This window comes from Streptococcus sanguinis, assembly GCF_001078705.1.
GTDB lineage: Bacteria > Bacillota > Bacilli > Lactobacillales > Streptococcaceae > Streptococcus > Streptococcus sanguinis_D.
The window spans coordinates 2132297-2189967 of the sequence record NZ_CDMW01000001.1 but is presented as its reverse complement, the minus strand read 5'-3'; the positions used below and the strand labels follow the sequence as shown (position 1 = coordinate 2189967).

At 44.2% G+C, this 57671-nt stretch carries 56 protein-coding genes and 2 pseudogenes (2 of these 58 running past the window's edge); 52 read left to right on the top strand and 6 right to left on the bottom strand.

Annotated elements, in window-relative coordinates:
- From SSV_RS11060 to purH, 6 genes and pseudogenes are all read left to right on the top strand, one after another.
- Positions 1 to 2542, top strand: a pseudogene (locus tag SSV_RS11060) (phosphoribosylformylglycinamidine synthase) (it extends 1192 nt beyond the left edge of the window).
- A gap of 98 nt (positions 2543 to 2640) precedes the next feature.
- A complete protein-coding gene (gene purF / locus SSV_RS11055; protein ID WP_072074815.1) occupies positions 2641 to 4080 on the top strand; it encodes an amidophosphoribosyltransferase in 1440 nt (479 codons plus the stop codon).
- Between the two features lie 59 nt (positions 4081 to 4139).
- Entirely contained in the window at positions 4140 to 5162 is a 1023-nt protein-coding gene (purM, locus tag SSV_RS11050) for a phosphoribosylformylglycinamidine cyclo-ligase (protein WP_072074814.1), read from the top strand.
- Positions 5159 to 5710 carry a phosphoribosylglycinamide formyltransferase gene (gene purN, locus SSV_RS11045; RefSeq protein WP_072074813.1) on the top strand — a complete coding sequence of 184 codons (552 nt, stop codon included), beginning with the start codon at positions 5159 to 5161 and terminating at the stop codon, positions 5708 to 5710. The genes purM and purN overlap by 4 nt, the downstream gene beginning before the upstream one ends.
- Positions 5711 to 5754: 44 nt before the next feature.
- Positions 5755 to 6219, top strand: a complete 465-nt coding sequence (locus SSV_RS11040) for a GNAT family N-acetyltransferase (protein ID WP_072074812.1) — start codon at positions 5755 to 5757, stop codon at positions 6217 to 6219.
- A 1-nt stretch (position 6220) separates the two neighbouring features.
- The gene (gene purH / locus SSV_RS11035; RefSeq protein WP_072074811.1) at positions 6221 to 7768 is read left to right on the top strand and encodes a bifunctional phosphoribosylaminoimidazolecarboxamide formyltransferase/IMP cyclohydrolase; all 1548 of its coding nucleotides are present in this window, start codon (positions 6221 to 6223) and stop codon (positions 7766 to 7768) included.
- Positions 7769 to 7903: 135 nt separating this feature from the next.
- Here the strand turns inward: purH and SSV_RS11030 are convergent, their stop codons facing one another.
- Positions 7904 to 9859 (bottom strand): GBS Bsp-like repeat-containing protein, encoded by a 1956-nt coding sequence (locus SSV_RS11030; protein ID WP_072074810.1) that lies wholly within the window; start codon positions 9857 to 9859, stop codon positions 7904 to 7906.
- Positions 9860 to 10180: 321 nt separating this feature from the next.
- Between SSV_RS11030 and purD the strand changes: the two genes are divergently transcribed.
- The 9 genes and pseudogenes from purD (at position 10181) to purB (ending at position 17913) form a co-directional block, all read left to right on the top strand.
- Positions 10181 to 11443, top strand: a complete 1263-nt coding sequence (gene purD, locus SSV_RS11020; protein WP_072074809.1) for a phosphoribosylamine--glycine ligase — start codon at positions 10181 to 10183, stop codon at positions 11441 to 11443.
- A gap of 190 nt (positions 11444 to 11633) precedes the next feature.
- Positions 11634 to 12122 (top strand): 5-(carboxyamino)imidazole ribonucleotide mutase, encoded by a 489-nt coding sequence (gene purE / locus SSV_RS11015; protein ID WP_072074808.1) that lies wholly within the window; start codon positions 11634 to 11636, stop codon positions 12120 to 12122.
- Complete coding sequence (purK, locus tag SSV_RS11010) at positions 12109 to 13200, top strand: 5-(carboxyamino)imidazole ribonucleotide synthase (protein WP_072074807.1); 1092 nt, start codon at positions 12109 to 12111, stop codon at positions 13198 to 13200. Before purE ends, purK begins: the two co-directional genes overlap by 14 nt.
- Before the next feature lie 9 nt (positions 13201 to 13209).
- Positions 13210 to 13959, top strand: a complete 750-nt coding sequence (locus tag SSV_RS11005) for a hypothetical protein (protein ID WP_072074806.1) — start codon at positions 13210 to 13212, stop codon at positions 13957 to 13959.
- 46 nt (positions 13960 to 14005) lie between these two features.
- A pseudogene (locus SSV_RS11000) lies at positions 14006 to 14167 on the top strand (phosphoribosylaminoimidazole carboxylase); the annotation flags it as partial.
- Positions 14168 to 14170: 3 nt separating this feature from the next.
- Positions 14171 to 14869, top strand: a complete 699-nt coding sequence (locus SSV_RS10995) for an aspartate/glutamate racemase family protein (protein WP_072074805.1) — start codon at positions 14171 to 14173, stop codon at positions 14867 to 14869.
- 209 nt (positions 14870 to 15078) lie between these two features.
- Positions 15079 to 15306, top strand: coding sequence for a phosphoribosylaminoimidazole carboxylase (locus SSV_RS10990; RefSeq protein ID WP_072074804.1), 228 nt, complete (start codon positions 15079 to 15081; stop codon positions 15304 to 15306).
- Between the two features lie 10 nt (positions 15307 to 15316).
- Positions 15317 to 16327 carry a DUF4145 domain-containing protein gene (locus SSV_RS10985; RefSeq protein ID WP_072074803.1) on the top strand — a complete coding sequence of 337 codons (1011 nt, stop codon included), beginning with the start codon at positions 15317 to 15319 and terminating at the stop codon, positions 16325 to 16327.
- Between the two features lie 290 nt (positions 16328 to 16617).
- Entirely contained in the window at positions 16618 to 17913 is a 1296-nt protein-coding gene (gene purB / locus SSV_RS10980) for an adenylosuccinate lyase (RefSeq protein ID WP_072074802.1), read from the top strand.
- Between the two features lie 191 nt (positions 17914 to 18104).
- On the opposite strand, the gene SSV_RS10975 is transcribed toward purB, so the two are convergent.
- Positions 18105 to 18671, bottom strand: a complete 567-nt coding sequence (locus SSV_RS10975) for an NAD(P)H-dependent oxidoreductase (RefSeq protein WP_072074801.1) — start codon at positions 18669 to 18671, stop codon at positions 18105 to 18107.
- Entirely contained in the window at positions 18668 to 19264 is a 597-nt protein-coding gene (locus SSV_RS10970; protein WP_072074800.1) for a TetR/AcrR family transcriptional regulator, read from the bottom strand. The genes SSV_RS10975 and SSV_RS10970 overlap by 4 nt, the downstream gene beginning before the upstream one ends.
- 216 nt (positions 19265 to 19480) lie before the next feature.
- Between SSV_RS10970 and dhaK the strand changes: the two genes are divergently transcribed.
- From dhaK to dhaM, 3 genes are read left to right on the top strand one after another with little or no spacing between them, the layout of a single operon-like run.
- A complete protein-coding gene (gene dhaK / locus SSV_RS10965; protein WP_072074799.1) occupies positions 19481 to 20470 on the top strand; it encodes a dihydroxyacetone kinase subunit DhaK in 990 nt (329 codons plus the stop codon).
- A gap of 10 nt (positions 20471 to 20480) precedes the next feature.
- Positions 20481 to 21059: a dihydroxyacetone kinase subunit DhaL gene (gene dhaL / locus SSV_RS10960; RefSeq protein WP_072074798.1), complete on the top strand. Its 579-nt coding sequence runs from the start codon at positions 20481 to 20483 to the stop codon at positions 21057 to 21059.
- Positions 21059 to 21433 carry a dihydroxyacetone kinase phosphoryl donor subunit DhaM gene (dhaM, locus tag SSV_RS10955; RefSeq protein WP_072074797.1) on the top strand — a complete coding sequence of 125 codons (375 nt, stop codon included), beginning with the start codon at positions 21059 to 21061 and terminating at the stop codon, positions 21431 to 21433. The genes dhaL and dhaM overlap by 1 nt, the downstream gene beginning before the upstream one ends.
- A 328-nt stretch (positions 21434 to 21761) precedes the next feature.
- Here dhaM and SSV_RS10950 read toward each other — a convergent pair whose 3' ends face one another.
- Positions 21762 to 22478 carry a GntR family transcriptional regulator gene (locus tag SSV_RS10950; RefSeq protein ID WP_002914224.1) on the bottom strand — a complete coding sequence of 239 codons (717 nt, stop codon included), beginning with the start codon at positions 22476 to 22478 and terminating at the stop codon, positions 21762 to 21764.
- Positions 22479 to 22617: 139 nt separating this feature from the next.
- Between SSV_RS10950 and SSV_RS10945 the strand changes: the two genes are divergently transcribed.
- The 27 genes from SSV_RS10945 to SSV_RS10815 all read left to right on the top strand — a co-directional run bounded on the left by SSV_RS10945 (position 22618) and on the right by SSV_RS10815 (position 50178).
- On the top strand, positions 22618 to 24405 hold the full coding sequence (locus SSV_RS10945) for a glycoside hydrolase family 35 protein (RefSeq protein ID WP_072074796.1): 1788 nt from the start codon (positions 22618 to 22620) through the stop codon (positions 24403 to 24405).
- Positions 24402 to 24878: a PTS sugar transporter subunit IIB gene (locus tag SSV_RS10940; protein WP_002898809.1), complete on the top strand. Its 477-nt coding sequence runs from the start codon at positions 24402 to 24404 to the stop codon at positions 24876 to 24878. Before SSV_RS10945 ends, SSV_RS10940 begins: the two co-directional genes overlap by 4 nt.
- Positions 24879 to 24903: 25 nt before the next feature.
- Positions 24904 to 25809: a PTS mannose/fructose/sorbose/N-acetylgalactosamine transporter subunit IIC gene (locus tag SSV_RS10935; RefSeq protein WP_072074795.1), complete on the top strand. Its 906-nt coding sequence runs from the start codon at positions 24904 to 24906 to the stop codon at positions 25807 to 25809.
- The gene (locus SSV_RS10930; protein ID WP_072074794.1) at positions 25796 to 26614 is read left to right on the top strand and encodes a PTS system mannose/fructose/sorbose family transporter subunit IID; all 819 of its coding nucleotides are present in this window, start codon (positions 25796 to 25798) and stop codon (positions 26612 to 26614) included. Before SSV_RS10935 ends, SSV_RS10930 begins: the two co-directional genes overlap by 14 nt.
- An 11-nt stretch (positions 26615 to 26625) precedes the next feature.
- Complete coding sequence (locus SSV_RS10925; protein WP_072074793.1) at positions 26626 to 27030, top strand: PTS sugar transporter subunit IIA; 405 nt, start codon at positions 26626 to 26628, stop codon at positions 27028 to 27030.
- A gap of 311 nt (positions 27031 to 27341) precedes the next feature.
- Positions 27342 to 28520: an SIS domain-containing protein gene (locus SSV_RS10920; RefSeq protein WP_072074792.1), complete on the top strand. Its 1179-nt coding sequence runs from the start codon at positions 27342 to 27344 to the stop codon at positions 28518 to 28520.
- A gap of 14 nt (positions 28521 to 28534) precedes the next feature.
- Positions 28535 to 29572: a tagatose-bisphosphate aldolase gene (lacD, locus tag SSV_RS10915; RefSeq protein ID WP_072074791.1), complete on the top strand. Its 1038-nt coding sequence runs from the start codon at positions 28535 to 28537 to the stop codon at positions 29570 to 29572.
- 24 nt (positions 29573 to 29596) lie between these two features.
- Positions 29597 to 30643 carry an aldose epimerase family protein gene (locus SSV_RS10910; RefSeq protein WP_072074790.1) on the top strand — a complete coding sequence of 349 codons (1047 nt, stop codon included), beginning with the start codon at positions 29597 to 29599 and terminating at the stop codon, positions 30641 to 30643.
- A 560-nt stretch (positions 30644 to 31203) separates the two neighbouring features.
- Positions 31204 to 32202: a Holliday junction branch migration DNA helicase RuvB gene (gene ruvB, locus SSV_RS10905; protein ID WP_072074789.1), complete on the top strand. Its 999-nt coding sequence runs from the start codon at positions 31204 to 31206 to the stop codon at positions 32200 to 32202.
- On the top strand, positions 32199 to 32768 hold the full coding sequence (locus SSV_RS10900; protein ID WP_072074788.1) for a nucleotidyltransferase family protein: 570 nt from the start codon (positions 32199 to 32201) through the stop codon (positions 32766 to 32768). The genes ruvB and SSV_RS10900 overlap by 4 nt, the downstream gene beginning before the upstream one ends.
- A 275-nt stretch (positions 32769 to 33043) precedes the next feature.
- Complete coding sequence (locus tag SSV_RS10895) at positions 33044 to 33466, top strand: low molecular weight protein-tyrosine-phosphatase (protein ID WP_072074787.1); 423 nt, start codon at positions 33044 to 33046, stop codon at positions 33464 to 33466.
- Complete coding sequence (locus SSV_RS10890; RefSeq protein WP_176693611.1) at positions 33459 to 33884, top strand: MORN repeat-containing protein; 426 nt, start codon at positions 33459 to 33461, stop codon at positions 33882 to 33884. The genes SSV_RS10895 and SSV_RS10890 overlap by 8 nt, the downstream gene beginning before the upstream one ends.
- Entirely contained in the window at positions 33874 to 35679 is a 1806-nt protein-coding gene (locus SSV_RS10885; protein ID WP_072074785.1) for an acyltransferase family protein, read from the top strand. The genes SSV_RS10890 and SSV_RS10885 overlap by 11 nt, the downstream gene beginning before the upstream one ends.
- 303 nt (positions 35680 to 35982) lie before the next feature.
- Positions 35983 to 38637, top strand: coding sequence for a bifunctional acetaldehyde-CoA/alcohol dehydrogenase (gene adhE / locus SSV_RS10880; protein ID WP_072074784.1), 2655 nt, complete (start codon positions 35983 to 35985; stop codon positions 38635 to 38637).
- A gap of 202 nt (positions 38638 to 38839) precedes the next feature.
- Positions 38840 to 38998 (top strand): shikimate dehydrogenase, encoded by a 159-nt coding sequence (locus SSV_RS10875; RefSeq protein WP_072074783.1) that lies wholly within the window; start codon positions 38840 to 38842, stop codon positions 38996 to 38998.
- Positions 38999 to 39080: 82 nt separating this feature from the next.
- Positions 39081 to 39761: a DUF6796 family protein gene (locus SSV_RS10870; protein WP_072074782.1), complete on the top strand. Its 681-nt coding sequence runs from the start codon at positions 39081 to 39083 to the stop codon at positions 39759 to 39761.
- A gap of 117 nt (positions 39762 to 39878) precedes the next feature.
- On the top strand, positions 39879 to 40880 hold the full coding sequence (locus SSV_RS10865; protein ID WP_072074781.1) for an acetylxylan esterase: 1002 nt from the start codon (positions 39879 to 39881) through the stop codon (positions 40878 to 40880).
- Positions 40881 to 41258: 378 nt separating this feature from the next.
- Entirely contained in the window at positions 41259 to 41957 is a 699-nt protein-coding gene (locus SSV_RS10860; protein WP_048773683.1) for an N-acetylmannosamine-6-phosphate 2-epimerase, read from the top strand.
- Between the two features lie 13 nt (positions 41958 to 41970).
- Entirely contained in the window at positions 41971 to 43104 is a 1134-nt protein-coding gene (locus tag SSV_RS10855) for an ABC transporter ATP-binding protein (protein ID WP_072074780.1), read from the top strand.
- A gap of 23 nt (positions 43105 to 43127) precedes the next feature.
- Positions 43128 to 43580: a YhcH/YjgK/YiaL family protein gene (locus SSV_RS10850; RefSeq protein WP_072074779.1), complete on the top strand. Its 453-nt coding sequence runs from the start codon at positions 43128 to 43130 to the stop codon at positions 43578 to 43580.
- 17 nt (positions 43581 to 43597) lie between these two features.
- Complete coding sequence (locus SSV_RS10845) at positions 43598 to 44944, top strand: ABC transporter substrate-binding protein (RefSeq protein WP_072074778.1); 1347 nt, start codon at positions 43598 to 43600, stop codon at positions 44942 to 44944.
- 67 nt (positions 44945 to 45011) lie between these two features.
- Positions 45012 to 45896, top strand: a complete 885-nt coding sequence (locus tag SSV_RS10840) for a carbohydrate ABC transporter permease (protein WP_002894433.1) — start codon at positions 45012 to 45014, stop codon at positions 45894 to 45896.
- Positions 45896 to 46729 (top strand): carbohydrate ABC transporter permease, encoded by an 834-nt coding sequence (locus SSV_RS10835; protein ID WP_002898776.1) that lies wholly within the window; start codon positions 45896 to 45898, stop codon positions 46727 to 46729. The genes SSV_RS10840 and SSV_RS10835 overlap by 1 nt, the downstream gene beginning before the upstream one ends.
- Before the next feature lie 72 nt (positions 46730 to 46801).
- On the top strand, positions 46802 to 47905 hold the full coding sequence (locus tag SSV_RS10830; protein ID WP_002894435.1) for a Gfo/Idh/MocA family protein: 1104 nt from the start codon (positions 46802 to 46804) through the stop codon (positions 47903 to 47905).
- A 62-nt stretch (positions 47906 to 47967) separates the two neighbouring features.
- Positions 47968 to 48885, top strand: coding sequence for an N-acetylneuraminate lyase (locus SSV_RS10825; protein WP_072074777.1), 918 nt, complete (start codon positions 47968 to 47970; stop codon positions 48883 to 48885).
- A gap of 33 nt (positions 48886 to 48918) precedes the next feature.
- A complete protein-coding gene (locus SSV_RS10820; protein WP_072074776.1) occupies positions 48919 to 49803 on the top strand; it encodes an ROK family protein in 885 nt (294 codons plus the stop codon).
- Between the two features lie 45 nt (positions 49804 to 49848).
- A complete protein-coding gene (locus SSV_RS10815; RefSeq protein ID WP_072074775.1) occupies positions 49849 to 50178 on the top strand; it encodes a DNA helicase in 330 nt (109 codons plus the stop codon).
- Positions 50179 to 50276: 98 nt separating this feature from the next.
- On the opposite strand, the gene SSV_RS10810 is transcribed toward SSV_RS10815, so the two are convergent.
- The gene (locus SSV_RS10810; protein WP_072074774.1) at positions 50277 to 51341 is read right to left on the bottom strand and encodes a DUF4839 domain-containing protein; all 1065 of its coding nucleotides are present in this window, start codon (positions 51339 to 51341) and stop codon (positions 50277 to 50279) included.
- A 92-nt stretch (positions 51342 to 51433) separates the two neighbouring features.
- A complete protein-coding gene (locus SSV_RS10805) occupies positions 51434 to 52273 on the bottom strand; it encodes a MurR/RpiR family transcriptional regulator (protein ID WP_072074773.1) in 840 nt (279 codons plus the stop codon).
- Between the two features lie 415 nt (positions 52274 to 52688).
- Here SSV_RS10805 and SSV_RS10800 point away from each other — a divergent pair, with 415 nt between their 5' ends.
- The 7 genes from SSV_RS10800 to SSV_RS10770 all read left to right on the top strand — a co-directional run.
- Positions 52689 to 53012, top strand: a complete 324-nt coding sequence (locus SSV_RS10800; protein ID WP_072074772.1) for a hypothetical protein — start codon at positions 52689 to 52691, stop codon at positions 53010 to 53012.
- Positions 53002 to 54957, top strand: coding sequence for a V-type ATP synthase subunit I (locus SSV_RS10795; RefSeq protein ID WP_072074771.1), 1956 nt, complete (start codon positions 53002 to 53004; stop codon positions 54955 to 54957). The genes SSV_RS10800 and SSV_RS10795 overlap by 11 nt, the downstream gene beginning before the upstream one ends.
- 133 nt (positions 54958 to 55090) lie before the next feature.
- The gene (locus SSV_RS10790) at positions 55091 to 55570 is read left to right on the top strand and encodes a V-type ATP synthase subunit K (RefSeq protein ID WP_002898768.1); all 480 of its coding nucleotides are present in this window, start codon (positions 55091 to 55093) and stop codon (positions 55568 to 55570) included.
- A gap of 10 nt (positions 55571 to 55580) precedes the next feature.
- The gene (locus SSV_RS10785) at positions 55581 to 56171 is read left to right on the top strand and encodes a V-type ATP synthase subunit E family protein (RefSeq protein WP_072074770.1); all 591 of its coding nucleotides are present in this window, start codon (positions 55581 to 55583) and stop codon (positions 56169 to 56171) included.
- A 10-nt stretch (positions 56172 to 56181) separates the two neighbouring features.
- Positions 56182 to 57195 carry a V-type ATPase subunit gene (locus tag SSV_RS10780; RefSeq protein ID WP_072074769.1) on the top strand — a complete coding sequence of 338 codons (1014 nt, stop codon included), beginning with the start codon at positions 56182 to 56184 and terminating at the stop codon, positions 57193 to 57195.
- A complete protein-coding gene (locus tag SSV_RS10775) occupies positions 57182 to 57502 on the top strand; it encodes a V-type ATP synthase subunit F (RefSeq protein ID WP_002894448.1) in 321 nt (106 codons plus the stop codon). The genes SSV_RS10780 and SSV_RS10775 overlap by 14 nt, the downstream gene beginning before the upstream one ends.
- A 7-nt stretch (positions 57503 to 57509) precedes the next feature.
- On the top strand, positions 57510 to 57671 hold the 5' end (the start) of the coding sequence (locus SSV_RS10770) for a GNAT family N-acetyltransferase (RefSeq protein ID WP_072074768.1). The gene runs 534 nt beyond the window's last position; 162 of the gene's 696 nt are visible here — the first part of the coding sequence; it begins with the start codon at positions 57510 to 57512; its stop codon lies beyond the right edge, outside the window.

The window sequence follows — 57671 nt, the reverse complement described above, 5'->3', positions numbered from 1 at the left end:
AAATTGGTCTAGCAACGACCTATGTTCGTGAGTATTTCCATCCGGGCTTTGTAGCTAAGCGGATGGAGCTAGGTGCAGTTGTTGGTGCGGCTCCTAAGGAAAATGTTGTCCGTGAAAAGCCAGCAGCAGGTGATGTGGTTATCTTGCTGGGAGGCAAGACGGGCCGTGATGGTGTCGGCGGTGCCACTGGATCATCCAAGGTACAGACAGCTGCGTCTGTGGAGACGGCTGGCGCAGAAGTACAAAAAGGAAATGCTATAGAGGAGCGCAAGATTCAGCGCCTCTTCCGCGATGGCAATGTAACTCGCCTCATTAAGAAATCCAATGACTTTGGGGCTGGTGGGGTCTGCGTAGCTATTGGTGAATTGGCGGATGGACTGGAAATTGACCTTGACAAGGTACCACTCAAATACCAAGGACTTAACGGTACAGAAATCGCGATTTCTGAATCACAGGAGCGGATGGCAGTAGTGGTACGCCCAGAAGATGTGGAACAATTTATCGCTGCAGCAGCTAAGGAAAATCTGCTGGCAGTCGTTGTGGCTAAAGTGACGGAAAAGCCAAATCTAGTCATGCACTGGAACGGGGAAACTATCGTGGATATTGAGCGGAGTTTTCTGGATACCAATGGTGTGCGTGTGGTTGTGGATGCTAAGGTTGTGGATGTCCAAGAAGTACTGCCAGGGCAGGCTGTGACTTCTGAAGCAAGTCTGGAACAGGACCTCAAGAGCTTACTCAGCGACCTCAATCATACCAGTCAAAAGGGGCTACAGACGATCTTTGACAGCTCTGTTGGTCGCCTACTGTCAATCATCCTATCGGCGGGCGCTACCAAATCACGCCGACTGAGGCTTCTGTGCAGAAGCTGCCAGTTGAGCATGGCAAGACTGAGACTGTATCTGTGATGGCGCAGGGCTACAATCCTTATGTGGCAGCTTGGTCTCCTTATCATGGAGCAGCTTATGCAGTGATTGAAGCGACAGCTCGCTTGGTTGCTGCTGGTTCGGACTGGTCCAAGGCTCGCTTCTCTTATCAGGAGTACTTTGAGCGGATGGACAAGCAGGCTGAGCGTTTTGGGCAGCCGGTCTCTGCTCTGCTTGGTTCGATTGAAGCACAGATTCAGCTAGGTTTGCCGTCTATTGGTGGCAAGGATTCCATGAGCGGAACCTTTGAAGAATTGACCGTACCGCCGACCTTAGTAGCTTTTGGCGTGACTACTTCTACTGCTGGGCGCATCCTGTCTCCAGAGTTTAAGGCAGCAGGAGAGTCCATCTACTATCTGCCAGGACAGGTCCTATCTCAGGATATTGACTTTGACTTAATCAAGAATAACTTTGAAAATTTTGCAGATATTCAGGCCAAGTATGAGATTACCGCCGCTGCCGCTGTCAAATACGGTGGCCTAGCAGAGAGTCTGGCCTTGATGAGCTTTGGTAATCGTATTGGTGCTCAAGTGGATGTTGCTGACTTGCCTTCCGTTTTACAGGCGCAACTGGGCGGATTTGTCTTTACCAGTCCTGAGCAGGATATTCCAGGTGCAGTGAAGATTGGTCAGACCAAGCCAGACTTTACACTGATTGTCAATGGTGTCCAGCTTGAGGGAGCAGAGCTTTTGGCAAGCTTTGAAGGCCGACTAGAGCCTATTTACCCGACAGAATTTAAACAGGAAACAGTTATTGAGGAAGTGCCAGCTCTTGTCGCTGATACAGTTATCAAAGCCAAAGAGACAGTAGAGGAGCCGCTGGTTTATATCCCAGTCTTTCCTGGAACTAACTCAGAATACGACTCAGCCAAAGCTTTTGAAGCAGCTGGAGCTAAAGTCAATCTAGTTCCATTCGTTACTTTGGATGAAGCAGCCATTGTCAAGTCCGTAGACAGCATGGTTGACAACATTGACAAGGCCAATATCATCTTCTTTGCAGGCGGCTTCTCTGCTGCAGATGAGCCAGATGGATCCGCTAAGTTTATCGTCAATATCCTTCTCAACGAGAAGGTCAAGAAAGCCATTGATGCTTTCATTGCTCGCGGCGGTCTCATCATTGGTATCTGTAATGGCTTCCAGGCTCTGGTAAAATCTGGTCTTCTTCCTTACGGAAACTTTGAAGAAGCAGGTGCTAGCAGTCCTACTCTCTTTTACAATGATGCCAACCAGCACGTGGCTAAGATGGTTGAAACCCGCATTGCCAATACCAACTCGCCTTGGCTAGCTGGTGTGCAAGTGGGAGATATCCATGCCATTCCGGTTTCTCATGGTGAAGGAAAATTTGTCGTGACGGCTGAGGAGTTTGCTGAGCTGCGCAATAATGGTCAGATTTGGAGTCAGTACGTGGACTTTGACGGTCAGCCAAGCATGGATAGTAAGTATAATCCAAACGGCTCTCTCTACGCTATCGAAGGAATTATGAGTAAGAACGGCCAAATCATCGGGAAGATGGGCCACTCAGAACGTTATGAAGACGGTCTTTTCCAAAATATTCCAGGTCAGAAAGACCAGAAATTGTTTGAAAGCGCCGTTCGTTATTTCCAAGCGAGTCACGAATAAAGTTGGCTTGCAAGAGCAAGCAATCAAAAAAGGAGTCTGCTTGGCCAGTTAGGCCAGGTTTTCTCCCTTTTACAAGACAAAAGAATTTAGGTAAAACAATGACATACGAAGTAAAGTCACTGAATGAAGAGTGCGGTATTTTTGGAATCTGGGGTCATCCACAGGCGGCTCAGGTCACCTATTTTGGACTCCATAGTCTGCAGCACCGAGGTCAGGAAGGAGCAGGCATCCTGTCAAACGACCATGGAAAGCTCAAACGCCACCGCGATTTGGGACTGGTTGCAGAGGTCTTTAAGAACCCAGCAGATTTGGATAATCTGACAGGAGAAGCATCCATCGGCCATGTCCGTTATGCAACGTCTGGTGGGGCCTCCATCAACAATGTCCAGCCTTTCTTCTTCAGTTTCTATGATATGCAGATGGGTTTGGCACATAATGGTAATCTGACCAATGCCCATTCACTGAGACGGGAGTTGGAAAAGAAGGGTTCCATCTTTGCCAGCTCGTCTGATACGGAAATTCTCATGCACTTGATTCGCCACAGCAAGCAGGAAAATTTCTTAGACAAGCTCAAAGAGTCCTTGAGACGAGTTCAGGGCGGCTTTGCCTATCTCATCATGAGAGAGGACAAGCTCTACGCTGCGCTAGATCCTAACGGCTTTCGTCCTTTGTCCATCGGCCGCATGAAAAATGGGGCCTGGGTCGTTTCCAGTGAAACCTGTGCTTTTGAAGTGGTGGGTGCCGAATGGGTGCGTGACCTTGAGCCAGGGGAAATCGTGATTATCGATGATGAAGGCGTGACCTATGACAGCTATACGACAGATACCCAGCTGGCTATTTGCTCAATGGAATATGTCTATTTCGCTCGGCCGGACAGCGTCATTCACGGGGTCAATGTCCATGCAGCCCGCAAACGGATGGGCCGCAGACTGGCTCAGGAATTCCAACATGAGGCAGATATCGTTGTCGGGGTACCTAATTCTTCCCTGTCAGCAGCTTCTGGCTTTTCCGAAGAGTCTGGCCTGCCAAATGAAATGGGCTTGATTAAAAATCAATACATCCAACGGACTTTTATCCAGCCGACACAGGAGTTGCGAGAGCAAGGAGTTCGCATGAAATTATCTGCTGTTTCCAGCATTGTCAAGGGCAAGCGCGTGGTCATGGTGGATGACTCCATCGTACGAGGAACAACTAGCCGACGTATCGTCCAGCTCCTACGAGATGCAGGAGCTGCTGAAGTCCATGTGGCTATCGGCAGTCCAGAACTAAAATATCCATGTTTTTACGGCATTGATATCCAGAATCGGCGCGAGCTCATCTCGGCCAATCATACGGTTGATGAGGTCTGTGAGATTATCGGGGCAGATAGTCTGACCTACCTGTCGCTGGAAGGCCTCATTGAATCAGTTGGTATTGAGACGGATGCTCCGAATGGCGGGCTTTGTGTGGCTTACTTTGATGGTCAGTACCCAACTCCGCTCTATGACTATGAAGAGCGCTATCTGGAAAGTCTGAAGGAGAAGACGAGTTTTTATTAAAACAAGGCCAACGGTAGTTGTCGCAATCTTTTTCAAAAATAAGAGTAAGGAAGAAAATTATGACAAATAAAAATGCATACGCTCAATCCGGTGTGGATGTTGAAGCAGGTTATGAAGTAGTTGAGCGAATCAAAAAGCATGTGGCACGTACAGAGCGGGCTGGTGTCATGGGAGCACTGGGTGGTTTTGGCGGCATGTTTGACCTATCTCAGACTGGGGTCAAGGAGCCGGTGCTGATTTCTGGTACAGATGGGGTCGGAACCAAACTCATGCTGGCCATTCAGTATGACAAGCACGATACCATTGGGCAGGACTGTGTAGCTATGTGTGTCAATGACATCGTCGCTGCAGGGGCTGAGCCCCTTTACTTCCTGGACTATATTGCCACTGGGAAAAATGAACCAGCAAAGCTAGAGCAAGTTGTTGCCGGTGTAGCTGAAGGCTGCGTTCAGTCTGGAGCTGCCTTGATTGGCGGGGAAACCGCTGAAATGCCTGGCATGTACGGTGAAGATGATTATGACCTGGCTGGTTTTGCTGTCGGTGTGGCTGAAAAGTCAGAGATTATTGACGGCTCTAAAGTCGCTGAGGGTGATGTGCTACTGGGGCTGGCTTCCAGCGGTATTCACTCTAACGGTTATTCCCTTGTTCGCCGTGTTTTTGCGGACTATACGGGTGAGGAAGAACTGCCAGAATTGGAAGGTAAAAAACTCAAGGAAGTGTTGCTTGAGCCGACTCGTATCTATGTCAAGGCTTTGCTGCCGCTGATTAAGGAAAAGCTGGTTCATGGGATTGCCCATATTACTGGTGGTGGTTTTATCGAAAATGTGCCTCGCATGTTTGCCGATGACTTGGCTGCTGAGATTGAAGAAGACAAGATTCCAGTCTTGCCGATTTTTAAGGCCTTAGAAAAATATGGTCACATTAAGCACCAAGAAATGTTTGAAATCTTCAATATGGGGCTAGGGATGATTTTGGCCGTAGCTCCTGAAAATGTGGATCGTGTCAAAGAACTTCTTGACGAGCCAGTTTATGAGATTGGTCGTATCGTCAAAAAAGAAAATGAAAGTGTCCTTATCAAATGAAAAAAATTGCCGTTTTTGCTTCGGGTAATGGATCAAATTTCCAAGTGATTGCTGAGCAGTTTCCTGTTGAATTTGTCTTTTCAGACCATCGCGATGCCTATGTGCTCGAGCGGGCGGATAAGCTAGGTGTCAAAAGCTATGCCTTTGAGCTTAGAGAGTTTGACAGTAAAGCGGCTTACGAGCAAGCAATTGTAGACCTACTAGAAGCGCAGCAGATTGACTTGGTTTGTCTGGCAGGCTATATGAAAATTGTCGGGCCAACCTTGATTAGTGCTTATGAAGGACGCATTATCAATATCCATCCAGCCTATCTACCGGAATTCCCAGGTGCCCACGGCATCGAGGATGCTTGGAATGCTGGCGTGGACCAGTCTGGTGTGACCATTCACTGGGTGGATTCGGGTGTGGACACTGGTAAGATTATCCAGCAAGTGCGTGTGTCGCGTTTAGCCGAAGACACGCTGGAAAGCTTTGAAGCTAGGATTCATGAGCAGGAGTACCAGCTCTATCCTCAAGTGCTGGAAAGTTTAGGGGTTGGGAGAAGGTAAGAAGTAAATCAAGTTTTGATTGTGCAATATTGCTAGGAGATAAAATGATTGAGCTGAAATTAGTAGATGAGAGCAGTTTTCAGGCAGTGCTGGATTTGAAAATATCTGAAGCTGATGAAGGAGCATGTTTCGTGGCTCCAAATGTACGCTCTTTAGCTGACGCATGGCTCTACCGGAAAAATGAAGATGTGCTTCCGATGGCAATCTATTGGGATAAGCAAGTGGTTGGATTTCTTCTGCTGGAAATAGACGAGGATGAAGCGGAATACTTTATCTGGCGGATAATGATTGGCCAGCAGTACCAAGGAAGAGGTTATGGTAGAAAAGCCTTGGAAGTTCTAATCAAAGAGGCTCAGATGGATAGAGTTTGCAGCCATATTATCGCAGATTATGTGGTTGGAAATGAAAAAATGAAGCACCTGCTGACTAGTCTGGGTTTTCAGGAAACAGGATTTATAGAAGAGAATAACGAAGTCGCTATGCGCTTGGACCTAAAGAAAGAGGAATAGAATGACGAAAAAAGCCTTAATCAGTGTATCAGACAAGACAGGCATTTTAGAATTTGCGAAAGAGCTGAAAGCTCTGGGTTGGGATATCATCTCAACCGGTGGAACAAAGGTGGCTCTAGACAATGAAGGGGTGAGCACCATTGCTATCGATGATGTGACTGGTTTTCCAGAGATGATGGATGGCCGTGTCAAGACCCTCCACCCAAACATTCATGGCGGTCTCTTGGCTCGTCGGGATTTGGATAGCCACCTGCAAGCGGCCAAGGAGAATCAGATTGAACTCATTGACTTGGTCGTGGTGAACCTTTATCCTTTTAAAGAAACCATTCTCAAGCCAGGTGTAGAGTATGCGGATGCAGTGGAAAATATTGACATCGGTGGGCCCTCTATGCTGCGCTCTGCGGCTAAAAATCATGCCAGCGTGACGGTTGTTGTAGATCCAGCTGATTATGCTCTTGTTCTGGAAGAGTTGGCAGCAAATGGCCAAACGACCTATGAAACGCGCCAACGTTTGGCAGCTAAGGTTTTCCGTCACACAGCAGCTTATGATGCCTTGATTGCAGACTATTTCACGAATCAGGTGGGCGAAAGCAAGCCTGAAAAGCTGACCTTGACCTATGAACTCAAGCAGCCCATGCGCTACGGGGAAAATCCCCAGCAGGATGCGGATTTCTATCAGACTGCTTTACCACTGGACTATTCCATCGCTTCCGCCAAGCAGCTGAATGGGAAAGAGTTGTCCTTCAATAACATTCGTGATGCGGATGCGGCCATTCGGATTATTCGAGATTTCAAGAATCGGCCAACTGTTGTGGCACTAAAACATATGAATCCTTGTGGCATTGGTCAAGCGGATGATATCGAGACAGCTTGGGACTATGCTTATGAGTCTGATCCAGTGTCCATCTTTGGTGGGATTGTAGTTCTTAACCGTCAGGTGGACGCTGCGACAGCTGAGAAGATGCATGGTATTTTCCTTGAAATTATCATCGCACCGAGCTACACGGCAGAAGCGCTAGCTATTTTGACCAATAAAAAGAAAAATCTGCGGATTTTGGAGTTGGCTTTTGATGCGCAGGCAGCTTCTGGAGCAGAGAAGGAAGTGACCGGTGTTCTGGGTGGTCTTCTTGTGCAAAACCAAGATGTCATTGAGGAAAAATCAGCTGATTGGCAGGTCGTGACCAAGCGCCAGCCGAGCGAGCAGGAGCGTGTGGCTTTGGAATTTGCTTGGAAGTCCGTCAAATATGTCAAATCCAACGGTATCATCATTACCAATGACCGTCAGGTGCTGGGAGTCGGTCCCGGTCAAACTAATCGCGTGGCTTCTGTCAAGATTGCTATTGAGCAAGCCAAAGATCGCCTTGACGGTGCTGCTCTGGCTTCTGACGCCTTCTTCCCTTTTGCGGACAATATCGAAGAGATTGCGGCGGCTGGTATCAAAGCTATCATCCAGCCTGGTGGATCCGTCCGTGATGAGGAATCTATTATCGCGGCTGACAAGCACGGCTTGACTATGATTTTCACTGGCGTACGGCATTTTAGGCATTAAGAAAAAGAAAAAATCCTCGGCTCGACCGAGGATTTTTGAGTAGACTTATACTCAATGAAATTCATGAATAAACTAAGCAGGAGCAGTCTGCTCAAAGCACTGGTTTGAAGTGGTTTTGAGGAGTGCGAAAGCGACTTATTTAGGGTAGATATAGGTTAGGCGGCCCCAGTAGGAAGCAGTTGGGTCAAACCAGCCACGGAAGTTGCTGATGTACTGCTTGCCGAGGTAGTTAGACTCTTGGATCTGGATGCGGGTATTGGATTCGACATGAGTCACGACACCGACGTGGCCGTAGCCGCCGTCGTCCCAGCAGGCGATGGCGCCAACCTCAGGCCTACTGCCGGTACGGAATCCAGCTCTTCTGGCACTAGCCGCCCATTGACCGCCGTTGCCCCAGTAATTTCCTGCCCAAGGAGCTAGAGCCTTGGCACCCCAAGTGCATTGGCCGACAGGATAAGTTGTCGCATTAGCAGCGGCATAGTTAGGCTGAATATTAGCTGATTGAACGCTTGATTTCTCAACCTGATAGCTAGTTCCAGTCAGACCAGTCAGTTGTCCCGCTTTTCTACGATAGACATGGGTGTTAAATAGACCGCTCCCCTTGTGATTCTGAGTATCTACGGTAAACTTGTATGTTCCATTGCCGACCTTATTGGCGGTATACCATTTGATATCATCTTGCCCATTGACTTCTGACCAAGTTGGCAGAATAATATCGCCATCTCCGTAGGCGTCTGTAACTGTCACCTCATAGCGATTAGCTTCAGTTTTCCTGACTGCAACCTTGGCTTGAATTTGGTCGGTAGACATTGAGACGGCATCTGCTGCGTAGTTGTGTTCACTACCATCATTGTAAGTGATATATACATGATTATTATAGGTCCCAGACAAAGCTTGGTGATTGCGGATATCAAAGATTGCACTGAAGGTTCCGTCTCCGTTAGGCGTTGCCTTATACCATTTAAGATTACTCTGATTGCTAGTGCTCCAAATGGGAACTTGGACAGACTTTATAGGTTTAGATAAAGCTGTTTCAGCGATTTTTACAGTATAGGTTCCTTGTTTGGGGTTGATATTTTCTACAGTATAAAGCGGCTTTTGCTCCTCTTCAGAAGGCAATTTTCCACTATCAATTTGTACAGTAGTCCCTGAGAGACCTGTTAAGTCAGACTTAACATAACTTTCACCGTAAAGGTGGATATTGTAAGTCCCAGTGTCGTAGTTATGCTTTCTGAGTTCCACCCGAGTGCTGTAGCTACCATCTGGATTTTTGCTTGCTTCGTACCATTGTAGATCATCTTGCCCTTTCTTATCAGACCAAATTGGAAGAACAATCCGATGCATGGTGTCAGGTACATTTTTGACAGTAATTTCCATGATACCGGTCTGAGGGAAGCTAGCCTCAACAGTAGGATTAGGTTTTTCTAAATTGAAAGTGGTTCCGTTTAAGCCAATCATCTTACCATCTTTATTTTCATAAGTATGAATATGATAAGTTCCATAGCCATTGTGATTTGAAAGTTCAAATTCAGTAATATCTTGTCCTGCATTGTACCATTTGATATCATCTTGTCCATTTTCATCAGACCAAACAGCATGTAAAATATTAGAATTTAGTTGGTCTTTATTGCGATTAAAGTGAATTTGAGCGGTTTTCCCTAGGATATTAGAAGTGACATTAACGGCTGGTTTATTGAGAGTAAAGGTTGTTCCATTCAGCCCAATTAATTTTCCATAGAGGTCAATATAGGTATGAACATGAAAGGTTCCGTAACCTGGATGTTTACTCAGGTCAATGTCGGTGTTAGTAGTTATTGTTGATGGTGCTTCATACCATTTGATATCATCCTGTCCGCTCTCGTCAGACCAAACAGCGTGGAGAATACGATGAGGTTCTTGAGCTTGAGAACGGGTATAACTAATAGAGGCTGTACGATTGTTCACAGTCACATCGACATTGCTGGCACGATCAGTGGGGTCTAGAATTTTGACTTCAGATTCGGTTGATTCAACTGCCTGAGCTGTTGAGTGGCTTGCAAAGAGACCTAGGACAGCTCCGGATAATAAAAATAGCTTTTGATATTTCTTCATAAAACTCCTTTGTGAGAATGGTTTTGGATGGGCCCACCTGTATTATTCGGAAAACTTATTTGAAAATGATAGTAAATTTGACAAGTCCTGAATATTTTTTGTCTAAAATAGGGACAATCCACTCAAAAAGGAGAAGGCTGAAGACAACAATAATTACGGCGATCATATAGAAGAGATATTCTTTTTCTCATTCGAATGGAATAAAACGAACGATTGTGTTATAATCTAGATAAATAATTCGTAAAAATAGAATGATTTTTACGTGATGTGTTAGTTTGGTGCGCAAGCACCTGTAATATTGGATATTGAGGTATCATCGCTATGAAGCTTTTAGTTGTGGGTTCGGGCGGTCGTGAGCATGCGATTGCCAAGAAGTTATTAGAGTCTCGGGGTGTGGAGCAGGTTTTTGTCGCTCCTGGAAATGATGGCATGGCCCTGGATGGGCTAGACTTGGTCAATATTGGAATTTCCGAACATTCCAAGCTGATTGAATTTGCAAAGGAAAATGACATTGCTTGGTCCTTTATCGGTCCAGATGATGCCCTGGCAGCTGGAATTGTGGATGCTTTTAACCAAGCTGGGCTCAAGGCTTTCGGTCCATCTCGTTTAGCAGCGGAGCTGGAGTGGTCCAAGGATTTTGCCAAGGAACTCATGGTCAAATACGGTGTTCCAACAGCAGCCTATGGCACATTTTCCGATTTTGAGGAGGCCAAGGCCTATATCGAAAAGCAAGGCGCGCCAATCGTGGTCAAGGCAGATGGTCTAGCTCTGGGCAAGGGCGTGGTCGTTGCTGAGACAGTCGAGCAAGCGGTCGAAGCGGCTCACGACATGCTCTTGGATAATAAATTTGGCGACAGCGGTGCGCGTGTGGTGATCGAAGAGTTCCTGGACGGCGAGGAGTTCTCCCTCTTTGCCTTTGTCAATGGCGATAAGTTTTACATCCTGCCGACGGCCCAGGACCACAAGCGAGCCTACGATGGGGACAAGGGGCCTAATACAGGCGGCATGGGAGCTTATGCGCCAGTGCCTCACCTGCCACACAGCGTGGTGGACCAGTCGGTTGAGACGATTATCAAGCCGGTTCTCAAAGGCATGATAGCTGAGGGGCGACCTTATCTGGGCGTGCTCTACGCTGGGCTTATTTTGACTGCTGGCGGTCCGAAGGTTATCGAGTTCAACGCTCGTTTTGGTGATCCCGAAACTCAGATTATCCTGCCTCGCTTGACATCTGACTTTGCGCAAAGTATCACGGATATTCTCGATAGCAAGGAGCCGAACATCACGTGGACGGACAAGGGCGTGACTCTGGGTGTGGTTGTCGCATCCAAGGGCTACCCGCTAGATTATGCAAAGGGTGTCAAGTTGCCAGCCAAAACTGATGGCGACATCATCACCTACTATGCAGGGGCTAAGTTTGCGGAAAATAGCAGAGCACTGCTATCAAACGGCGGACGTGTCTATATGCTCGTCACCACTGCTGATACCGTCAAAGAGGCCCAAGATACCATCTACCAAGAACTCGCCCAACAAAAAACAGAAGGTCTCTTCTACCGAACAGATATCGGAAGCAAGGCTATTAAGTAAAGATATAAGAATAACGCGACGAAGTCGCCAAATAAGATAATGTTCGCCGTGGTGAAAGGAGCAGAACAGTGAATGTTCTGGTCAGGGAAAATTTGAGACTTAGGCTCAAATTTTAGGAATGAAACCGAAGGTTTGCTGCCGTCCCCACCACCTAAGACCATTATCAAAAAAGGAAGAAAAAGGATTAAAAATGAAACCAATTATTTCCATCATCATGGGCTCCAAATCTGACTGGGCTACTATGCAAAAAACAGCTGAAGTTTTAGACCGTTTCGGTGTAACCTACGAAAAAAAGGTTGTCTCTGCCCACCGCACGCCTGACCTCATGTTTCAGCATGCCGAAGAAGCTCGCAGCCATGGTATCAAGGTCATCATCGCAGGTGCTGGTGGCGCGGCCCATTTGCCAGGAATGGTAGCGGCTAAAACCACCCTGCCTGTCATCGGCGTACCGGTCAAATCACGCGCGCTCAGTGGTCTGGACTCTCTTTATTCGATTGTGCAGATGCCGGGCGGTGTACCTGTGGCAACTATGGCCATTGGGGAAGCAGGAGCAACAAATGCGGCTCTGACTGCTCTTCGGATCTTGGCCATTGAAGACCAAGACCTGGCAGTAGCGCTAGCAGATTTTGCTGAAGAACAAGGAAAAATCGCTGAGGAGTCTACGAATGAGCTCATCTAAAACAATCGGAATCATCGGTGGCGGTCAGCTGGGACAGATGATGGCTATTTCTGCTATCTACATGGGGCACAAGGTCATCGCGCTGGATCCTGCGGCGGACTGTCCAGCCTCTCGCGTGGCAGAGATTGTCGTGGCGCCTTATAATGACGTGGACGCTCTGCGTCAGTTGGCGGAACGTTGCGATGTCCTGACCTATGAGTTTGAAAATGTCGATGCGGACGGTTTGGATGCAGTCATCAAGGATTGTCAGCTCCCTCAAGGGACGGATCTGCTCCGCATCTCCCAAAATCGGATTTTTGAAAAGGACTTTCTCGCCAACAAGGCACAAGTCACCGTGGCACCCTACAAGGTCTTGACTTCTAGCCAAGATTTGGCAGATATTGACCTGTCGAAAAACTATGTCCTCAAGACTGCAACAGGTGGCTACGACGGACATGGTCAGAAGGTCATTCGTTCGGTAGAAGACTTGGAGGAAGCCTATACACTAGCTGACTCAGCAGACTGCGTTTTAGAAGAATTCGTCAATTTTGATCTTGAAATTTCTGTCATCGTGTCAGGGAATGGTAAGGATGTGACAGTTTTCCCAGTTCAGGAAAATATCCACCGCAACAATATCCTGTCTAAGACCATCGTGCCAGCCTGCATTTCAGAGAGTCTAGCTGATAAGGCCAAAGCCATGGCGGTACGAATCGCAGAGCAGCTCAAGCTGTCTGGAACCCTCTGCGTGGAAATGTTTGCGACCGCTGATGACATCATTGTCAATGAGATTGCTCCACGGCCACACAACTCTGGGCACTACTCTATCGAAGCCTGCGACTTCTCTCAGTTTGACACGCATATCTTGGGGGTTCTGGGAGCACCATTGCCAGATATCCACCTGCATGCGCCTGCCGTCATGCTCAATGTTCTTGGCCAGCATGTCGAGGCCGCAGAGAAATATGTCACAGAAAATCCAAGCGCCCACCTCCACCTGTATGGTAAAATAGAAGCGAAACACAACCGCAAGATGGGGCATGTGACTGTGTTTAGTGATGCGCTAGATAGTGTGGTTGAGTTTGGGGAAGGGGTTGATTTTTAGGAGGTTGTTTTGCAATTTTTTGTTAATTACGTTGTGCCAATTTTAGAGTTAATCATGTCATTTATTGGTGTTATTTTTCTTTTCAAACCATCTACCCCGTCGGTAAATATTGATATTGGTGATAAGTATTATTTTACTCAGAATATCAATAAAAAAAGTAATAATTTTAATTCAACAAATCATAGCGATTATGGTCCTATGATTTTATGTGTTTTGATATTTTTTGGGACCTACCTTTTTTATTCATTGGCAGGAAAGTTAATGATTTTTATAATTATGGTAATTTCATTGATAAAAATTTTAAGGTATTGGAGGTTAGGAATTGACTATAGATTTGAATTGATTCCTCCAGTAGTAAGTATTGTAGTTTTTTATCTTTTAAATTTTTTACCAACCAATGTAAAAGAATTTTGGGAAACAAATACAAAAATTGATTTCAGTAAGTTTTCTGGTTTAAAATCAACCATTGAATCAATTTTAGCTCCTATGCCAGAGTTTTTAAAGTTATTTACAAATTTTCAAATTGATAGAATCAGAAATATTTCAATTTTTTCAATTTTGATAATGACTTTATTTGTTCTACTTTGTGAAGGAACATCTGTATTGCAGAAAAAGGAAAATCTAAAAATATCATCTAAAAGTTTTGTAGCTTTTTATTGTATATCATTATTCATCTTACTGGGATACGCATTTTATAATATTGAGCAAAATCCTGTGAGAATTGTAACAGAAATGATTATTAAATATTTAAATAATTAAGCTGTATAACACTTATATCAATAATTTCTAAGTTATTTAGATCTAATTTGCCAGTGCTGACCATGAAAAAGTAAAAGCCAAATATCAGGAATTAAAGATTCAATATCCAAACAATTATCTGGCTATCTATGATTTGCCATTGGATAAAAATCTAAGTAGCTTGCCACACTATCCGTCGGTGGCGATAAGCAAGGAGGAGTTTAATTAGTCTATGAAAACTATCGGTCTGATTGGTGGTATGAGTTGGGAAAGCACCACATCTTACTACCAAATCATCAACGAAACCATCAAAAAAGAGCTGGGTGGCCTGCATTCTGCTAAGATTCTACTTTATAGTGTTGATTTTGCAGAGATTGAGCATTATCAGGCGGTCGGAGACTGGGAGAAAAGCGGTCAACTTTTGGCAAATATTGCTCAGCGCTTGGAGCAAGCAGGTGCAGATTTCATTGTTATTTGTACCAACACCATGCACAAGGTTGCTCCGCAGATACAAGAAAAGATTACGATTCCAATCTTGCATATTGCGCAGGCAACTGCGCAGGCCTTGTTGGCTGACGGTATTCAAAAAGTCGGCCTCCTAGGAACCAAGTACACCATGACTCAAGATTTTTACAAGGAGAAATTAATAGAGTCTGGGTTAGAAGTGCTGATTCCAGACCAAGCTGGTATTACAGAGGCCAATCGGATCATTTATGACGAACTCTGTCTAGGAGATATCAAAGAAAGCTCAAAGCAGACTTATCTTGCCGTTATAGATGATTTGAAAAAAGCAGGCGCAGAAGCTGTTATCTTGGGTTGTACCGAAATTGGTCTCCTCGTCAAGCAATCCGATACTGACCTGCCTCTCTACGACACAGCGGTAATCCATGCGGAGAAAGCAGCGGAGTGGGCAGTGAATAAAAGATTATAGAAGACAAGAACAACCGCAAGATGGGACATGTGACTTTGTTTAGTGATGTGCCGGATAGTGTGGTTGAGTTTGGGGAGTAAGACAGGACCCCAGTTATAAGGTCCGTCGTCTTACCCCTGCAAAGTTGACTAGGCTTGTCGTAGCTGATAAAGTCAGCAAGAGAAGTCAGTCAACCACTGCTAGAAAGGATTGATTTTTAGGTGAAGCCTATGATTCAAATAATCGTAAATGCATTTGTTGAGAAGGATAAGACAGGAGCTGTTGTAGAAGTCTTGTTTGCTAGTAGCAATCACGAAAAAGTGAAAGCCAAATATGAAGAGCTAGTTGCTCAGTACCCCGAAAACTATTTAGCAATTTATGATTTGCCATTGGATACAGATCTAAGTAGCTTGCCGCACTATCCGTCGGTGGCAATAGGGAAAGAGGAGTTTGAATAGGGAGGTTGATATGGTAGATTTTAATAGCGTTGAATATGAACGAATGATTGGTGATTTGATTCATGATACCTTTTATATTGGAAGGTCAAAAAGAGGGAAAATAAGTGGAATTAGACAGTTTTCGGAAATCTTAGTGAGAAAGATTATTAATGTTGGAAGTGATAGAAAATTAATGTTAGGGACAATTAAAAGAGATTTCAGAAATGAATTAGATAGACTTCAAGAAAACAGAAAAGAAGATTTACTAAAGATAATTGAAAAAATACGTCCATTAGGAAATGATGGGACACATACTCAACATACAGAGGATTTTTCCGATGATGATTTCAATCAAGTAAAAGATGGATTATTTGATTTATATGCTTATCTCTTTATTGATTATTTTTTAAAATATCCTATGAATTTGTTATCTCCTGCTCAGGTTATGCATACTTTTTCATTGTTACCTCCAATTATAAGATATAAGGTTTTAAAATATTTGTATGAGAATGAAGCTAATCTGCAAATTGCAAATAGATACTGTTTATCAATCATTAAAACTTTCAATAAATCTACTGCTTTGAATTGGTTAGAGAATGAGAAGAGCAAACTTCTCCAATTACATTACCCTAATCAAGAAGAAGCAGAGGAATACTACACTAAAAGAGGGTATCCTGTCTCCTCGACCCAGTATACTGTGAGTATTCATTTATTGAAATTCAATAATGTGTATGACTTGTTACTTGATAAAATTAATGATGTAGGAACTGATGTAAATGAATCAGGTAAATTATATTCTAATTTTGAACAAGCTCTAGAACACTATGAAAAGCATAATGTACTAACTTCCAATAATATTGAGAGATCTAGGAAATTTTATAAAGATATAAAACAAAGATTTTCGAATGATATTGAAAAAATGAAAAATTATTATCTACAAAATAATTTTTACTTTCCTGAAAATGGAGAGCAAACTTTTGATGAATTTAGAGACTTTGGAGAACTTATGGAATTTGTATTTATGGGAAGAATGTCAATATGAGGAGAACATTGAAGAGATAACATTAGATAACTTATTAATTAAATTGGGGGTTTTCTAACAGTTTGTTCAATAAGTATTCTAGATTTTATTGTTTGATAATTTTAAATATATTTATGTGACTTATTAAGGATAGGTAAGTTGCAGACTGAACCTAGACAGGTTTATTCTTAATATAATTCAAAAAAAGAAAGGAACAAGGGCTCTCGTATTTTTTAACTGAATACGGGCTATGGACTTCGTCAAAACTCCTATTTTGACTGTGTCCGCTTAATGCCCTTAATATCTTAATCATGATCAACCGTTACTCTCGCCCCGAAATGGCGAACATTTGGACTGAGGAAAATAAGTACAAGGCTTGGCTGGAGGTAGAGATTCTGGCTGATGAGGCCTGGGCTGAGCTGGGTGAGATTCCCAAGGAAGATGTGGCCTTGATTCGTGAGAAGGCTGGCTTTGACATTGACCGCATTTTGGAGATTGAGCAGGAGACGCGCCACGATGTGGTGGCCTTTACGCGAGCGGTTTCTGAGACGCTGGGTGAAGAGCGCAAGTGGGTGCACTATGGCCTGACCTCGACCGATGTGGTAGATACTGCCTACGGTTACCTCTACAAGCAGGCCAATGACATCATCAGTGAGGATCTGCGTCGCTTCACTGACATCATTGCAGAGCGGGCGCGGGAGCACAAGTTCACCATCATGATGGGCCGGACTCACGGGGTGCATGCGGAGCCAACGACTTTTGGTCTCAAACTCGCGACTTGGTACAGCGAAATGAAGCGCAACATCAAGCGTTTTGAGCTTGCGGCTGCGGGTGTGGAAGCTGGGAAAATTTCTGGTGCGGTTGGGAACTTTGCCAATATTCCGCCATTCGTGGAAAGCTATGTCTGTGAGAAATTAGGTATCCGTCCGCAGGAGATTTCGACTCAAGTCCTGCCACGTGACCTCCACGCTGAATACTTCTCTGCTTTAGCCTTGATTGCGACATCTATCGAGCGTATGGCGACTGAAATCCGTGGTCTGCAAAAGTCTGAGCAGCGCGAAGTGGAAGAGTTCTTTGCCAAGGGGCAAAAGGGCAGCTCTGCCATGCCGCACAAGCGCAATCCAATCGGCTCTGAAAATATGACTGGTCTGGCTCGTGTCATTCGCGGTCACATGGTGACAGCCTTTGAGAATGTCTCTCTCTGGCATGAGCGCGACATTTCCCACTCATCTGCTGAGCGGATTATCGCACCGGACACGACTATTCTCATCGACTATATGCTCAACCGCTTTGGTAATATCGTCAAGAACTTGACCGTCTTCCCAGAAAACATGAAGCGCAACATGAACTCGACCTTTGGTCTCATCTTCAGCCAGCGGGCTATGTTGACCTTGATTGAAAAAGGCATGACGCGGGAGCAGGCTTATGACTTGGTGCAGCCAAAGACTGCCCAGTCTTGGGACAATCAAGTAGACTTCAAGCCTCTGCTCGAAGCAGATCCAGAAGTCACTTCCCGTTTGACTCAGGAAGAGATTGATGAAATCTTCAACCCGGTTTACTATACCAAGCGCGTGGATGAAATCTTCAAGCGCGTGGGGCTGGATTAAACATAAAAACGAGCCTGGACAAAAAGTCCAGGCTTTTGAATCTAAATTAGAAAAAATAGATGGCGCAGTGGTTGATTGGTATCTTCCTTCGCTTTTTAAGCTCCAAAGATGACCTAATCAACTGGGCGGGGGTGGTAAGACGACCTTTTTTAACTTGTTTGAAGTTCTTTCCCACTCCCATTTTCTTTATCTTAAATTTGACTGGCCAGCTGCCCGATTTTCTTGAGTATTTCTTGGCGCTGTTGGTCTGTTTTGCGTTCTACTCCGTTGAGCTCTGTCAGTTTGACGGGAGAAATACCGCAAAGTTTCAGGACTTGATTTTTAAGCACCTTGCCGTAGTCTTGGACAAAAGGTAGAGCAAAACCTGGTGTATTATGACTGACGATAATCCAGCCAGACTTGCCTTGCAGGTGACCTTGGAGTCCGACTTTCTTATAAGAGTAGGCAAAGTCAGCCGCAAAGACACGATCAATAAAGCCTTTGAGAATGGCCGGCATACCGCTCCACCAGATAGGGAAAATGAAAATCAGATGGTCTGCCCAAGTAATCAAATCCCGGTATTTGGCCATTTCAGGGTCTTTGTGCAGGTCACGGCGTCTATGTTCTTGGTCAAAGCGTAAGATAGGATCAAAATTTTCGGCATACAAGTCCAATGTTTTCACCTCGTGCTTCTTAGAAAGGTTGCTTTGAACTTCTTTGAGAATAGCAGCATTGAAGCCAGTTGGGCTAGGGTGGGTGTAAATAATCAAGGTTTTCATGATCGTTCTCCTTTTATATAAATGTCAAGCATGTGCTCGATCGTGCTTTGGATGGCTTGAGGATCAAGGTCTTGTCCGATAGGACTGTTGGTCAGAACGGCTAGGCCTGTGATAAAGCTCCAAAAGTGAAAAAGGCTTTCTGCTTCGCTATTGCTAAAATTTTCCTCCTCGCGAAGCTTTAAAACAAGCTCCTTAAATTTATCAAATCCAGGCAGGTCAGACTCCAAGAGGATGGTGTTCTGCGTCACCTTCATATATTTAAAAGGAAATTTGATAAAGAGAGCTTCGAAAAAATGAGGGTAGGTCTTGGCAAAAAGAATGAAATTAAGACCAAGCTGGGTCAGCTGATCACGCGCAGAACCTGTCGCATCAATCTTTTCATTGATTTCCTGATTGAGAAAGAGCGAAAGCTGGGTCAAAACCACCTTGAGGTAGCCTTCCTTGCTCTCAAAATGGCGGTAAGGGCTGCCGTGAGTCACACCGCAGGCCTTGGCAACAGTCCTGAGCGAGAGCTGTTCAATTCCATGTTTTCCGATTTCTTCAATCCCTGTTTGGATGAGCTGTTCTTTCAGCTGGGCAGTATTGCGTTTCATGTATCTCCTCCCAAAGTATACACTGTCTACTTATCTACCTTTAGTATACACTGTCTACTTTTTCTTGTCAACTAATTTGATGCTTTCTTCTAGTCTAGGATGTGGCAGAATTTGCTTTCGGTAAGATAAAATGTTAAAATAATATCAAAATGATAGCGCTTTCTTTTTAGGGTGGATTGCTCGTTGTAAAGAAACGCTGAGAAACGGAGGACACCTATGAAGAAAATTATCAATAATCCAACAGCGGTTGTGGACGAGATGCTGGACGGCTTGGCCTATATTCACAGCGATTTGGTTTATCGGGTGGAGAGCTTCGATATCATTGCCCGCAAGAGTGAGAAGACAGGTAAGGTTGGCCTGATTTCTGGCGGTGGCAGTGGTCATGAGCCTTCCCACGCGGGCTTTGTCGGTGAGGGCATGCTGTCGGCTGCTATTTGCGGAGCGGTCTTTACTTCACCAACACCAGACCAGGTCTTGCAGGCTATCAAGGAAGCAGATGAGGGAGCTGGGGTCTTCATGGTGATTAAGAATTACTCCGGTGACATCATGAACTTTGAAATGGCTCAGGAAATGGCTGAGATGGAAGGGATTGAGGTGGCTAGTGTCGTCGTGGATGATGATATCGCAGTGGAAGACAGCCTTTATACGCAAGGTCGCCGCGGAGTGGCTGGCACCATTCTTGTCCATAAGATTCTAGGGGATGCGGCGCGTGCAGGCAAATCTCTGACTGAAATCAAGACTTTGGCCGATGAGCTGGTCAAAAAGATTCACACAGTTGGCTTGGCTTTGAGCGGGGCAACCGTTCCGGAAGTCGGCAAGCCTGGTTTTGTTTTGGCTGATGATGAGATAGAGTTCGGTATTGGCATCCATGGTGAGCCCGGCTATCGCAAGGAAAAGATGCAGCCGTCTAAGGACTTAGCTAAAGAATTAGTCGAAAAGCTCAGTCAGTTTGTTGAGCTCAAATCTGGGAAGAAGATCGGCATTCTCATCAATGGTATGGGTGCAACACCGCTCATGGAGCAGTATGTCTTTGCGGCCGATGTAGCAAATCTCTTGGCAGATGCTGGAGTTGAAGTTGTCTATAAAAATCTGGGTAATTACATGACCTCCATTGACATGGCAGGGATTTCTCTGACCTTTATCCAGCTAGACCAGCCAGACTGGCTGACAGCTCTCAACAGTCCTGTCACGACAGCCGCTTGGTAAGGAGGTGCTTATGGACGCAGCAAGAGCAAAAAAATGGATGCAGTTGTTTAACGAAAAGATCCAGGATCAGAAAGCCTATCTGTCTGACCTTGATACACCCATCGGTGATGGTGATCACGGTGGCAATATGGCTAGAGGAATGGCGGCAGCAGTAGAGAGTCTAGCTGTTAAGGACTTTTCCAGTGCGGCTGAGGTTTTTCAGGCTGTTTCCATGCAGCTGATTAGTAAGGTGGGCGGTGCTTCAGGCCCTCTCTATGGCTCGGCCTTCATGGGCATGGCCAAAGCCGAAAAAGACGGCAAAGACTTGTCAGAAGTCATCCAAGCTGGTCTGGATATGATTCAGAAACGGGGCAAGGCTGTGCCTGGTGAGAAGACCATGGTGGATGTCTGGTCGGGGATTCCTCTTTCTCTGCAGTCTGGAGACTTGACGCATGAAAAGATTGGTTTCCTAGTGGAAGCGACCAAAAATCTGAAAGCGACCAAGGGGCGGGCTTCCTATGTTGGTGAGCGTTCTATCGGCCATATCGATCCCGGTTCGGCTTCATCTGGTTTCCTCTTTGAGGCTCTTCTAGAAACGGAGGCAGGCTGATGGCGGATACTGGTATTCTTATCGTTTCTCATTCCAAAAACCTGGCCCAAGGCTTGTTTGACCTCATTTCGCAGGTGGCGGGAGATGTGGCCATCAGCTATGTGGGCGGATTGGACGATGGCAGCATCGGGACGAGCTTTGAAGGGATTCAGGCAGCTTTAGATGCCAATGACAAGGACACTATTTTGGCCTTTTTCGATCTGGGGTCAGCTCGGATGAATCTGGAAATGGTCGCAGACTTCTCTGACAAGGAAATCATCATCAACAATGTTCCCTTGGTAGAGGGAGCCTATACGGCTGCTGCCCTTCTTCAGGCTGGGGCGGATTTGCCTAACGTTTTACTTCAGGTCCGTGAATTAGAAATAAAAAAATAGCAGGTTTTCTAGAGACTTAATAAACGACTTCATTTGCAAAATAAGGAACATTTTATATCAAAAAGCTGGGATGTGAATCTCAGCTTTTTTGCTTTATCATTGTACCAATTTTCAGGGGAAGAGCCAGTGTTTCTTATTTTTTCTTCTTTAAATCGATTAAAAATAGGACGAAATCATAAGTTTCGTGTACTTTTTGACAGAATTCACTTTTTAATGAACAAAAGTTCTTAGAATGGATTGCAAATTGGTATAGATAGACTTATAATAGATATAAGTACACAAGATGAAACAAAAAACGACAGCCGATTAGAAGCCATCGTTTTCAATCTTAGTGGTCCCGATTGCAGGAAATGAACTTGATCTTGAAGAAATCACCGCGTTTGTAAGTTTCGCTGTACTCTAAGATCTGTCCAGTGCTTTCCAGCTGAGTAATCTTCACCTGATGAACGGTCGGGAAGTTGGTATCAACTTCCAGTACTTTCGCAACATCTTTTGGTGTTGGGAAGACAATTTCATTGGTCTCTTCAAAATGCTCATCATTCATGTGAATGTGGTAGTCAGTTTTGAAGCGGTTGTAGATAGAGCTGTAGTAGTCCATATCTGGATAGTTAGGATTGATGTACTGCTCAGGGATATAGGTTTGGTGATAGATATAGATTTTATCGCCAGTCCGTCTGATCCGGTCAATCTTATAGTAGAACTGCGTTGGTGCTAGTTCTAGCTTATCCAAGATTTTCAGGTCATTCCCCCGCTTGATGGAGAGAACAGTCACCTTATCTTTTTGGATAGGGAAGGTCTCAACGTCAGAAAATTCCACCAGCTTGTGCTTTCTTGCACGTGAAACGAAGGTTCCCTTGCCTTGCTGGCGGATGATGTAACCATCATTGGCCAGTTCATTCAAAGCGCGGACAACGGTAATGGAGCTGACATTAAACATCTGAATCAGCTCAGCCTCTGTGTAAAACTTATCGCCATTTTCAAATTTGCCAGAAATGATTTGCTGCTTGAGCTCATCTTTGATTTGTTGGTATTTTGGAATAGCCATTTTGTTCACCTCTCTTTTTTTACTTATCTTACTTAAGATTTTAACATATTTTTAAAAAAAATGTTGACATTTATACAAAAATTTATTATATTAATATTAACAAGAGATGAAAGCGGTTTTATACCTGAGGGAACATTAGATGGCAAGATTCAAAATTGGTCATTCCTTCTGTTTGGATGATCGGGAGTTTAAGATTTTATCGGGAGCCATTCACTATTTTCGGGTACAGCCTGAGGACTGGTATCATTCCCTTTATAATCTCAAAGCTCTGGGCTTTAACACAGTGGAGACTTATCTTCCCTGGAATATGCACGAACCCCAAAAAGGTGTTTTTGACTTTCAAGGGATTTTAGATATTGAGGCATTTTTACAGACGGCTCAGGATTTGGGACTTTATGCCATTATTCGCCCTTCGCCTTTTATCTGCGCGGAGTGGGAGTTCGGAGGTCTGCCGGCCTGGCTGCTCAATGAGAAAATGCGCATCCGCTCATCAGATGAGGCCTTTCTGCAGGCTGTAGCCAGCTATTATGACGAGCTGCTGCCGCGACTGACTCCAAGGCTTCTGGACAATGGGGGAAATATCCTCATGATGCAGGTGGAAAATGAGTATGGTTCCTATGGGGAAGACAAGGCCTACCTGAGAGCAATCAGACAGCTCATGGAAGAACGAGGTGTAACCTGTCCGCTCTTTACTTCAGACGGGCCTTGGCGAGCTACGCTTCAAGCTGGTACGCTGATTGATGATGATGTCTTTGTGACAGGAAATTTTGGCTCTAAGGCAGATTACAATTTTGCCCAGATGCAGGAATTCTTTGACGAGCATGGCAAAAAGTGGCCGCTCATGTGTATGGAATTCTGGGATGGCTGGTTCAATCGCTGGAAAGAGCCTGTCATTAAGCGAGATCCAGACGAGTTGGCTCAAGCTGTCCACGAAGTGCTTCAGCAGGGCTCAATCAATCTCTATATGTTTCATGGCGGTACCAACTTTGGCTTCATGAACGGCTGTTCGGCCAGAGGTGTCATTGACCTACCACAGGTAACTTCCTATGACTACGATGCCCTACTTAATGAGCGTGGCAATCCAACGGACAAGTACTATGCAGTCCAGAGGATGCTGAAAGAGCATTATCCAGAGTATCCACAGATGGAGCCGCTGGTGAAAGAGTCTTTTGAGCTCAGGAATATTCCGCTCAGTCAGAAGGTCAGTCTCTTTGGGACCCTGCCTGACTTGGCAGAGCCTATCGAAAGTCTCTATCCGATGAAGATGGAGGAGCTGGGGCAAAATGTCGGCTACCTGCTCTATCGGACTTGGGCTAGTTGGGATGCTGATCAGGAAAGGCTCCGTGTCATTGACGGCCGTGACCGTATGCAGCTCTATGTGGACGGTCAGCACATTGCAACCCAGTACCAGACAGAAATCGGTCAGGATATTATGGTGGACGGCCAGAAAAAGGCAGAGCACCAGCTTGACATTCTGATGGAAAACATGGGCCGGGTCAATTATGGGCACAAACTGCTGGCAGATACCCAGCAGAAGGGCATTCGTACCGGTGTCTGCAAGGATTTGCACTTCCTGCTTGACTGGCAGCATTATCCATTGCCGCTGGACCATCCAGAAAAGATTGACTTTTCAAAAGGGTGGCAGGAAAAGCAACCAGCTTTCTACGCTTTTGACTTTAAAATGAAAGCGCTTAAAGATACTTATTTGGATCTGTCCGACTTTGGCAAGGGTGTCGTCTTTGTCAATGGTGTCAGCATTGGCCGTTTCTGGAATGTCGGACCGACCCTATCGCTCTATATCCCGCATAGCCTGCTCAGAGAAGGCGACAATCGTATCATTATCTTTGAGACAGAAGGGATCTACAGCGAAACCATTCACTTAGTTAACCAACCTACATTTAAAACAATAAAGGGGGAAAATCTATGACAATAGTAGGTGCACGTATCGATGGACGTTTGATCCATGGACAGGTAGCCAATCTTTGGACTACCAAGCTCAACATTTCACGCATTATGGTGATTGACGATGAGGTAGCTGAAAATGCTATCGAAAAGAGCGGACTCAAGCTCGCAACACCAGCTGGTGTGAAACTTAGTGTCTTGCCGATTGCTAAGGCAGCAGAAAATATCTTGGCCGGCAAGTATGATTCACAGCGACTCTTGATTGTCGCTCGCAAGCCGGACCGCTTCCTGCGGTTGGTCGAAGCTGGTGTTCCGCTGGAAACGCTGAACGTCGGCAATATGTCTCAGTCAGACGAAACTCGCTCCATTACCCGCTCTATCAATGTGGTAGATGCAGATGTGGAAGCTTTTCACAAGCTGCACGAAAAAGGAGTCAAGCTGACCGCGCAAATGGTTCCCAACGATCCGGTTGAGGACTTCATGAAGTTATTAAAATAAGACAAAATTTTAGGAGGACATTGTTATGATACAATGGTGGCAAATTTTACTACTCACTTTGTACTCAGCTTATCAAATTTGTGATGAGTTGACCATCGTTTCTTCAGCAGGATCACCTGTATTTGCTGGTTTCATTACTGGCTTGATTATGGGCGATTTGACAACCGGTTTGTTTATCGGTGGTAGCCTGCAATTGTTCGTTCTTGGTGTAGGAACATTTGGTGGAGCTTCTCGTATTGATGCAACATCAGGTGCCGTTCTTGCAACAGCCTTTTCAGTAGCACAAGGCATTAAGTCAGAAATCGCAATTTCTACCATTGCGGTACCCGTAGCTGCCTTGCTGGTTTATACAGATATCCTTGGACGTATGACAACCACTTACTTCGCACACCGTGTGGATGCAGCAGTTGAACGCTTCGATTATAAAGGTATTGAACGCAACTATCTCTTAGGTGCACTTCCTTGGGCACTTTCTCGTGCACTTCCAGTTTTCCTTGCTTTGGCATTGGGTGGTGACTTTGTACAAACTATTGTTAATGCAGTAAACAATGTGAAATGGTTGGCAGATGGCTTGACACTGGCTGGTCGTATGCTTCCAGGACTCGGGTTTGCTATCTTACTTCGTTACCTTCCAGTTAAACGTAATCTTCACTACTTAGCTCTTGGTTTTGGTTTGACTGCTATGCTGACTGTGCTTTACTCAAACATTCAGTCACTTGGTGAAGCTGTATCTGGCGTTGTTGGAACTCTTCCAAAAGATGCTGCGATCACATTTGCCAATAACTTCAAAGGCTTGTCTATGATTGGTGTAGCTATCTTTGGTATCTTCCTTGCAGTACAGCATTTCAAATACAGCCAAAGAACAGTAGCTGCTGCGCCAGCTGCTAGCACAAACTCAGAAAGTGAGGAAATCGAAGATGACGAACTCTAATTACAAATTAACAAAAGAAGATTTTAAACAGATCAACAAACGCAGCTTGTTCACTTTCCAATTAGGCTGGAACTACGAGCGGATGCAAGGTTCTGGTTACCTCTATATGCTCCTGCCTCAGCTGCGTAAAATGTACGGTGACGGCACTCCAGAATTGCAAGAAATGATGAAATTGCATACGCAATTCTTCAATACTTCACCTTTCTTCCATACTATTATTGCAGGGTTTGACCTAGCTATGGAAGAAAAAGACGGCGTTAAATCAAAAGATGCTGTCAATGGTATCAAGACAGGTCTTATGGGACCATTTGCTCCTCTTGGAGACTCTATCTTTGGATCTCTAGTGCCGGCTATCATGGGTTCTATCGCCGCAACTCTTGCCATTGCAGGAAACCCTATTGGTATCTTGCTTTGGATTGCCGTAGCAGTTGCTTATGACATTTTCCGTTGGAAACAGTTAGAATTCGCCTACAAAGAAGGGGTCAATCTCATTACCAACATGCAAAGCACTTTGACAGCTCTTGTTGAAGCGGCTTCTGTACTGGGTATCTTCATGGTTGGAGCTCTTGTAGCGACTATGATTAACTTTGAAGTTTCATGGGTGCTGAAGATCGGTGAAAAAGCTATTGATTTTCAAGATATGCTCAACCTTATCTTCCCACGTTTGATTCCAGCTATCTTTACAGGATTCATTTTCTGGCTTCTTGGTAAGAAAGGTATGAACTCTACAAAAGCAATTTTGATTATCATTGTCTTGGCGATTTCTCTTGCTGCATTTGGTCATTTCGTTTTGGGAATGGAATAATGGAGTGATTTATGAGTAAGAAATTAGTTTTAGTCAGTCATGGTCGCTTTTGTGAAGAGCTGAAAATAACTACGGAAATGATTATGGGCCCTCAAGAAGACATCCATGCAGTAGCCCTGCTTCCGGAGGAAGGTCCAGAAGACTTCGCGGCTAAATTCTTAGAGACGGTCAAAGATTTTGAGGATTACTTGGTTTTTGCGGATCTCTTGGGGGGCACTCCTTGTAATGTAGTCAGCCGCTTCATTATGGAGGGACAGGATATCGAGCTTTATGCGGGGGTTAATCTGCCCATGGTCATTGAGTTTATCAATGCATCTTTGACAGGAGCAGAAGTCAGCTATCCATCCAAGGCAGCAGAGAATATTGTTAAGGTCAATGATGTTCTAGCTGGCCTAATGGATGACGAAGATGAATAAAAGCTTGAACAACTACTTCTAGTTGGGCCAAGTCCTTACGCTGTCAGCAGATGGGAGACTGCTGATAAGTAAGGACAAGCCACAGTGGATGATTCAAGCATACTGGTCTAAGAGGAATTTGGGAGATGCCTCTTAGCTTAGATAAATGGATGGTTCAGCATTGCAAAATGCAGTCGCTGTCTGGTTTGAAAAAGCTTGTTAAAAGCATATTTCAAGTCTAGCCATCGTTGCGGGGGGTGGGACAGCGAGCCGAAAATCTTTGATTTTCTGGATTCTGTCTCGCTCCCCCTTTTTTCAAATAATGGAAAGGAATGAGAAAGAGAATGTTAGATTATTCACAGGAAGAATTGCAGCGTCTGGGGGCTGACATCACGACGAGAGAAATCTATCAGCAGCCTGACGTTTGGCAGGAAGCCTTTGACAGTTATAAGGCTCTGGCCGCAGATATCGCTGCTTTTCTGAAAAAAATCGAGGACAAACATGACTACATCAAGGTCATTTTTGCCGGAGCCGGCTCATCAGCCTATGTCGGAGATACCTTAACGCCTTATTTCAGGCAGATTTATGATGAGCGCAAATGGAATTTCAACGCTATCGCGACGACAGATATCGTTGCCAATCCCTTGGTGCATCTGAAGAGAGAAGTACCGACAGTGCTGGTTTCCTTTGCCCGCAGCGGAAATTCCCCAGAAAGTGTAGCGACTGTGGACTTGGCTAAGCAGTTGGTGGATGACTTGTATCAGATTACTATTACCTGTGCTGCCCAGGGCAAGCTGGCTCAGCAGGCCCAAGATGATGAAAAGAATCTTTTGCTCCTGCAGCCAGAAGCTTCTAATGATGCTGGCTTTGCCATGACCTCTAGCTTCAGCTCCATGATGCTGACAGCCCTTTTGGTCTTTGACCGGGCTGATCTAGCTCAGAAAGAAGCCAAGGTTACGGCTCTGATTCAGCTCAGTCAGGATGTTTTAGGACGCGTTGCAGATGTGCAGCAGCTGGTTGATTTGGATTTCAGTCGGGTCATTTATCTGGGGGCAGGGCCTTTCTTTGGTCTGGCGCATGAAGCCCAGCTTAAGATTTTAGAGCTGACAGCCGGTCAAATTGCGACCATGTACGAAAGTCCAGTCGGTTTCCGGCATGGACCAAAGTCACTGATTAACCAAGACACAGTCGTTCTGGTCTTTGGTTCGGCAGATGCCTATACCAAGGCTTATGATTTGGACTTGGTGCGGGAAGTGGCTGGTGACGGGATTGTCCGTAGACTGGTCTTGCTGACTGACCGGGAGGAGCAGTTGGAAGGAGTCAAGCAAGTAGTGCTAAGTACCCAAGAGCCTCTGGGAGATAGTTATCGCATCTTCCCTTACATCGTTTACGCTCAGCTCTTTGCCCTCCTGACCTCGCTCAAGGTCAAGAACCGTCCAGACACACCGTCTCCGACAGGAACAGTCAATCGTGTAGTACAAGGAGTTATCATTCACCCTTTTGGGGAGTAAGAAAAGGAAAAGTTATGGAGAAATTACAAATCAGCCACAAAAAAGTGAGCCATTTGAAAAAACTATCAGATGAACAGGGGATTATCGGGGCTTTGGCTATTGACCAGCGTGGTTCGCTCAAGAAAATGCTGGCCAGCGGAGAAGATGCGCCTTCTGGTGATCAAGCTCTGGTTCAGTTTAAAGAATTAATCTCCAGTCAGCTGACGTCCTATGCCAGCTCCATCCTGTTGGATCCGGAGTTCGGTCTGCCAGCAGCCGAGCTGCGGGATGCTTCCTGCGGGCTGATAGTAGCCTATGAAAAGACTGGCTATGATGCGACAGCGGAGGGCCGCCTGCCGGACTTGCTGCCTAACTGGTCAGCTAGTCGCATCCGAGACATGGGCGCAGATGCCGTCAAGGTCTTGATTTACTATGATGTAGACGACAAACCGGAAATCAACGACATCAAGCAGGCTTGGGTTGAGCGCGTGGGCAGTGAATGCTTAGCTGAGGATATTCCCTATTTTCTGGAGATTCTGACCTATGATGCTAAGAGTGACAGTGTCTTGGACGCTAACTATGCCAAGCTTAAGCCGCATAAGGTCAACGAGGCAGTCAAGCTCTTTTCAAATCCCCGTTATCATGTAGATGTCCTAAAGGTTGAAGTGCCGGTCAATATGAACTTTGTCGAGGGCTTCACCAAAGAAGGAGTTGAGCCAGTCTACAGCGTGACGGAAGCCCGAGCTTTCTTTAAAGAACAGTCAGATGCGACGCACTTGCCTTTCATCTTCCTCAGCGCTGGTGTCAGTGCCGAGCTTTTCCAAGAAACGCTGCGGCTAGCCCATGAAGCGGGCTCACAGTTTAACGGTGTTCTGTGCGGACGGGCTACCTGGAAGGATGCAGTTTATGTCTTTGCCCAAGAGGGAGCTGCAGCAGCTCAAGAGTGGCTGGACGAGACAGGCCGTCAGAATATCGAGGATCTTAATCAAGTCTTGCGCCAAACAGCTGTGTCTTGGGTGGACAAGCTTGACCTGCCTTTTGAAGACAGGACTTGGCAAGTTCGTGATTTTTAACAAGATAGATAAAAGAGGTTTTGTATGAAATCTTACCGAGAATCCATTTTTGGAAAGCTGGGCGGTCAGGAGATTCTGGCTTATACCTTTGAAAACGATCGAGGTTATCGTCTAACAGTCATGAACTACGGAGCAACCGTCATCCAGTATGTCACTCCTGATAAGGATAATCACTTTGACAATATCGTTGTTGGCTTTGATCAGTTTGAGGATTATATTGGAAACAGTCCTAAGCACGGAGCCAGTATTGGTCCGGTTGCTGGGCGTATTGCCGGAGCAACGTTTGATCTGAATGGTCAGACCTTTCAGCTAGAGGCCAATAATGGCTTAAACTGCAACCATAGTGGATCCAGTGGCTGGGATAGTAGCGTTTTTGAAGTAGAGGAAGTCAGCAATGACGGACTCACCTTTTATACAGAGCGAACTGATGGGACTGGCGGCTTTCCTGGCAATCTGAAAATCTGGGTTTCCTATACCCTGACAGAGAAGGGCAAGCTGGAAATCTCCTATCAGGTCCAGACAGATCAGGATACCTTGGTCAATCCGACCAATCATAGCTATTTCAACCTGTCTGGTCGTTTCAATCAGTCCATTGATGACCATATCCTTCAGCTCAATACTGATGGTGTCTATCCTATCGCAGCTGACGGCCTTCCTGAAAAAAAGGCTGATGCAGAGCGCGACTTTGTTAAGAAGCTGACCAAGGGTGCTGCCCTTAAAGAAATTTTCGATGCGCCTGATGAGCAAATCCAGCTGGTATCTGGCTTGGATCATCCTTTTAAGCTAAATCCTAAGCATGAGCAGGCTGGCACGCTCTATCATCCAGCATCGGGCCGCCGTCTGACTATTGAGACTCAGGCGCCCTGCCTAGTGATTTATTCAGCGAATTGCCTGGATGATTCCGTTCAGTTTGATGGCCAGCCTATGATTCAGCATAATGGCTTGGCTCTGGAAGCCCAGGCCCTGCCGGATGCCATTCACAGTAGCCAGCAGTCAGATGTCATTCTCAAGGCCGGCCAGATTTTCACCAGCAGGACAGTGTATTTTGCTGACGTAACAGCAACTTTATAAAGAAACAATCGCGAAAGAGCACAAAAAACGGCAGTACCTCCTTCTGCCGTTTTTCTTTGTCCAGTTTTCAGAGACTATGTTTTCATAATTAGCCAATCTTAAGCAAGGAAAAAGCCTCCACAATCAAAAGCAAAATCTTTTTTGCTAACTGAATTTTACTTTAAGTTTTTCTTAAGGTAAGGCTGCTATACTTATTTTTATCAAATGAAGCCCCCTAACTTTGTTTGATAATCCTAAACTTTTTCATAATAATCTCCCATAAAGGCCACCCAATCCGGTGGTCTTTTTTTGCTCAAATTTTAGAATAAGACAGGAAGTTTATCGGATTGTAACTCAAATGTTAAATTTTAAAGGATACGTTATACAAAGTTAAGGTTTCTTTAAGTTAGGGGCAGTATACTATGAGTATCAAATGAAGACCTCCTAACTTTATTTGATAGAAATCCTAAACTTTTTCATAATAATCTCCCATAAAGGCCACCCAATCCGGTGGTCTTTTTTTGTGTTCAGACGTGGATAAGATTTGCTTCCTAAGCCTTATTTTCTGCTATAATAGTTCTATGAGTAGAATTTTAGATAATGAATTAATGGGTGATGAGGAATTAGTGGAGCGCACCTTGCGACCCCAGTATTTACAGGAGTATATCGGTCAGGATAAGGTCAAGAACCAGCTGAAGATTTTTATTGAAGCGGCTAAGCTGAGGGATGAGGCGCTGGATCATACCCTGCTTTTTGGTCCTCCAGGTCTGGGGAAGACGACCATGGCCTTTGTCATTGCCAATGAACTAGGCGTTAATCTCAAGCAAACTTCAGGTCCGGTGATTGAAAAGTCCGGTGATTTAGTTGCAATCTTAAATGACCTTGAGCCGGGGGATGTCCTCTTCATAGATGAGATTCACCGCTTGCCAATGGCAGTAGAGGAAGTGCTGTACAGCGCTATGGAAGACTTTTACATCGACATTATGATTGGCTCAGGCGAGACCAGTCGCAGTGTCCATCTGGATTTGCCGCCTTTCACTCTGATTGGGGCGACCACTCGGGCAGGCATGCTGTCCAATCCTCTGCGGGCTCGCTTTGGGATTACCGGTCACATGGAGTATTATGAAGCTGGCGACTTGACGGAAATCGTTGAGCGGACGGCAGAGATTTTTGAGATGGATATTACCCACGAGGCTGCGAAGGAGCTTGCTCTGCGTAGCCGAGGCACACCGCGGATTGCCAATCGTTTGCTCAAGCGGGTCCGGGACTACGCGCAGATTATGGGCAATGGCCTGATTGATGATAAGATAACCGACCAAGCTCTCTCCATGCTGGATGTGGACCAGGAAGGGCTGGACTACGTGGACCAGAAGATTTTGAAGACCATGATTGAGGTCTACGATGGCGGTCCAGTGGGGCTTGGAACCCTCTCGGTCAATATTGCTGAGGAGCGCGAAACAGTGGAGGATATGTATGAGCCTTACCTGATTCAGAAAGGCTTTGTCATGCGAACTCGGACTGGGCGCGTGGCTACCCGAAAAGCCTATGAGCATTTAGGATATGAGTATATGAAGGAATGATGACAGAAAAGGAGATTTTAGACCGACTAGGTCAAGATTCAGACATCCGAGCGATTTTGGAAATTATTCGCAGTCTGGAGCTCAAGGATTCTTGGTTAGCGGCTGGTTGTGTGAGGAATTTTATCTGGAATCTATTGTCAGAGCGGCCAGGTTTTGACTCAGATACAGATGTAGATGTCATTTTCTTTGATCCGACTTATGCTGAGGCAGAGACGATAGAGCTGGAAGCCAAGCTCAAGGCAGACTGGCCACAGTATCGATGGGAACTGAGAAATCAAGCCTATATGCACCGCCATAGTCCTGGAACGGCGCCCTATAAAAATGCTTGTGAAGCCATGAGTAAGTATCCTGAGCGCTGCACGGCTATCGGCTTGCGCTTGCTGGCAAATGACAAATTGGAACTTTTTGCTCCCTATGGTTTGGAGGATATCTTAAACTTTCAGGTTAGACCGACTCCTCATTTTCTTGAAAATAAGGAGCGCCAGCGTGTCTATGCTGAGCGCTTGGCTAAGAAGAACTGGCAAAAGCGCTGGCCGCAGCTGGAATTTCACTATCCCAATAAATAAGTACAAGATAAGAGTAAAATGTTTAAGCTATTTTAAGGAAGCTTTAAGGAATGGATATTATACTATAACCAAGTTAAGAAATTAACTTAACTCCTAAAACTTTTTTCTTTTTAAAAAATAATCTCCCTACAAAAAGCCACCAAACGGTGGTTTTTTGCTATTTTCAGACATGAGAGGGGCAGGGCTTGCCCGTTTTCAACGAGAATCAGGAAACTGTAAACGATTCAGGGCTAGTTTTTGCCATTATTTTGTTATAATAGATAGCGAGGTATTGTATGAAGAAAATTGTATTTGTATGTTTGGGCAATATCTGCCGCAGTCCGATGGCAGAATTCGTCATGAAGAGTTTAACAGACCAACTGAAAATCGAGAGCCGGGCAACCTCAAGCTGGGAGCACGGCAATCCCATTCATCGGGGAACACAGGCTATTTTTAAGAAATATGCCATTTCTTATGATAGGAACAAGACTTCTCAGCAGATTTCGGCAGCAGATTTTGCGGATTTTGACTATATCATTGGTATGGATGAAAGCAATGTCCGAGATTTGAAGCGGCTGACGCCTAAGGATTTTCAGCATAAAATTTATCAGTTTGAAGAAGAAAGTGTGCCGGATCCTTGGTACACAGGAGATTTTGACCAAACCTATGATTTGGTCTTGGCTGGCTGCAAGAAGTGGCTAGAGCGTTTGGATGGATAGGAATATGGATAAAGTAAAAGAATTTTACGATAAATACAAGGTCTATCTGACCCGGCAGAATTTAGAACTCTTGGCTGTAACGGTCATTGTGCTGTCAGCTATTCTGGTCTTTACCTCGGGGATTCCTGGTAAGGGCGTTTTAACGCTGGATCAGGGCAAGATCAAGTATGACGGAACCTTGGTTCGCGGGAAGATGAACGGTCAGGGGACTATGACTTTTCAAAATGGGGATAGTTATAGCGGTCAATTTCGCAATGGCATCTTTGACGGCAAAGGAACCTTTACCTCGGAGGCTGGCTGGAAATATGAAGGGGACTTCAGCAAGGGTCAGGCCGATGGACAAGGAAAGCTAACGACAGAAGGCAATGTCGTTTATGAAGGAACGTTTAAACAAGGAATTTATCAAAATGCGCATTAAATGGTTTTCGCTCGTCAGAATCACGGGTCTGCTTCTAGTTCTGCTTTATCATTACTTCCAGAGCGTTTTCCCTGGCGGTTTTATTGGCGTGGATATCTTCTTTACCTTTTCGGGCTTCTTGATTACCGCTCTGCTTATTGACGAGTTTGCCAAGAAGAAAGAAATCGATATCCAAGGCTTTTTCAAACGGCGTTTTTATCGGATTGTACCGCCTCTGGTCTTTATGATTTTGGTCGTTATGCCCTTTACCCTCTTGATTCGTAAGGATTTTGTGGCTGGAATTGGGACGCAGATTGCGGCTGCTTTGGGCTTTGTGACCAATTTTTATGAAATGCTATCTGGCGGCAATTATGAGAGTCAGTTTGTGCCGCACATCCTGATTCATACTTGGAGTCTGGCTTTAGAAGTGCACTATTATGTTCTTTGGGGACTGGCTGCTTGGGGCCTGGGCAAGGTTGCCAAGTCAACGGCTCGCTATCGCGGTATGATTGCGCTAGTCTCTGCAGGTCTCTTTTTGGTCAGCTTTGTATCAATGTTTGCTGGCGCTTTGACCACTAAGAATTACTCTGATATTTATTTCTCAAGTTTGACCCATGTCTTTCCTTTCTTTGCAGGAAGCATCCTGGCAACCTTGTCTGGTATTGGGCATGTCAGCAGTCGCTTTAAGATGCTGGAAGAAAAGCTGGCTCTCAAGCAAGTGCTAGGAATTATGGGGGGCAGCGCAGCTATTTTGCTTTTGCTCAGCTTCCTGCTCAAGTTTGACAATCTTTGGACTTATCTAGTAGGGTTCTTGACTTCGACTACCTTGGCCTGTCTGATGATTTTGGCAGCTAGGATGTTGCATGATAAGCTTCCTGATGTGAAGGAGCCTAAAGTTATCAACTTTATCGCAGATACCAGCTATGGTGTTTATCTCTTCCACTGGCCATTCTATATTATCTTTACCCAGCTGATGAGTAATGGCTTGGCTGTTCTCTTGACTACGTTGCTGTCCCTTACTTTTGCAGCCTTGTCTTTCTATATCTTGGAGCCAACTCTTGCTGGACGTCAGCCAGTTATCATGGGAACCAAGATGGATCTGTCATCTCTCACCACACTAATTTTTTACAGTATGATTCCGCTGACTTTGATTATGTTCTTTATCTCGGTGACAGCACCAAAGGTAGGAGCTTTTGAGGAAAGTTTGATTGTCAACGCTCTGAATCAAGCAGACACTAAGATGCAGACAACTCGCAGTCAGGTTGATCAGTCCAAGGCGACTGAGTACAATGTGGCGGACGGGATTACCATGATTGGTGACTCCGTTGCCCTGCGCTCAAGCGATCAATTGCAGCAGATCTTGCCAGGAATCGAGCTAGACACTGTTGTTAGCCGCAGTCTGAGCACAGGCTTGGAGGTCTATAAGACAGATATTGCTAATAGGGTGCTGAAGAAGCAGGTTGTCCTGGCTCTTGGAACCAATTCGTCCGGTTACTCGAATGAACTTTTGGATGAGTATGTTTCCAGCCTTCCTAAGGGCCATCAGCTGATTCTCGTGACTCCTTATGACGGTCGCTCAGAGGGTGGTGTTTTAGCCCAGCAGCGGGAGTATGAGCTGGAATTAGCCAAGAAGTACGACTATGTCTTTGTGGCTGACTGGCATCAGACCGCTATTGATAACCCACAGATTTGGGAAGGGACAGACTATGTCCACTTTGGCTCGAACTCAGAATCCATCATTGAGGGAGGAATTCTCTATGCCAATACCATTAAGCAAGCCATAGATGAAGCCAATTCAGGTAATGTGAAACCATAAATAATCAGCTCGGTCCATCCGAGCTTTTTATATCTAAAACAAGAAAGCGTTTTCATATATTATGTGAAAACAAAAGTATGTGAAATTTTTAAAATGTAAAAAATTTTTTCACAATAACTAAAAGAATAGACTGTAAAATAAGCGGATTTGTTATATAATTCACAAAGTAATAGAAAAAAGTTTGTGAATGTTAAGTGAAAGTGTTTACAAAAGGTATTAAATAAGTTATAATTGTATTGTGAAATAATTAACAAAGGTTAGTGTTCTTCGTCTAACCTAAGGCAAAACCATTGGAGGAATAGAATGGCTGAAAAGAAGAAAACGGTAGAACAAGAAGACAAGGCTTTGGCAGCGCAAAAGCATGTCGATGAATTGGTGCAAAAAGGTCTGGCTGCACTAGAGGAAATGAGAAAGCTGAATCAGGAACAGGTGGACTACATCGTAGCCAAGGCCTCTGTAGCAGCTTTGGATGCCCATGGTGAGTTGGCCCTGCACGCTTATGAAGAAACGGGCCGTGGAGTTTTTGAAGACAAGGCAACGAAAAACCTTTTCGCCTGTGAGCACGTTGTGAATAATATGCGCCATACGAAAACTGTCGGCGTTATTGAAGAAGATGATGTGACTGGATTGACCTTGATTGCGGAGCCAGTGGGTGTTGTCTGTGGAATTACTCCAACAACCAACCCGACTTCAACAGCGATTTTCAAATCTTTGATTTCCTTAAAAACACGTAATCCGATCATCTTTGCTTTCCACCCATCTGCTCAAGAATCATCTGCCCATGCAGCGCAAATCGTTCGTGATGCTGCGATTGCAGCAGGTGCGCCTGAAAACTGTGTGCAATGGATTACTCAACCATCAATGGAAGCAACTTCTGCACTTATGAACCACGAAGGGATTGCGACTATCCTTGCGACAGGTGGTAACGCAATGGTGAAGGCAGCTTACTCATGTGGTAAGCCAGCTCTGGGGGTTGGTGCCGGAAACGTACCAGCTTATGTGGAAAAATCCGCTAATATCCGTCAAGCAGCGCACGATATCGTTATGTCTAAGTCCTTTGACAATGGTATGGTCTGTGCCTCTGAGCAAGCGGTTATCATTGACAAGGAAGTTTATGATGAATTTGTAGAAGAGTTCAAATCTTATCATACTTACTTTGTAAATAAGAAAGAAAAAGCTCTGTTGGAAGAATTCTGCTTCGGTGCTAAGGCTAATAGCAAAAACTGTGCCGGTGCTAAGCTCAATCCGGATATCGTTGGTAAGCCAGCTACTTGGATTGCAGAGCAGGCAGGCTTCAGTGTGCCAGAAGATACGAATATCTTGGCTGCAGAGTGTAAAGAAGTTGGTGAAAAAGAACCATTGACACGAGAAAAACTGTCACCTGTCATTGCTGTTCTCAAGTCTGAATCCCGTGAAGACGGTGTTGAAAAAGCCCGTCAAATGGTAGAATTCCATGGTCTTGGTCACTCAGCTGCTATCCATACAGCGGACGAAGAGTTGACTAAGGAATTTGGTAAGGCTGTTCGTGCCATCCGTGTTATTTGCAATTCACCTTCTACTTTCGGCGGTATCGGAGATGTTTATAATGCCTTCCTGCCATCACTGACTCTGGGCTGTGGTTCTTATGGTCGCAACTCAGTTGGTGATAACGTTAGTGCTGTGAATCTCTTGAACATCAAAAAAGTAGGAAGACGTAGAAATAATATGCAATGGATGAAACTCCCTTCAAAAACTTACTTCGAGCGTGACTCTATCCAATACCTGCAAAAATGTCGTGATGTGGAACGTGTCATGATCGTTACAGACCATGCTATGGTAGAGCTTGGTTTCCTAGATCGTATCATCGAACAACTCGATCTTCGTCGTAATAAGGTTGTTTACCAAATCTTTGCAGACGTAGAGCCAGATCCAGATATCACAACCGTTGAACGTGGTACAGAGATTATGCGTACCTTCAAACCTGATACAATCATCGCGCTTGGTGGTGGTTCACCAATGGACGCAGCTAAAGTAATGTGGCTCTTCTATGAGCAACCAGAAGTGGACTTCCGTGACCTTGTGCAAAAATTCATGGATATCCGTAAACGTGCCTTCAAATTCCCATTGCTTGGTAAGAAGACTAAGTTTATCGCAATCCCTACAACATCTGGTACAGGTTCAGAAGTAACACCGTTTGCCGTCATCTCTGATAAGGCTAACAACCGTAAGTACCCAATCGCTGACTACTCTCTGACTCCAACTGTAGCCATCGTAGACCCAGCTCTGGTACTGACTGTTCCAGGATTTGTCGCAGCAGACACTGGTATGGACGTTCTGACGCACGCAACAGAAGCTTATGTATCTCAGATGGCCAGCGACTTTACAGATGGTTTGGCTCTCCAAGCGATCAAACTCGTCTTTGAAAATCTGGAAAGCTCTGTTAAGAATGCTGACTTCCACTCTCGCGAAAAGATGCATAATGCCTCTACTATCGCTGGTATGGCCTTTGCCAATGCCTTCTTGGGAATTTCCCACTCTATGGCCCATAAGATTGGTGCTCAGTTCCACACAATCCACGGTCGTACCAATGCGATCTTGTTGCCATACGTAATCCGCTACAACGGTACACGTCCAGCTAAGACGGCGACATGGCCTAAGTACAACTACTACCGTGCGGATGAGAAATACCAAGACATCGCTCGCATGCTTGGCTTGCCAGCTTCTACTCCAGAAGAAGGTGTGGAATCTTACGCAAAAGCTGTTTATGAACTGGGAGAACGTGTCGGTATCGAAATGAACTTCAAGGCTCAAGGTATTGACGAAAAAGAATGGAAAGAACATTCACGCGAATTGGCCTTCCTTGCTTACGAAGACCAATGTTCTCCAGCCAACCCACGCCTTCCAATGGTTGACCACATGCAGGAAATCATCGAAGACGCTTACTATGGCTACAAGGAACGCCCAGGACGCCGCAAATAAGCGAGCAGCTTCCTCAATTAAAAATAAGACAGTTTGTCGGTCATCCCCTACCCTTTGGCAGGGGATTTTTCTAGGTCTCTTAGCCAGACAAGACCTCTGGTCGAAGCTGAGCTTAGAGACATTGATGCTGAGGAGTGGAGTGACGTGAGCGCTAGGCCTCTTAACGAAACGTGGCCGCAGGACAAAGTTGAGTCATAGAGCAGTGGATGCAGTTTTGTCCCTTGGGACAAAAGCTGTATACCTTGAAGTAACACTTAGCAAGGCAAGATTGCTGGTCGAAGCCGAGCTTAGAGACATGGTTGCTGAGGAGCGGAGCGACATGAGCGCTATGTGTCTTAACGAAAGGAGCTTGCTGGGGTAAAAAGACGTAAACCTTCTGACTACTTGTGATTGAGTGAGCTTTTGTGCTAAGATAAGGGGACAATGGAAAAAAGGAGAGTAATGTGATTTTTTTATCTTTATGGGCTGGGCTGTTGAGTGGTCTTTGCTGGTTATTGGGGGATATTCTGCTGGTTGGCTTTGAGGTAGACAAGGAAAGTTATGTCTCTTTTACGGAGCAGAGTCGGATTGGCAATAAGAATCTGGCTATGCTGATGCTTTCTGGCTCTGTCGGTCGGCTGCGTCTGGGCGCTCTGGTGGCTAACTTCTCAATCCCTCTTATGTTAGTCTCGCTTTATGCTCTCTTTGGTTTGACAAATAAGGGCTTGTGGGCTTATCTGTCAATAGCCTTGTTAGGAATTGGATTTGCCCTGTCGCCGGTGGCACACGTGGCCTTTTACTACGTTGGAATCATCAGCAAAAAGGCTTATAAACGAAGTAACGGACAGGTCTGCTCAGACGAAGACAGCGGGCTTATCAATGAAGCAGTGCTCTTTCTAGATATAACCTGGCGGACAGCTATCGCCCTGACCGGTCTAGGCTGGCTCGTTTACTCACTGCTAATAGTTACCGGTCAGACAATATTGCCTATTTATCTGGGGCTGCTGACTCCTTTACCTCTCAGTCTGTTGACTATCTTACTGGTAGAAAAGCTGAGAATCGGACGCCCTTACCTTAACGGAGCAGGCTTAAACATAGGATTTAGTTTGTTCTATTTACTGCTCCTTCTTCATATAGGTTCTTAGGCAGCGAATCGGTAAAATTTCAAAAAAAAACAGAAAATCTATATATTAACCTATTGAAAACTTCCTCTTTCTATGGTATGATGAAAGAGGTTTCAAGAATCGTTGGGAGGATAAGACATGAAAAACCCTACTTTACTTAAAGAAATGTTAGATTATCGCGGAAGAGATGAAATGCCCGACGATTTTGATACCTTTTGGAATAAACAAGTGGCAGTGGTGGAAGTGCCTCAGGACTACCAGTTGCTGGAAAAAGATTTTCAAATTGCATATGCGATTTGCTATGAGCTAACCTTCAAGTCTGGAAACGGTGGACAAATCTATGCTAAGCTAGTTGTGCCTAAGTTATCAGAAAAAGTTCCGGTATTGTTTCATTTCCATGGTTATATGGGGCAGGGCTGGGATTGGTCTGATATGCTGGCCTATACGGCAGCGGGCTGGGGTGTGGTGTCGATGGATGTTCGTGGTCAGTCAGGCTATTCACTGGATGGTAATAGAGAAGTCCGCGGTAATACTGTTAAAGGACATATTATCCGCGGGGCTCTAGATGGACCGGATCAGCTTTTTTTCAAGGATGTCTATCTGGATGTTTACACCTTGGTCGAGCTAGTGGCTGGTTTGGACTTCGTGGATGAAAACCGTTTGTCTAGTTTTGGCGGTTCACAGGGCGGAGCCTTGGCCCTAGTGGCAGCTGCTTTAAATTCTCGGATTAAGCAGACTGTAGCCATCTATCCCTTCCTTGCTGACTTTAGACGGGTTTTGGAGATTGGCAATACCAGTGAAGCCTATGATGAGCTCTTTCGTTATTTCAAATTCCATGATCCTTTTCATGAGACAGAAGAGCAGTTGTTGCGGACACTTGCTTATATTGACGTGAAAAATCTGGCCCATCGTATTAGCTGTCCAGTGCAGATGATTATTGGCCTAGAGGATGATGTTTGCTATCCTATCACGCAGTTTGCCATCTATAACAGCTTGGCTGGAGAAAAAGAGTATCATCTCCTGCCTGAGTATGGGCATGAGGCTATGAATGTCCGTGTCAGCGATACTGTCTTTAACTGGCTCTGCGGAACCAAAATAAAAAGTCCTTGTCTCGTTTCGGACTTTAAATCCGAGAGATAATATTCGTCCCCCCTTTGGGGCTAGGCTTTTGCCTAGCCCTTTTTACTTGCCTGAGGGAGTATAGAAATGAGAATCTTTTTTAGAAGTTCGCTTGCTCTTTCATTGACTTTTCTACAAAACGGATTTCTGAAAGTACTTTCAGAAATTTCTATTTTTCTGGAAAATTCGGAAACTAAAATCTAAATTTCAAACAATATTGAAAGCGCTTTAAAAATTATTTATAATAACATTATGAAATACTCGAGTTAAAAAATGGAGTCTAGGGTAAGGAAGTAAAAATATTTGTTTGCGGCCTGCTTCCCTGCTCCGCCTGAGGTCCTAGGTAGTTGTTAGACTATCTGATCAGACCGATGTCTTACGAAAGGAGATTGTATATTCATGTCACAGATTTTAAAAGATGACTTGATAGCCAAGATTAAAGACGGCATCATTGTTTCTTGTCAAGCCTTGCCCCAGGAGCCGCTTTATACTGAAGCTGGAGGAGTCATTCCTCTCTTGGTCAAGGCTGCTGAGCAGGGCGGTGCTGTCGGTATTCGCGCTAATAGTGTTCGTGATATTCGGGAGATCAAGGAAGTAACTTCTCTGCCCATCATCGGAATTATCAAACGCGACTATCCGCCACAAGAGCCTTTTATCACGGCTACCATGCGGGAAGTGGATGAGTTGGCTGCTCTGGATATTGAAGTCATTGCTCTGGACTGTACCAAGCGGGAACGCCATGATGGCCTGACAATTGCGGATTTCATCAAGCAGGTCAAGGCCAAATATCCTCATCAGCTATTGATGGCAGATATCAGTACCTATGAGGAAGCTGCTGCTGCTGTAGAAGCTGGTGTAGACTTTGTCGGCACTACCTTGTCGGGCTACACTTCTTACAGTCCCAAGGTTGACGGACCGGACATTGAGCTCATCCGCCGCTTGTGTCAAGCAGGCTTTGATGTCATCGCTGAAGGAAAGATTCATTATCCAAGTCAAGCCAAGCAAATACATGATTTGGGTGTAAGAGGCATCGTTGTCGGCGGAGCCATTACTCGCCCTAAAGAAATTACAGAACGCTTTGTTGCAGGATTAAAATAAGTGAGGTAGATGAATGACAACCTTAACACTAAATAAACTATATAAAAAATATCCTAATAGTGATTTTTACTCTGTTGAAAATTTTGATTTGAATATTAAGGATAAGGAGTTTATCGTTTTTGTAGGACCTTCCGGTTGCGGAAAATCAACAACCTTGCGGATGATTGCAGGCCTTGAGGATATCACAGAAGGGGAGCTCTATATTGATCAAAACCTTGTCAATGACATTGCTCCTAAAGATCGGGATATCGCCATGGTTTTCCAAAATTATGCCCTTTATCCTCACATGACTGTTTATGACAATATGGCATTCGGGCTCAAGCTTCGCAAGTATGACAAGGCTGATATTGACAAAAGAGTCCAGGAAGCGGCGGAAATCCTTGGGCTGAAAGAGCTTCTGGATCGTAAACCAGCCGACCTGTCTGGTGGTCAGCGCCAGCGGGTAGCTATGGGGCGGGCGATTGTCCGTGATGCCAAAGTATTCCTTATGGATGAGCCCTTGTCTAACTTGGATGCCAAACTGCGCGTGTCCATGCGGGCAGAAATTGCAAAAATTCACCGCCGTATCGGAGCGACGACTATCTATGTAACCCACGACCAGACCGAGGCCATGACCTTGGCTGACCGCATCGTTATCATGTCAGCTACTAAGAACGAAGCAGGAACAGGTACTATCGGCCGAATCGAGCAAATCGGTACGCCTCAGGAACTTTATAACGAACCAGCTAATAAATTTGTGGCAGGTTTTATCGGCAGTCCAGCTATGAATTTCTTTGAAGTGAACTTAGAGGGCAATCAGCTTACAGATGGACAAGGCTTTGCTGTTGGACTTCCAGACGGTCAGCGTAAAATCCTAGAAGAAAAAGGCTATCAAGGAAAGAAAGTGATATTGGGCATTCGACCAGAGGATATCTCGGCTGAGTTGATAGCTGCTGATGCTTTCCCAGATTCTGTTGTTGAAGCAGAGATTATAGTTTCTGAACTTTTAGGAAGCGATTCTATCCTTTATTGTAAAGTAGGAGTTCAGGAATTTTCTGCACGTGTTGCTGCTCATAATTACCATGAAGCAGGACAGAAAATAAACTTGGTATTCAATATTGCAAAAGCACACTTCTTTGAATTAGAGAACGGTTCACGTATTAAATAAAATTTTATAAGGAAATTTTAATTATGATTGTAACGGAAATTAATAATCTATCAACTTATGTAGGAGTAAATCCATATTTTGAAAGATTAATAAATTTTTTAAAAACAGTTGATTTGGGAAGTCTTCCAGAAGGGAAGATAGATATTGAAGGTGATAAATTATTTGGCAATTGTTTTAGTTATGTAGCAGATGGTCAACCAGGAGATTTCTTTGAAACTCATAGGAAATATCTTGATATCCATCTGGTGTTAGAAAATACAGAAGATATGGCAGTTTCTTCTGTTAAAAGCACAACAGTTAGTCAACCTTATAATAGCGAAAAGGATATTGAATTATATGAAGGAAAAGTGGAGCAGCTTATTCACTTGAAATCTGGAGAATGTTTAATAACATTCCCTGAGGATTTGCATCAGCCAAAAGTTCGTGTAAATGATCTACCCTTAAAAAAAGTAGTATTTAAAGTAGCTATTTCTTAAATAGAAAGAGGTAAACTATGAAAAATCTAAAGAAATTTTTATTCGTTCTTCTAACAGGACTTGTCGCACTGATAATCAGTGGTTGTTCTCCAAGTGGGGAAAATAGTAAAGGAAATGATTCAGGTGAATTATCTGGGGAAATCGTTATGTGGCACTCATTTACACAGGGACCTCGTTTAGAAAGTATCCAGAAATCTGCAGATGAATTTATGAAGAAGCATCCAAAAGTTAAGATTAAAATTGAAACTTTTTCTTGGAATGACTTTTACACCAAATGGACAACAGGCCTTGCTAACGGAAACGTACCTGATGTCAGTACAGCTTTGCCGAACCAAGTAATGGAAATGATTAACTCAGATGCTATTGTTCCATTGAATGATACAATTGACAAAATTGGAAAAGATCGTTTCAATAAAACAGCTCTGAATGAAGCAAAAATTGGAAGTGATTACTATTCTGCTCCTCTTTATTCCCATGCGCAAGTGATGTGGGTACGAACAGATTTATTAAAACAACACAATATTGAAGTACCTAAAACTTGGGATGAACTTTATGAAGCATCTAAGAAATTAACAGCTGATGGAGTTTATGGTATGTCAGTTCCGCTTGGTACGAATGACTTTATGGCTACTCGTTTCCTGAATTTCTATGTTCGTAGTGCAGGAGGAAGCCTATTAACAAAGGATAAGAAGGTTGATTTAACTAGTGATTTGGCTCAAGAAGGAATCAAATACTGGGTGAAAATGTACAAGGATGTTTCTCCTAAAGATTCACTCAATTATAATGTATTACAACAAGCTACCCTATTCTACCAAGGTAAGACAGCCTTTGATTTTAACTCAGGTTTCCACATTGGAGGGGTTGAAGCGAACAGTCCACAATTATTAGAATCAATTGATGCTTATCCTATTCCGAAGGTCAAATCATCCGATAAAGATCAAGGGATTGAAACTTCAAATGTTCCAATGGTTGTATGGAAAAATTCTAAACATCCAGAAGTTGCAAAAGCATTTTTAGAATATCTGTATGAACAAGACAACTATGTTGGTTTCTTAGATTCCACACCAGTTGGTATGTTGCCAACGATTAGCGGTATTTCTGATTTACCAGCTTATAAGGAAAATGAAACACGTCAAAAATTCCAACATGCTGAACAAGTAATCAACGAGGCTGTTCAAAAAGGTACTGCTATTGGTTATGAAAATGGCCCAAGTGTTGAGGCTGGTATGTTGACAAACCAACACATTATTGAACAGATGTTCCAAGATATTATCACAAATGGGAAAGACCCTATGGCTGCAGCAAAAGATGCTGAAAAGCAATTAAACGATTTATTTGAAACGGTTGCAGTTGATGTGAAATAATACCTGGATTATTAGGGCTATGGTGCAGTAGCGCTATAGCCTCTTATTTTAAAGAAAGGGGTAAGAGATGGTCAGAGATCGTAATTTGACGCGTTGGATATTTGTACTGCCAGCGGTGATTATCGTAGGATTACTCTTTGTTTATCCATTTTTTTCAAGCATCTTTTATAGCTTTACCAATAAGAATTTAATTATGCCCAACTATCGTTTTGTTGGTTTGGATAATTATAAAGCAGTATTGTCAGACCCTAACTTTTTTAGTGCATTTTTTAATTCAATAAAATGGACTGTCCTTTCCTTAGCTGGACAAGTTATCATCGGATTTATTCTGGCTCTTGCTTTGCATAGAGTGCGACGATTTAAAAAACTTTATCGGACGTTGTTAATCGTACCGTGGGCCTTTCCTACAATTGTTATTGCTTTTTCATGGCAATGGATTCTAAATGGTGTCTATGGGTATCTGCCAAATATCATTGTTAAACTTGGTTTAATGGAGCATGCTCCAGCTTTTCTGACTGATAGCACGTGGGCCTTTATTTGCTTAGTGTTTATCAATATCTGGTTTGGAGCTCCAATGATTATGGTTAATGTTTTATCTGCACTTCAAACAGTTCCTCAGGAGCAGTTTGAGGCAGCTAAAATTGATGGTGCGACAAGTTGGCAAGTGTTCAGACATATTACTTTTCCGCATATTAAGGTCGTTGTAGGATTGCTAGTTGTACTGAGAACGGTTTGGATCTTTAACAATTTTGATATTATCTACCTCATTACTGGTGGTGGTCCATCTAATGCGACTATGACCTTGCCGATTTTCGCTTACAACTTAGGTTGGGGAACGAAGTTATTAGGACGAGCTTCAGCAGTCACAGTATTGCTCTTTATCTTCCTATTGACAGTTTGCTTCATTTACTTCTCTGTAATTAGTAAATGGGAAAAGGAGGGTAGAAAATAATGAAGAAAAAATCAAATTTCTACTTAGATATCGGAGCTCATTTAGTTTTGATAATTGCAACAATTGTTGCAATCTTCCCGCTTGTATGGATTATTATATCTTCAATTAAAGGAAAAGGGGAGTTGACACAATTTCCAACTCGCTTCTGGCCTCAGACTTTTACGCTAGACTACTTTACACATGTTATTAATGATTTGCATTTCGTTGATAATATCCGAAATAGTTTAGTAATTTCTTTGTCCACAACAGTTATTGCAACGATTATTTCTTCCATGGCTGCTTATGGTATTGTTCGTTTCTTCCCTAAACTAGGAGCAATAATGTCACGGCTTTTGGTAACAACTTATATTTTCCCACCTATTTTGCTAGCAATACCTTATTCTATTGCAATTGCAAAAGCAGGTTTGGGAAATAGCATCATTGGCCTTATCATCATTTATTTGTCATTTAGTGTACCTTATGCAGTATGGCTGCTGGTTGGCTTCTTCCAAACGGTTCCAATTGGGATTGAAGAGGCAGCCCGTATTGATGGAGCAAATAAATTTGTTACTTTTTATAAAGTGGTATTACCAATTGTTGCTCCTGGAATTGTTGCAACAGCGATTTATACCTTTATTAATGCGTGGAATGAATTCTTATATGCATTGATACTGATCAACGATACAAGTAAAATGACCGTTGCAGTAGCATTACGTTCATTGAATGGGTCAGAGGTGCTAGACTGGGGAGATATGATGGCGGCATCTGTGATTGTTGTATTGCCTTCTATCATCTTCTTCTCAATCATTCAAAATAAGATTGCAAGTGGTCTTTCAGAAGGATCTGTAAAATAGACATTTCGAAACAACATTAGTCAATATATAAGTTAAAAATAGGATATTGTATTAAACAACAGGAGAATAAAAATGGTTAAATATGGCGTCGTAGGAACAGGATATTTTGGAGCTGAATTGGCTCGTTATATGCAAAAAAATGATGGTGCAGAGATTACGATTGTTTATGATCCAGAAAACGCGGAAGCAGTAGCTGAAGAGTTAGGAGCGAAAGTTGCAGCTTCGATAGATGAGTTAGTGGCTAGCGATGAAGTTGACTGTGTTATTGTAGCTTCTCCAAATAATCTTCATAAAGAACCGGTTATCAAAGCAGCTCAGCATGGAAAAAATGTTTTTTGTGAAAAACCAATTGCTCTTTCCTATGAGGATTGTCGCGAAATGGTAGATGCTTGTAAAGAAAATAATGTGACCTTTATGGCGGGGCATATCATGAACTTCTTTAATGGTGTTCATCATGCCAAAGAATTAATCAATCAAGGTGTGATTGGGGACGTTCTATATTGTCATACAGCTCGTAATGGATGGGAGGAGCAACAACCATCAGTATCTTGGAAGAAAATCCGCGAAAAATCTGGTGGTCACTTATATCACCATATCCATGAATTGGACTGTGTTCAATTTCTTATGGGTGGGATGCCTGAAACTGTTACAATGACTGGCGGCAATGTAGCTCATGAGGGAGAAAACTTTGGGGATGAAGATGACATGATTTTTGTTAATATGGAATTTTCAAACAAGCGTTTTGCTTTGCTAGAATGGGGTTCTGCTTATCGCTGGGGTGAACACTATGTCTTGATTCAAGGGACAAAAGGTGCGATTCGTCTGGACTTGTTCAACTGTAAAGGAACTCTCAAATTAGATGGCCAAGAAAGTTACTTCCTAATTCACGAGTCACAGGAAGAAGATGATGATCGTACTCGTATTTACCATAGTACCGAAATGGATGGAGCGATTGCTTACGGAAAACCTGGTAAACGTACCCCATTGTGGTTATCATCTGTTATTGACAAGGAAATGCGTTATCTTCATGAAATCATGCAGGGAGCACCGGTAACAGAAGAATTCAAAAAATTATTGACAGGAGAAGCAGCTCTGGAGGCTATTGCAACAGCAGATGCATGTACTCAGTCTATGTTTGAAGATCGTAAAGTTAAATTATCGGAAATTGTAAAATAAAAGATGTGGGGATGAAACAATAATTTTCATCCCTCTCATTTCTAAAACATTAGGAGAAAACTATGTCAGATTTAAAAAAATACCAAGGTGTCATTCCTGCTTTCTACGCTTGCTATGACGAGGAGGGTGAAATCAGCCCGGAGCGGACTCGCGCTTTAGTGGAATATTTCATCGCCAAGGGCGTGCAAGGTCTTTATGTCAACGGTTCTTCGGGCGAATGTATCTATCTGAGTGTAGAAGACCGAAAACGAGTTCTAGAAGAAGTGATGAAAGTTGCTAAGGGTCGTCTGACCATCATTGCCCATGTGGCTTGCAACAATACTAAAGACAGCGTGGAGCTGGCTCGTCATGCGGAAAGTTTGCGAGTCGATGCTATTGCAGCTATTCCGCCGATTTATTTCCGTTTGCCAGAGTATTCGGTTGCCCAATATTGGAATGACATCAGTGCGGCGGCGCCTAATACTGATTTCGTGATTTACAATATCCCTCAGCTGGCTGGTGTAGCCTTGACTCCTAGCCTTTATAAGGAAATGCTCAAGAATGAGCGCGTGATTGGTGTGAAGAATTCTTCAATGCCGGTGCAGGATATTCAAACCTTTGTAGCTCTTGGGGGAGAAGATCATGTAGTCTTTAATGGTCCAGATGAGCAATTCTTAGGTGGCCGTCTTATGGGTGCTGCAGCCGGTATCGGTGGTACATACGGAGCTATGCCAGAGCTCTTCCTCAAACTCAATCAACTGATTGCTGACAAGGAATTAGAACGTGCTAAAGAATTGCAATATGCGATAAATGCCATCATCGGAAAATTAACCAGCGCTCGCGGCAATATGTACGCTGTTATTAAGGGTGTTTTGGAAATTAACGAAGGCTTGGCCATCGGATCTGTCCGCTCTCCTCTGACACCGCTACAGGAAAGTGATCGGCCAATTGTGGAAGAAGCTGCTCAGTTGATTAGACAAACCAAGGAGCAATTTTTATAAGCAACAGGATAAACACTAGAGAGAAGGTGTGCTATGAAACACTATGTTGCTATTGATATTGGCGGCACCAATATCAAGTATGGCTTAATCAACGAGGCGGAAACCTTGGTGGAAGCACATGAAATGCCAACGGAGGCCCACAAAGGCGGTCCGGGAATTATGCAGAAAGTTGAAGGCATTGTTGCAGGCTATTTAGAAAAAGGAGCTCTAGCTGGGATTTGTATTTCATCAGCTGGTATGGTGGATCCAGACAAGGGTGAAATTTTCTATGCTGGGCCACAGATTCCGAATTACGCTGGGACCCAGTTCAAAAAAGTGCTGGAAGAAACATTCTCCCTGCCTTGTGAGATTGAAAATGATGTCAACTGTGCTGGTCTGGCGGAGGCTATGTCGGGTAGTGGCAAGGGAGCGAAGATTGCCCTTTGTTTGACAATCGGTACAGGTATTGGAGGCTGTCTGGTCGTAGATGGTCAGGTCTTCCATGGCTTTAGTAACTCTGCCTGTGAGGTTGGGTACCTGCATCTACCGAACGGAGCTTTCCAAGATGTGGCATCTACAACTGCTTTGGTCAATTATGTGGCTGAGCTACACGGAGAAGACGCAGAACATTGGAATGGCCGTCGGATTTTTAAAGAAGCAACTGAGGGCAATAAACTCTGTATTGAGGGCATCGATCGCATGGTTGGCTATCTGGGTCAAGGAATTGCCAATATCTGCTATGTCGTTAATCCAGAAGTTGTTATCCTAGGAGGCGGCATTATGGGACAAGAAGCTATTCTTAGACCGCGTATTCAGGCGGCTTTGCAGGATGCTTTGGTTCCAAGCATTGCTGACAAAACCAAACTGGCCTTTGCTCATCATCAAAATACTGCGGGTATGTTTGGAGCCTACTATCATTTCAAAAATAGACAAGTTTAACCTGAGATTTTTCTCAGGTTCCTTGTCTTTTAAGAGGAAAATCAAATGGCAGAAAGAAGTTTCATTCAGGAAGCTGCTCAGCTTCTAGGTTCTTTGATGGAAGATTTTCAAAAGAAGGCAATTCAGTCAAGAGATGAAATCCGCTTTTACGAGTGCTTAGCAGAAGTTTTAAGGAGCTTGGAGAAAACCAAGGCCCTGGATAACCGTCTTCTCATTGCTCTTGAAAGCTTCCATAAAAGTGTTAGTTTTTTAATTGGTCTTAGTAGCCTCAAAATGGATCAGCCTACTTATCAAAAGTGGCGTGCCTACGATGCCTTTCATATGGAAAAAGTTCAGCCCCAATTAGAAATCTATGGGCCAATCTTCCCCTTGTGAAAGAAAGAGGAAAAATTTAGACCAAAAAAGAAAACGAGTCAGAAAATCCTGATTCGTTTTTATTGTTTGTGGGTATTGCGGCGGTAGTAGGTTGAAATCTACCGAGGTTTCACTTCAATAGGGTCAAGGCCAAATAAATAATTATCTCTAGGAACAATTGTAGCTTTAATATGGATATTTTGATTTATTCCAGTGACTCCTTGTTTAGATAGATTAGTAAGGCTAACTCTATGAAGTTGGAAAGCTGGGCCTGTGAGTGCCCCTGTATCGCCTGCATAAATCAGTACATCAGCATTATATTTCGTATTCGTAAGGCGTTGGATGTCTGCGATATATCCATCAAATTCAACAACTTTCCCAGAATATTTCTTTGTAAATTCTTTTATTTTTCCCTCTTCATCAGTTTGTAGAATAGATGCAAATTCGGCATTGTTTTCGGTAGTTATTACTTCTTGAGTAGAAGAACTAGAGTTTTGTATGTCCTTTTCAGGTGAAGTGGCTGTACTGGAATTTTCGACATTACTTATAGGTGATTTTTCTTCAGTTGTCTGTTCAGGAAAAGTATGGTAAGAAACAATTATTTCAGTATCTTTATTAATTTTTTCATTTTTCTTGAAATCTGTTATTCCATCTACTTTAACTTGATCAATTGTTCCATCTTTTTTTAACCAACCAAATACCAAATCATCAATTTTTTCAGTTTTTATGTTAGTGAATCCAGCTTTTTTCAGTTTTTTAACAATATCTTTATAATTTTGGTTTGAAATTTCTTTAGAAGAAAAGGGGAGACTAATTAAATTCTCATCCGCTTCGTTGGAAGCAAAAGAGTGATATGAGATAGTAATTAAGGAATCCTTTCGAAATTTATCACTACTGTTGAATTTTGTTTTGCCGTCAATTTTAACTTCTTCAACATCACCATTTTCAATGTCCCCTTCTTTAGTAAAAACTCCGAGTGGTAAATCTTTAATTTCACTGGTTTTTATATTAGTAAAACCTGCATCGTTTAACTTTTTGATAACATTCTGATATTCTTGATATTTAGCTTCTTTACTGGAAATAGTTACCTTAATGGAATCCGTAGAATTCGCGTTGACAACATAAGGCGTTTGTAATGAAGTTAATAATAAACAACAAGAAAGATAAATTCCTAATTTTTTCATAATAAGCTCCTTTTAACCTTTTAGTTAAAGTATAACATAACAAGTAGAACAATAATATAATTTGTAAAATTATTCCAATATTTATTTTCTTTTTATCTTCTCCGATAATAACCATTTAATTTCTGATTCTCCCAAAAGCTGTTAAAGATTCTTTCTTTTTTCTCGCGGTTAATCTCGAGGAAAAAGGCATAGATAAGATCGATCATGAGAAGCATGGGGAATTGTGCGGAAATCCGCAAGATAAACTCAGGCTTGCTTTGAAGGGCAACAGGAACGACTTCAGTGAAGTTTTCTTGAATCTTTTCAGGTTGTCCGGTCACCAAGATGGTTTTTGCTCCCATATTTTTAGCGTCAATCAAGCTGTCAATGATGGACTGGGTCTGTCCGGATAGAGAAAATCCAATAACGAGGCAGTTCTTGTCTAGAATACTAGTTGTCCAAGCGAAGCCATCTTGATCGGTTAGAGCTTCACAAACGACTCCCAGTCTCATGAAGCGCAGCTTCATATCACGTGCTACTAAGCCCGAGCTCCCTGTTCCAAAGAAATAAACTCGGTCCGCCTCTTCTATGATTTGAGCCACTCGCTCCAGCTTTTCCTCATCTATCAGTTCTTTTGTCTGCTGGTGGATTTGATTGTAGTTGTACAAGACATGACGAGATAAGTTGTTTTGCATAATATCCGCCTCGGTTTGTGCCTTTGGTAGATCCTGTAGATATTGAAAGCTAAATTCCCGATAACCTTTAAAGCCACATTTTTTGGCGAAACGGGTCAAGGCTGCTTGAGAAATGTGCAAGGTTTGAGCGACTTGCAAAGAGGATAAATCCTCTTGAATGCTATTTGGATCCAAAAAATAGTGACCAATCCTCTGTTCCAAGTCGGTCATCTTGTCAAGATGGCTCTCAATGATGGTCAAGATATTCTGCTGACTCATAAAATCACTTTCTTTATGGGTTTGATGTTTATTAAAAGTTTAAGGGCTGCTCTGGCTGGAAGGTACATTTGAAGCCTCTTTTACTTTTATGCTATTCTATATTTGTCTTAGAATGTATTTACATTATAACATAGTTATAGACAAATAAACCGTTTGCAAGACTGAAACTTATCAAGAGTATACAGCTGAGACTGATTTGTAAGTATTGAAATGAATCAAATTTATATCTGCTTTTCCTATCAGTTTGAGATAGATGTTTAGCAATCTCTGACTGTTTTTCTGAAAATATGATATAATTTATGCAAGTACGAAGCTGTATTCCAGAAGATGACTATACCAGATGTTGGACAGTCAGCCAGGAATACAGATTTTAAAATCCGTTTTCGAAGGTTTTTGAAAACGAGGGGGTGAATAGATGGCCAATGAAACACTTGAAAAAATGCAGGAAATTGAGACTGCCGCAGAAGAAGTTTTGAAGGGCTATAGGACGCAGGCTCAGGAGCTGCGGCAGCAGGTAGATGAAAATCTCAGGCAGCTGGGTCAGACCTATGACAATGAAACGCAGAAGCTAGCTGAGGAATTAACCGCGTCTTCCCAGCAAAAGTTGGTGCTCCTGCAGCAAGACTTGGAGCAGACAACCCAGCAAAATGAGGACAAGGTTGCGGCTGCGCTGACGGATAAAAAAGCAGACTTCGCGCGAGCTATTGTAGACAAGGTGGTAGAAGCCTATGGCCATTAGTCAAATGCGGCAGCTGTCTCTGCTTCTGCCCAAGGAACTGCTGGACCAGCTTCTCTTTTACCTACAGGGCTTAGAGTCGGTTCAGATTCATGACTTACGGCAGGAAGAGGACTGGCAGGCAGCCTTTGAGCAGGCTTTAGTTGGCCGGCCAGATCGGCAGCTATCTCAGCAGGATTTGCTCAGTCGTCAGGAGAAATTGGAACGGCTAATTGCAGAGCTGGAGCCTTTTATGCCCAAAAAGAAACTGCTGGAATCCTTAAAAGAAGAGCCCTTGGAGCTATCCTTTGCTGCTTTGGAGCAGGCAGGGAAGGCTCGCGATGAGGTGGCACTATTAGAAGGAATCAGCAAGCAGCTCAAGGTCTTACAAGATGCCAAGGATCAGATAGAAGCTGACCGCTTGGAAGTAGCTGCGCTGGAGAAGTGGGAGCCGCTGGAGCTAACACCGCAAGCAGCCGCGACTTTCAGTCATCTGGGAGCGTTAATTGGGACAATTCCCAATACAGACGACGATGCTCTGCGCCTGACTCTGGGAGCACATCCTGACCTGAAGTTTCAGGAAGTCTTTACCGATGATACGGAGCACGGGATTCTTATTTTTTACAAGGCAGGCTATCTGGAAGAAGTTCGCAAAGTATTGAAAGAGTACGGTTTTAAGCCCTTTGAGTATGACCATGCGGAACTGCCTGCTGAGCGGATATCCCAGCTCAAGGCCAATATTCGACAGCAGGAGGCTGTGGCGGAAGCTATGACCAAGAGTCTGGCAGCTTCCAAGAATGAACTGGATCAGCTCAAGGTTCAGCTGGACTATCTCTGCAATCTCTCCTCCCGTCAAGAAAGTAAAAATCAGTTAGCCAGTACGCAAAATCTAGCGGCTTTGGAAGGCTGGATCGAAAGCAATCAGATTCAAGCTCTTGAAGCTTGCTTGAAGGAGCAGTTTGGTCAGAGCATTCTCATCCAGACCAGAGAGATTCGACAGGACGAGGAGGATAAGGTTCCGACCAAGCTAAAAAACAATACCTTGGTGGAGCCTTTCGAGCTAGTGACGGAGATGTATTCCTTGCCTAAATATGGTGACAAGGATCCAACCCCTGTCGTTTTCCTATTTTATTTTGTATTCTTTGGCATGATGGTTGCCGACATTGGTTACGGTCTCTTGCTCTTTGTGGGCACCAGTCTGGCGCTGCACTTCTTGCATGTCAAGCCGGGGCTGGCTAAGAATCTGCGATTCTTCCGTCTGCTGGGTGTGGCAGTCATCATATGGGGACTAGTTTATGGTTCTTTCTTTGGATTTGAACTGCCCTTCGCTCTGATTAGCACCAGTTCCGACGCCATGACGATTCTGGTTATTTCGGTCGTCTTTGGCTTCATTACAGTGCTGGCGGGCCTCTTCCTCAGCGGGCTGAAAAATATTCGCATCAAGGATTATGCAGAAGCTTATAATGCAGGCTTTGCTTGGGTACTGATTTTGCTAGGGCTGCTGCTCTTGGCCCTGGGGAATTTCTTCCCATCCTTGTCCTTTGCGGCAACGATTGGTCAGTGGCTGGCCATCATCAATGCTCTGGGCGTACTGGCAGTATCCATTGTCAGTGCTAAGAGCTTGGCAGGATTGGGGTCAGGTCTCTTTAATCTTTACAATGTCAGCGGTTATGTGGGAGATCTTGTCAGCTTTACGCGGCTGATGGCTCTGGGGCTTTCGGGAGCCAGCATTGGCTCGGCCTTTAACTTGATTGTCAGTCTCTTTCCACCAGTAGCCCGCTTTAGCATTGGCATTCTGCTCTTTATTGCTTTGCATCTGGTCAATATGTTTCTATCTTTTCTGTCCGGTTATGTGCACGGAGCACGTTTGATTTTCGTGGAGTTCTTTGGAAAATTCTACGACGGCGGCGGCAAGCCTTTCACTCCGCTCAAGCCTAGTGAAAAATACGTTCAGCAAAGCAAGAAATAGAGAGTAGGAAGCTGTACTCAACGAGGAGCGATTCATCTTTGGGAATACAGTTTCTACAACATCAAAACAAGCAACATTCATTAAACTAGCTGTTGATTTTACGATGATTACAGCATTTTCATAGGAGTAAATCATGGAACATTTAGCATCATATTTTGGAACTTACGGTGGCGCCTTTTTTGCAGGTCTGGGAGTAGCTTTGGCGGTTTTTCTCAGCGGAATGGGCTCAGCTCTAGGTGTTGGAAGCACTGGTCAGGCAGCAGCAGCTCTCTTGAAAGAGCAGCCGGAAAAATTCGCTCAAGCTTTGATTTTACAGCTTTTGCCAGGTACCCAAGGTCTCTATGGCTTTGTTATCGGGATTACCGTCTTCTTTAATATCAAGCCGGAATTGGCTCTGCAGTCAGGAGTAGCTTATTTCCTAGCAGCTCTGCCAGTTGCCATCGTAGGCTACTTTTCAGCCAAGCACCAAGGTCGAGTGGCGACAGCGGGTATTCAGATTTTGGCCAAGCGTCCAGAAGAGGTCATGAAAGGGGTTATCCTAGCGGCCATGGTTGAAACCTACGCCATCTTGGCCTTCGTTGTATCCTTCATCATGGTTCTGAATGTGAAGTAAGGAGGCTTTTATGTCTGACATATCAGATCTCAAAGCTTCTGTCATGGAGCAGGCTCACGAGAAGGGGCGTTTGCTTTTGGCCGAGGCTACTGAGAAAATAGAGCAGGAAGCCAAGGAACGTGAGGCCCAGCTGGTTCGGCAAAAGCTTGGACAGCGGGAACAGCAGCTGAAAGAAATCAGCCGGCGCAGTCAGCGCGATATTCAGCAGCTGGAAAATCAAAAGCGCCAGTCTACTCTGGTCATCAAACAGCGGGTTCTCAGAGAGCTTTTTGAGGAAGCCTATGCTCAGATGGCAGCTTGGTCACAGATTGAGGAAGAGCATTTTCTGAAGAGTGTCCTGGCTAAATACCCAGAGGAAGAGTTGACACTGACTTTCGGTGCTCTATCAGCTGAGAAATTCAGCTCCAGCCAGTTAGAAGAATTGAAAAGGGCTTTTCCTCAAGTACACTTTTCAGACCAGTCCATAGCCGGTCAGGCAGGTTTTGTATTGAGCCAAGGACGGGTGGATGATAGTTATCTCTATCGTGACTTGCTGGACTCAGTCTGGCAGGAGGAAAGCTACCGTCTGGCTCAGGATATTTTCAAAGACCAGGCAGAATAGGAGGCGGACCATGAGTGAAAAAAACTTCTCTCAAGTCAATACAGCCATTAGTGTGCAAGAGGCTTCCTTTTTGACACCCCAGCAATATGATCAGTTGCTGCAGACTGACGATCCTGCCAGCCGTTCGGCTCTTCTGCAGGGAACGGTCTATGCCATGGATGCTGAAGCGATTAAGGATCTCAATGCCATTGAGCAAGTACTGATGAAGCATTTGTATTCCGTTTATAATTGGGCGCTTGAGATCAGTCCAAGTAAGGAGCTGGTGGAGATTTTCACGCTCCTCTATACTTACCACAATCTCAAAGTTTTTCTCAAGGGTCGGGCGACAGGTCAGTCCTTGGAGCATTTGCTGATGCCGGTGGGGACCTATTCGCTGGAGGTTTTGGAGCACTTGGTCATGGCCTTTTCGGCTGAGTATAGTCCAGATTTCATGCTGGACGAGGTGCTTGCGACCTGGCAGGAATACCAGGATTATCAGGATGTGCGCGTGCTGGAGATTGGCATGGACATGGCTTATTTCCAGCATCTTAAGCGTCTGACACAGGAGTTGGAAGATGAGAGCCTGCGGCAACTGGTGAATCTAACTATTGATTTTTACAATGCCATCACCGTCAAGCGGGCTGTTGGTTTGGGCAAACCGCGCAGCTTTATGAGACAGCTCCTGTCTGATGAAGGAAGCCTTTCTGCTGCCAACTGGATTGCCATGGCAGAGCAGGGGGATTTCTTGACTTGGTTTAGCCAGGTCAATCCCTGTGGCTACGATCTGGATCTGCGCTCCTATGAGGAGAAAATGCGGAACCAGACCTTGACGACAGTAGAGCTAGAATATCTGGCGGACCTCTTGCAGGCTAAGTTGCTTGCGGATGGTCAGTTTGAGACAGATGGCCCGCTCCCTCTGGCCCGCTATCTGCTGGGTAAGGAGTTGGAAGTTAAGAATCTGCGGTTGATTTTGACCGGGATGGACAATCAGCTGCCAGTAGAGCTTATCAGAGAAAGGATGCGACCGATTTATGGACAAGACTAGCTACAAGATTGCGGTCGTGGGGAATCGCGATACCATTCTCCCTTTTAAGCTGATTGGTTTTCAGACCTTTCCAGTGAAGGAAGCTCAGGAGACGGTTAATACCCTGCGTCGGCTCGCCCGTGAAGATTTCGGCATTATCTATCTGACGGAGGATATGGCTGCGGATATTCCAGAAACCCTGGCCTACTATGACCAGCTGGAGATTCCTGCTCTTGTGCTCATTCCTACCCATAAGGGGAGCACGGGACTGGCTCTTTCGCGGATTCATGAAAATGTCGAAAAAGCTGTCGGACAGGATATATTGTGAGGTTTTTATGCGAATCAATCAACTAGGTCAGCCTATTGGGGATGCTCTGCCGGATTATCAACCGGGAGATTTGCCCAATCTGGAGCGAATCGAAGGCCAGTATGTTATTATCGAGCGTTTGTCCAAGGACAAGCATGGGGCGGATTTGTATGAAGTGTATGGTCCGGAT

Excerpts from the sequence above, each read along its gene's own strand:
- purF (WP_072074815.1), top strand. The coding sequence starts at position 2,641 with ATGACATACGAAGTAAAGTCACTGAATGAAGAGTGCGGTATTTTTGGA.
- purM (WP_072074814.1), top strand. The coding sequence starts at position 4,140 with ATGACAAATAAAAATGCATACGCTCAATCCGGTGTGGATGTTGAAGCA.
- purN (WP_072074813.1), top strand. The coding sequence starts at position 5,159 with ATGAAAAAAATTGCCGTTTTTGCTTCGGGTAATGGATCAAATTTCCAA.
- SSV_RS11040 (WP_072074812.1), top strand. The coding sequence starts at position 5,755 with ATGATTGAGCTGAAATTAGTAGATGAGAGCAGTTTTCAGGCAGTGCTG.
- purH (WP_072074811.1), top strand. The coding sequence starts at position 6,221 with ATGACGAAAAAAGCCTTAATCAGTGTATCAGACAAGACAGGCATTTTA.
- SSV_RS11030 (WP_072074810.1), bottom strand. The coding sequence starts at position 9,859 with ATGAAGAAATATCAAAAGCTATTTTTATTATCCGGAGCTGTCCTAGGT.
- purD (WP_072074809.1), top strand. The coding sequence starts at position 10,181 with ATGAAGCTTTTAGTTGTGGGTTCGGGCGGTCGTGAGCATGCGATTGCC.
- purE (WP_072074808.1), top strand. The coding sequence starts at position 11,634 with ATGAAACCAATTATTTCCATCATCATGGGCTCCAAATCTGACTGGGCT.
- purK (WP_072074807.1), top strand. The coding sequence starts at position 12,109 with ATGAGCTCATCTAAAACAATCGGAATCATCGGTGGCGGTCAGCTGGGA.
- SSV_RS10995 (WP_072074805.1), top strand. The coding sequence starts at position 14,171 with ATGAAAACTATCGGTCTGATTGGTGGTATGAGTTGGGAAAGCACCACA.
- SSV_RS10990 (WP_072074804.1), top strand. The coding sequence starts at position 15,079 with ATGATTCAAATAATCGTAAATGCATTTGTTGAGAAGGATAAGACAGGA.
- SSV_RS10985 (WP_072074803.1), top strand. The coding sequence starts at position 15,317 with ATGGTAGATTTTAATAGCGTTGAATATGAACGAATGATTGGTGATTTG.
- purB (WP_072074802.1), top strand. The coding sequence starts at position 16,618 with ATGATCAACCGTTACTCTCGCCCCGAAATGGCGAACATTTGGACTGAG.
- SSV_RS10975 (WP_072074801.1), bottom strand. The coding sequence starts at position 18,671 with ATGAAAACCTTGATTATTTACACCCACCCTAGCCCAACTGGCTTCAAT.
- SSV_RS10970 (WP_072074800.1), bottom strand. The coding sequence starts at position 19,264 with ATGAAACGCAATACTGCCCAGCTGAAAGAACAGCTCATCCAAACAGGG.
- dhaK (WP_072074799.1), top strand. The coding sequence starts at position 19,481 with ATGAAGAAAATTATCAATAATCCAACAGCGGTTGTGGACGAGATGCTG.
- dhaL (WP_072074798.1), top strand. The coding sequence starts at position 20,481 with ATGGACGCAGCAAGAGCAAAAAAATGGATGCAGTTGTTTAACGAAAAG.
- dhaM (WP_072074797.1), top strand. The coding sequence starts at position 21,059 with ATGGCGGATACTGGTATTCTTATCGTTTCTCATTCCAAAAACCTGGCC.
- SSV_RS10950 (WP_002914224.1), bottom strand. The coding sequence starts at position 22,478 with ATGGCTATTCCAAAATACCAACAAATCAAAGATGAGCTCAAGCAGCAA.
- SSV_RS10945 (WP_072074796.1), top strand. The coding sequence starts at position 22,618 with ATGGCAAGATTCAAAATTGGTCATTCCTTCTGTTTGGATGATCGGGAG.
- SSV_RS10940 (WP_002898809.1), top strand. The coding sequence starts at position 24,402 with ATGACAATAGTAGGTGCACGTATCGATGGACGTTTGATCCATGGACAG.
- SSV_RS10935 (WP_072074795.1), top strand. The coding sequence starts at position 24,904 with ATGATACAATGGTGGCAAATTTTACTACTCACTTTGTACTCAGCTTAT.
- SSV_RS10930 (WP_072074794.1), top strand. The coding sequence starts at position 25,796 with ATGACGAACTCTAATTACAAATTAACAAAAGAAGATTTTAAACAGATC.
- SSV_RS10925 (WP_072074793.1), top strand. The coding sequence starts at position 26,626 with ATGAGTAAGAAATTAGTTTTAGTCAGTCATGGTCGCTTTTGTGAAGAG.
- SSV_RS10920 (WP_072074792.1), top strand. The coding sequence starts at position 27,342 with ATGAGAAAGAGAATGTTAGATTATTCACAGGAAGAATTGCAGCGTCTG.
- lacD (WP_072074791.1), top strand. The coding sequence starts at position 28,535 with ATGGAGAAATTACAAATCAGCCACAAAAAAGTGAGCCATTTGAAAAAA.
- SSV_RS10910 (WP_072074790.1), top strand. The coding sequence starts at position 29,597 with ATGAAATCTTACCGAGAATCCATTTTTGGAAAGCTGGGCGGTCAGGAG.
- ruvB (WP_072074789.1), top strand. The coding sequence starts at position 31,204 with ATGAGTAGAATTTTAGATAATGAATTAATGGGTGATGAGGAATTAGTG.
- SSV_RS10900 (WP_072074788.1), top strand. The coding sequence starts at position 32,199 with ATGATGACAGAAAAGGAGATTTTAGACCGACTAGGTCAAGATTCAGAC.
- SSV_RS10895 (WP_072074787.1), top strand. The coding sequence starts at position 33,044 with ATGAAGAAAATTGTATTTGTATGTTTGGGCAATATCTGCCGCAGTCCG.
- SSV_RS10890 (WP_176693611.1), top strand. The coding sequence starts at position 33,459 with ATGGATAGGAATATGGATAAAGTAAAAGAATTTTACGATAAATACAAG.
- SSV_RS10885 (WP_072074785.1), top strand. The coding sequence starts at position 33,874 with ATGCGCATTAAATGGTTTTCGCTCGTCAGAATCACGGGTCTGCTTCTA.
- adhE (WP_072074784.1), top strand. The coding sequence starts at position 35,983 with ATGGCTGAAAAGAAGAAAACGGTAGAACAAGAAGACAAGGCTTTGGCA.
- SSV_RS10865 (WP_072074781.1), top strand. The coding sequence starts at position 39,879 with ATGAAAAACCCTACTTTACTTAAAGAAATGTTAGATTATCGCGGAAGA.
- SSV_RS10860 (WP_048773683.1), top strand. The coding sequence starts at position 41,259 with ATGTCACAGATTTTAAAAGATGACTTGATAGCCAAGATTAAAGACGGC.
- SSV_RS10855 (WP_072074780.1), top strand. The coding sequence starts at position 41,971 with ATGACAACCTTAACACTAAATAAACTATATAAAAAATATCCTAATAGT.
- SSV_RS10850 (WP_072074779.1), top strand. The coding sequence starts at position 43,128 with ATGATTGTAACGGAAATTAATAATCTATCAACTTATGTAGGAGTAAAT.
- SSV_RS10845 (WP_072074778.1), top strand. The coding sequence starts at position 43,598 with ATGAAAAATCTAAAGAAATTTTTATTCGTTCTTCTAACAGGACTTGTC.
- SSV_RS10840 (WP_002894433.1), top strand. The coding sequence starts at position 45,012 with ATGGTCAGAGATCGTAATTTGACGCGTTGGATATTTGTACTGCCAGCG.
- SSV_RS10835 (WP_002898776.1), top strand. The coding sequence starts at position 45,896 with ATGAAGAAAAAATCAAATTTCTACTTAGATATCGGAGCTCATTTAGTT.
- SSV_RS10830 (WP_002894435.1), top strand. The coding sequence starts at position 46,802 with ATGGTTAAATATGGCGTCGTAGGAACAGGATATTTTGGAGCTGAATTG.
- SSV_RS10825 (WP_072074777.1), top strand. The coding sequence starts at position 47,968 with ATGTCAGATTTAAAAAAATACCAAGGTGTCATTCCTGCTTTCTACGCT.
- SSV_RS10820 (WP_072074776.1), top strand. The coding sequence starts at position 48,919 with ATGAAACACTATGTTGCTATTGATATTGGCGGCACCAATATCAAGTAT.
- SSV_RS10815 (WP_072074775.1), top strand. The coding sequence starts at position 49,849 with ATGGCAGAAAGAAGTTTCATTCAGGAAGCTGCTCAGCTTCTAGGTTCT.
- SSV_RS10810 (WP_072074774.1), bottom strand. The coding sequence starts at position 51,341 with ATGAAAAAATTAGGAATTTATCTTTCTTGTTGTTTATTATTAACTTCA.
- SSV_RS10805 (WP_072074773.1), bottom strand. The coding sequence starts at position 52,273 with ATGAGTCAGCAGAATATCTTGACCATCATTGAGAGCCATCTTGACAAG.
- SSV_RS10800 (WP_072074772.1), top strand. The coding sequence starts at position 52,689 with ATGGCCAATGAAACACTTGAAAAAATGCAGGAAATTGAGACTGCCGCA.
- SSV_RS10795 (WP_072074771.1), top strand. The coding sequence starts at position 53,002 with ATGGCCATTAGTCAAATGCGGCAGCTGTCTCTGCTTCTGCCCAAGGAA.
- SSV_RS10790 (WP_002898768.1), top strand. The coding sequence starts at position 55,091 with ATGGAACATTTAGCATCATATTTTGGAACTTACGGTGGCGCCTTTTTT.
- SSV_RS10785 (WP_072074770.1), top strand. The coding sequence starts at position 55,581 with ATGTCTGACATATCAGATCTCAAAGCTTCTGTCATGGAGCAGGCTCAC.
- SSV_RS10780 (WP_072074769.1), top strand. The coding sequence starts at position 56,182 with ATGAGTGAAAAAAACTTCTCTCAAGTCAATACAGCCATTAGTGTGCAA.
- SSV_RS10775 (WP_002894448.1), top strand. The coding sequence starts at position 57,182 with ATGGACAAGACTAGCTACAAGATTGCGGTCGTGGGGAATCGCGATACC.